Source organism: Gordonia amicalis NBRC 100051 = JCM 11271, from assembly GCF_000332995.1.
Lineage (GTDB): Bacteria > Actinomycetota > Actinomycetes > Mycobacteriales > Mycobacteriaceae > Gordonia > Gordonia amicalis.
Window position 1 is genome coordinate 1 of the sequence record NZ_BANS01000041.1, and the last position, 57,145, is coordinate 57,145.

51 protein-coding genes are annotated in these 57,145 nt (G+C 67.6%); 28 read left to right on the forward strand and 23 right to left on the reverse strand.

What is annotated here, in order from left to right:
• Together GOAMI_RS18150 and GOAMI_RS18155 are read right to left on the reverse strand one after the other, a co-directional pair.
• Positions 1-988, reverse strand: a 988-nt coding sequence (locus GOAMI_RS18150) for a bile acid:sodium symporter family protein (protein ID WP_006438040.1), incomplete at its 3' end; no start/stop codon positions are given.
• Between the two features lie 29 nt (positions 989-1,017).
• The gene (locus GOAMI_RS18155; RefSeq protein WP_006438041.1) at positions 1,018-1,533 is read right to left on the reverse strand and encodes an SdpI family protein; all 516 of its coding nucleotides are present in this window, start codon (positions 1,531-1,533) and stop codon (positions 1,018-1,020) included.
• 131 nt (positions 1,534-1,664) lie between these two features.
• Between GOAMI_RS18155 and leuS the strand changes: the two genes are divergently transcribed.
• Positions 1,665-4,550 carry a leucine--tRNA ligase gene (gene leuS, locus GOAMI_RS18160; protein WP_006438042.1) on the forward strand — a complete coding sequence of 962 codons (2,886 nt, stop codon included), beginning with the start codon at positions 1,665-1,667 and terminating at the stop codon, positions 4,548-4,550.
• A 202-nt stretch (positions 4,551-4,752) separates the two neighbouring features.
• On the opposite strand, the gene GOAMI_RS18165 is transcribed toward leuS, so the two are convergent.
• The gene (locus GOAMI_RS18165) at positions 4,753-6,552 is read right to left on the reverse strand and encodes an alkyl/aryl-sulfatase (RefSeq protein ID WP_006438043.1); all 1,800 of its coding nucleotides are present in this window, start codon (positions 6,550-6,552) and stop codon (positions 4,753-4,755) included.
• 147 nt (positions 6,553-6,699) lie between these two features.
• On the reverse strand, positions 6,700-7,032 hold the full coding sequence (locus tag GOAMI_RS18170; RefSeq protein WP_006438044.1) for a TfoX/Sxy family protein: 333 nt from the start codon (positions 7,030-7,032) through the stop codon (positions 6,700-6,702).
• Between the two features lie 71 nt (positions 7,033-7,103).
• On the opposite strand from GOAMI_RS18170, the gene GOAMI_RS18175 reads away from it, so the two are divergent.
• On the forward strand, positions 7,104-8,294 hold the full coding sequence (locus GOAMI_RS18175) for an acyl-CoA dehydrogenase family protein (RefSeq protein ID WP_006438045.1): 1,191 nt from the start codon (positions 7,104-7,106) through the stop codon (positions 8,292-8,294).
• Between the two features lie 106 nt (positions 8,295-8,400).
• Entirely contained in the window at positions 8,401-9,654 is a 1,254-nt protein-coding gene (locus tag GOAMI_RS18180) for an amidohydrolase (protein WP_006438046.1), read from the forward strand.
• A gap of 29 nt (positions 9,655-9,683) precedes the next feature.
• Here GOAMI_RS18180 and GOAMI_RS18185 read toward each other — a convergent pair whose 3' ends face one another.
• A complete protein-coding gene (locus tag GOAMI_RS18185; protein WP_051995438.1) occupies positions 9,684-10,565 on the reverse strand; it encodes an RDD family protein in 882 nt (293 codons plus the stop codon).
• Positions 10,566-10,674: 109 nt separating this feature from the next.
• On the opposite strand from GOAMI_RS18185, the gene GOAMI_RS18190 reads away from it, so the two are divergent.
• Positions 10,675-11,667 (forward strand): stage II sporulation protein M, encoded by a 993-nt coding sequence (locus GOAMI_RS18190; protein ID WP_006438048.1) that lies wholly within the window; start codon positions 10,675-10,677, stop codon positions 11,665-11,667.
• A gap of 263 nt (positions 11,668-11,930) precedes the next feature.
• Positions 11,931-12,206 carry a DoxX-related protein gene (locus GOAMI_RS18195; protein WP_006438049.1) on the forward strand — a complete coding sequence of 92 codons (276 nt, stop codon included), beginning with the start codon at positions 11,931-11,933 and terminating at the stop codon, positions 12,204-12,206.
• Positions 12,207-12,218: 12 nt separating this feature from the next.
• Here GOAMI_RS18195 and GOAMI_RS18200 read toward each other — a convergent pair whose 3' ends face one another.
• The 4 genes from GOAMI_RS18200 to GOAMI_RS18215 are packed head-to-tail and all read right to left on the reverse strand — an operon-like array spanning position 12,219 to position 16,496.
• On the reverse strand, positions 12,219-13,511 hold the full coding sequence (locus GOAMI_RS18200) for a DUF58 domain-containing protein (RefSeq protein WP_006438050.1): 1,293 nt from the start codon (positions 13,509-13,511) through the stop codon (positions 12,219-12,221).
• Positions 13,511-14,554, reverse strand: coding sequence for an AAA family ATPase (locus GOAMI_RS18205; protein ID WP_006438051.1), 1,044 nt, complete (start codon positions 14,552-14,554; stop codon positions 13,511-13,513). Before GOAMI_RS18205 ends, GOAMI_RS18200 begins: the two co-directional genes overlap by 1 nt.
• Entirely contained in the window at positions 14,551-15,819 is a 1,269-nt protein-coding gene (locus GOAMI_RS18210; RefSeq protein ID WP_006438052.1) for a DUF4350 domain-containing protein, read from the reverse strand. Before GOAMI_RS18210 ends, GOAMI_RS18205 begins: the two co-directional genes overlap by 4 nt.
• Positions 15,816-16,496, reverse strand: coding sequence for a DUF4129 domain-containing protein (locus GOAMI_RS18215; RefSeq protein ID WP_006438053.1), 681 nt, complete (start codon positions 16,494-16,496; stop codon positions 15,816-15,818). The genes GOAMI_RS18210 and GOAMI_RS18215 overlap by 4 nt, the downstream gene beginning before the upstream one ends.
• Positions 16,497-16,717: 221 nt before the next feature.
• Here GOAMI_RS18215 and GOAMI_RS18220 point away from each other — a divergent pair, with 221 nt between their 5' ends.
• Positions 16,718-17,107, forward strand: a complete 390-nt coding sequence (locus tag GOAMI_RS18220) for a nuclear transport factor 2 family protein (protein WP_006438054.1) — start codon at positions 16,718-16,720, stop codon at positions 17,105-17,107.
• 4 nt (positions 17,108-17,111) lie between these two features.
• Here GOAMI_RS18220 and GOAMI_RS18225 read toward each other — a convergent pair whose 3' ends face one another.
• Positions 17,112-17,792: an SDR family oxidoreductase gene (locus tag GOAMI_RS18225; RefSeq protein WP_006438055.1), complete on the reverse strand. Its 681-nt coding sequence runs from the start codon at positions 17,790-17,792 to the stop codon at positions 17,112-17,114.
• 314 nt (positions 17,793-18,106) lie between these two features.
• Here GOAMI_RS18225 and ggh point away from each other — a divergent pair, with 314 nt between their 5' ends.
• From ggh to GOAMI_RS18300, 15 genes are all read left to right on the forward strand, one after another.
• The gene (ggh, locus tag GOAMI_RS18230) at positions 18,107-19,447 is read left to right on the forward strand and encodes a glucosylglycerate hydrolase (RefSeq protein WP_006438057.1); all 1,341 of its coding nucleotides are present in this window, start codon (positions 18,107-18,109) and stop codon (positions 19,445-19,447) included.
• A gap of 246 nt (positions 19,448-19,693) precedes the next feature.
• Positions 19,694-19,945 carry a hypothetical protein gene (locus GOAMI_RS18235; protein ID WP_006438058.1) on the forward strand — a complete coding sequence of 84 codons (252 nt, stop codon included), beginning with the start codon at positions 19,694-19,696 and terminating at the stop codon, positions 19,943-19,945.
• 260 nt (positions 19,946-20,205) lie between these two features.
• Positions 20,206-20,589, forward strand: coding sequence for a cupin domain-containing protein (locus GOAMI_RS18240; RefSeq protein WP_006438059.1), 384 nt, complete (start codon positions 20,206-20,208; stop codon positions 20,587-20,589).
• Between the two features lie 9 nt (positions 20,590-20,598).
• A complete protein-coding gene (locus tag GOAMI_RS18245; RefSeq protein WP_006438060.1) occupies positions 20,599-21,150 on the forward strand; it encodes a dimethylamine monooxygenase subunit DmmA family protein in 552 nt (183 codons plus the stop codon).
• Positions 21,147-22,160: a PDR/VanB family oxidoreductase gene (locus GOAMI_RS18250; protein ID WP_006438061.1), complete on the forward strand. Its 1,014-nt coding sequence runs from the start codon at positions 21,147-21,149 to the stop codon at positions 22,158-22,160. The genes GOAMI_RS18245 and GOAMI_RS18250 overlap by 4 nt, the downstream gene beginning before the upstream one ends.
• Positions 22,157-23,689, forward strand: coding sequence for a heme-dependent oxidative N-demethylase family protein (locus GOAMI_RS18255; RefSeq protein WP_006438062.1), 1,533 nt, complete (start codon positions 22,157-22,159; stop codon positions 23,687-23,689). Before GOAMI_RS18250 ends, GOAMI_RS18255 begins: the two co-directional genes overlap by 4 nt.
• A complete protein-coding gene (locus tag GOAMI_RS18260) occupies positions 23,686-24,675 on the forward strand; it encodes a PDR/VanB family oxidoreductase (protein ID WP_006438063.1) in 990 nt (329 codons plus the stop codon). The genes GOAMI_RS18255 and GOAMI_RS18260 overlap by 4 nt, the downstream gene beginning before the upstream one ends.
• A complete protein-coding gene (locus GOAMI_RS18265; RefSeq protein WP_006438064.1) occupies positions 24,672-25,697 on the forward strand; it encodes a heme-dependent oxidative N-demethylase family protein in 1,026 nt (341 codons plus the stop codon). The genes GOAMI_RS18260 and GOAMI_RS18265 overlap by 4 nt, the downstream gene beginning before the upstream one ends.
• Positions 25,698-25,761: 64 nt before the next feature.
• Positions 25,762-27,123 carry an ammonium transporter gene (locus GOAMI_RS18270; RefSeq protein WP_006438065.1) on the forward strand — a complete coding sequence of 454 codons (1,362 nt, stop codon included), beginning with the start codon at positions 25,762-25,764 and terminating at the stop codon, positions 27,121-27,123.
• A gap of 218 nt (positions 27,124-27,341) precedes the next feature.
• A complete protein-coding gene (gene glnT, locus GOAMI_RS18275) occupies positions 27,342-28,703 on the forward strand; it encodes a type III glutamate--ammonia ligase (RefSeq protein WP_006438066.1) in 1,362 nt (453 codons plus the stop codon).
• Between the two features lie 67 nt (positions 28,704-28,770).
• Positions 28,771-29,667, forward strand: a complete 897-nt coding sequence (locus GOAMI_RS18280) for a class II glutamine amidotransferase domain-containing protein (RefSeq protein WP_006438067.1) — start codon at positions 28,771-28,773, stop codon at positions 29,665-29,667.
• A complete protein-coding gene (locus tag GOAMI_RS18285) occupies positions 29,655-30,401 on the forward strand; it encodes a GltB/FmdC/FwdC-like GXGXG domain-containing protein (protein WP_006438068.1) in 747 nt (248 codons plus the stop codon). Before GOAMI_RS18280 ends, GOAMI_RS18285 begins: the two co-directional genes overlap by 13 nt.
• Positions 30,402-30,441: 40 nt before the next feature.
• Positions 30,442-31,773 carry an FMN-binding glutamate synthase family protein gene (locus GOAMI_RS18290; protein WP_006438069.1) on the forward strand — a complete coding sequence of 444 codons (1,332 nt, stop codon included), beginning with the start codon at positions 30,442-30,444 and terminating at the stop codon, positions 31,771-31,773.
• Complete coding sequence (locus GOAMI_RS18295) at positions 31,770-32,966, forward strand: NAD(P)/FAD-dependent oxidoreductase (RefSeq protein WP_006438070.1); 1,197 nt, start codon at positions 31,770-31,772, stop codon at positions 32,964-32,966. Before GOAMI_RS18290 ends, GOAMI_RS18295 begins: the two co-directional genes overlap by 4 nt.
• Before the next feature lie 52 nt (positions 32,967-33,018).
• The gene (locus GOAMI_RS18300) at positions 33,019-33,711 is read left to right on the forward strand and encodes a helix-turn-helix domain-containing protein (protein WP_006438071.1); all 693 of its coding nucleotides are present in this window, start codon (positions 33,019-33,021) and stop codon (positions 33,709-33,711) included.
• Here the strand turns inward: GOAMI_RS18300 and GOAMI_RS18305 are convergent.
• The 6 genes from GOAMI_RS18305 to GOAMI_RS18330 form a co-directional block, all read right to left on the reverse strand.
• The gene (locus tag GOAMI_RS18305) at positions 33,700-34,401 is read right to left on the reverse strand and encodes an EthD domain-containing protein (RefSeq protein WP_006438072.1); all 702 of its coding nucleotides are present in this window, start codon (positions 34,399-34,401) and stop codon (positions 33,700-33,702) included. The genes GOAMI_RS18300 and GOAMI_RS18305 overlap by 12 nt on opposite strands.
• Before the next feature lie 27 nt (positions 34,402-34,428).
• The gene (locus GOAMI_RS18310; protein WP_006438073.1) at positions 34,429-35,697 is read right to left on the reverse strand and encodes an MFS transporter; all 1,269 of its coding nucleotides are present in this window, start codon (positions 35,695-35,697) and stop codon (positions 34,429-34,431) included.
• 48 nt (positions 35,698-35,745) lie between these two features.
• Positions 35,746-36,207: a MarR family winged helix-turn-helix transcriptional regulator gene (locus GOAMI_RS18315; protein ID WP_006438074.1), complete on the reverse strand. Its 462-nt coding sequence runs from the start codon at positions 36,205-36,207 to the stop codon at positions 35,746-35,748.
• A 451-nt stretch (positions 36,208-36,658) separates the two neighbouring features.
• On the reverse strand, positions 36,659-38,740 hold the full coding sequence (locus GOAMI_RS18320; protein WP_040004964.1) for a PhoX family protein: 2,082 nt from the start codon (positions 38,738-38,740) through the stop codon (positions 36,659-36,661).
• 100 nt (positions 38,741-38,840) lie between these two features.
• A complete protein-coding gene (locus tag GOAMI_RS18325) occupies positions 38,841-40,811 on the reverse strand; it encodes a TPM domain-containing protein (protein ID WP_376740334.1) in 1,971 nt (656 codons plus the stop codon).
• Positions 40,812-40,979: 168 nt separating this feature from the next.
• Positions 40,980-41,771, reverse strand: coding sequence for an LLM class F420-dependent oxidoreductase (locus tag GOAMI_RS18330; protein WP_006438077.1), 792 nt, complete (start codon positions 41,769-41,771; stop codon positions 40,980-40,982).
• A 330-nt stretch (positions 41,772-42,101) separates the two neighbouring features.
• Between GOAMI_RS18330 and GOAMI_RS18335 the strand changes: the two genes are divergently transcribed.
• Together GOAMI_RS18335 and GOAMI_RS18340 are read left to right on the forward strand one after the other, a co-directional pair.
• Positions 42,102-43,265, forward strand: a complete 1,164-nt coding sequence (locus tag GOAMI_RS18335) for a MalY/PatB family protein (RefSeq protein ID WP_040004965.1) — start codon at positions 42,102-42,104, stop codon at positions 43,263-43,265.
• 42 nt (positions 43,266-43,307) lie between these two features.
• A complete protein-coding gene (locus GOAMI_RS18340; protein WP_040004968.1) occupies positions 43,308-43,901 on the forward strand; it encodes a class I SAM-dependent methyltransferase in 594 nt (197 codons plus the stop codon).
• 97 nt (positions 43,902-43,998) lie between these two features.
• On the opposite strand, the gene GOAMI_RS18345 is transcribed toward GOAMI_RS18340, so the two are convergent.
• The 3 genes from GOAMI_RS18345 to GOAMI_RS18355 are packed head-to-tail and all read right to left on the reverse strand — an operon-like array spanning position 43,999 to position 47,415.
• Positions 43,999-45,363: a hypothetical protein gene (locus tag GOAMI_RS18345; RefSeq protein ID WP_006438080.1), complete on the reverse strand. Its 1,365-nt coding sequence runs from the start codon at positions 45,361-45,363 to the stop codon at positions 43,999-44,001.
• On the reverse strand, positions 45,338-45,583 hold the full coding sequence (locus GOAMI_RS18350) for a hypothetical protein (protein WP_006438081.1): 246 nt from the start codon (positions 45,581-45,583) through the stop codon (positions 45,338-45,340). Before GOAMI_RS18350 ends, GOAMI_RS18345 begins: the two co-directional genes overlap by 26 nt.
• On the reverse strand, positions 45,580-47,415 hold the full coding sequence (locus GOAMI_RS18355) for a hypothetical protein (RefSeq protein ID WP_006438082.1): 1,836 nt from the start codon (positions 47,413-47,415) through the stop codon (positions 45,580-45,582). The genes GOAMI_RS18350 and GOAMI_RS18355 overlap by 4 nt, the downstream gene beginning before the upstream one ends.
• 143 nt (positions 47,416-47,558) lie before the next feature.
• Here GOAMI_RS18355 and GOAMI_RS18360 point away from each other — a divergent pair, with 143 nt between their 5' ends.
• A complete protein-coding gene (locus GOAMI_RS18360; protein ID WP_006438083.1) occupies positions 47,559-48,005 on the forward strand; it encodes a MarR family winged helix-turn-helix transcriptional regulator in 447 nt (148 codons plus the stop codon).
• 42 nt (positions 48,006-48,047) lie between these two features.
• Positions 48,048-48,470, forward strand: a complete 423-nt coding sequence (locus GOAMI_RS18365; protein WP_006438084.1) for an organic hydroperoxide resistance protein — start codon at positions 48,048-48,050, stop codon at positions 48,468-48,470.
• Positions 48,471-48,507: 37 nt separating this feature from the next.
• Here GOAMI_RS18365 and ilvD read toward each other — a convergent pair whose 3' ends face one another.
• From ilvD to GOAMI_RS23595, 4 genes are all read right to left on the reverse strand, one after another.
• Positions 48,508-50,223, reverse strand: coding sequence for a dihydroxy-acid dehydratase (gene ilvD / locus GOAMI_RS18370; protein WP_040004971.1), 1,716 nt, complete (start codon positions 50,221-50,223; stop codon positions 48,508-48,510).
• Between the two features lie 94 nt (positions 50,224-50,317).
• Entirely contained in the window at positions 50,318-51,826 is a 1,509-nt protein-coding gene (locus GOAMI_RS18375) for an acyl-CoA synthetase (RefSeq protein ID WP_006438086.1), read from the reverse strand.
• Between the two features lie 142 nt (positions 51,827-51,968).
• Positions 51,969-52,775, reverse strand: a complete 807-nt coding sequence (locus GOAMI_RS23590) for an MFS transporter (protein ID WP_006438087.1) — start codon at positions 52,773-52,775, stop codon at positions 51,969-51,971.
• A gap of 25 nt (positions 52,776-52,800) precedes the next feature.
• The gene (locus tag GOAMI_RS23595) at positions 52,801-53,457 is read right to left on the reverse strand and encodes an MFS transporter (protein WP_006438088.1); all 657 of its coding nucleotides are present in this window, start codon (positions 53,455-53,457) and stop codon (positions 52,801-52,803) included.
• A gap of 118 nt (positions 53,458-53,575) precedes the next feature.
• Here GOAMI_RS23595 and dinB point away from each other — a divergent pair, with 118 nt between their 5' ends.
• From dinB to GOAMI_RS18395, 3 genes are all read left to right on the forward strand, one after another.
• Positions 53,576-54,784 carry a DNA polymerase IV gene (gene dinB, locus GOAMI_RS18385; RefSeq protein WP_006438089.1) on the forward strand — a complete coding sequence of 403 codons (1,209 nt, stop codon included), beginning with the start codon at positions 53,576-53,578 and terminating at the stop codon, positions 54,782-54,784.
• A gap of 148 nt (positions 54,785-54,932) precedes the next feature.
• Positions 54,933-56,234 carry a TrpB-like pyridoxal phosphate-dependent enzyme gene (locus GOAMI_RS18390; protein WP_006438090.1) on the forward strand — a complete coding sequence of 434 codons (1,302 nt, stop codon included), beginning with the start codon at positions 54,933-54,935 and terminating at the stop codon, positions 56,232-56,234.
• A gap of 2 nt (positions 56,235-56,236) precedes the next feature.
• Entirely contained in the window at positions 56,237-56,986 is a 750-nt protein-coding gene (locus tag GOAMI_RS18395; RefSeq protein WP_006438091.1) for a DUF429 domain-containing protein, read from the forward strand.
• Positions 56,987-57,145 lie beyond the last annotated feature (159 nt).

The following is a 57,145-nucleotide window of genomic DNA, read 5'->3' on the forward strand; positions in this document are numbered from 1 at the left end:
CCTCGACCGCCTCCGCCTCACGTCCATACCGGGTCGCCAGCCACGAGCAGATGATGAGCTGGATCTGATGGAAGATCATCAGCGGTAGGACGATGAGGCCGACGGTCGAGCCGGCGAAGAGCACGGTCGCCATCGGGAGTCCGGTGGCGAGGCTTTTCTTGGTGCCGCAGAACTGGATGGCGATGGTGTCGGCACGGTCGAAGCCGAGCTTCGTGGGCAGCCATCCGGTGATCGCGAGCACGACCACGACGAACACCAGCGAGATCAGCGACACGGCGATCACCTGCACTGCGTCGACCGACGACCAGATGCCGTTCTCGACGCCCTCGCTGAAGGCGACGTAGACAACGAGGACGATCGCGCTGCGATCGGCCAGCTTGGTGATGTGGGCGTGGCGTGCGAAGAACGGCCCGACCCACGGTCGTGCCAGCTGACCGACGACGAACGGCACCAGGACCTGCGCCACGATCTTCAGGATCGCCGAGGCGTCGATGGTGGCGTCTCCGGTGTTCTGCATCAGTGCGACGACGAGTACCGGGGTGAGGAACACACCCAGGATGTTCGACGCGGAGGCGCTGACGATGGCGCCGGCGACGTTGCCCTTGGCGATGGAGGTGAACGCGATCGACGACTGCACCGTCGAGGGCACCAGACACAGGAACAGCAGCCCGGCATAGAGGTCGTCACCGATCAGCGGCTCGACGACCGGTTTGAGGGCCAGACCGATGATCGGGAACGCGACGAAGGTGAACGCGAGAATCGTCAGGTGCAGTCGCCAGTGCTTGAGACCGTCGAGAGCCTCGCGCGGGTGCAGTCGCGTGCCGTAGAGGAAGAACAGAGCACCGATCGCGACGACGACGATCCACTCGAATGCGTCCCCGGCGGCCCCGCGGACAGGCAGGAAGGCGGCGACGACGACCGCCGCCACGATCGCGAGGATGAATCCGTCGATCGGTGAGCGGTCGAGGAGGTTCTTGAGCGCGCGCATATGTCAGAGCTGCCGACCGCGGGTGACGATCAGGCCTGCGCGGTGTCGTTCGCGCAGACGCCGCGCAGCGAGCACGCACCGCAGCTGCTGGTGCCGCAGTCGGCAGCCGCGTCGGACTCCGCCCCGGCCGGCTTCTCGGCGGAATGCGCGTCGTCGTGACCCGAACAGCAGGAGCAGCCCGCGTCCTCGGCCGGCACGGTCGCCGCCGCGCGCACGCCAATGGCGCTGACCAGGCCGATGATGACAAGCGCGGCCACCAGGGCGACGACACCGAAGAGGACGGACCAGCCGCCGTCGACGGCCAGGGTGGCGACCGCACCGAGGACGAGGATCACACTCGCGCCGAGCGTTCCGGGTGCCGCGACGCGGTTCGCGACGCGGAAGGCCTCATCGGAGCGCATGGTCTCGTCGGTGCGAACACCGAGACGGCGGTTGCGGGGAAGAGTGCCGCGGAGACCGCGGACCCCGACCGTGGTCCAGAGCCCGGCCAGTGCGAAGAGCAGGACGGCAACGACGACGGACAGGGCATTCACGACCCACAGCATACGACTGGGTCCGCTGTGCAACCGAATCGAGCGTGCCCGGGTGAACTGCACCTCATGGACCTGCCTGCTATGGCGCGGTGACGAGCTGACCGGATTTCAGGCTGGTCGGGCACAGGATTTACCCTGGTCGGGTGACTTCAGTCGACACCACCAGCACCAACGGCTCCGCCGGGGCGACCGCTCATCGCTACACCGCGGAGATCGCGGGTGAGCTCGAGCAGCGCTGGCAGCAGACCTGGTCCGACGAGCATGCCTACGAGGCACCGAATCCCGTCGGACCGCTCGCCGGTGACCTGAGCGCGTTCGGCGGCGGCAGCGCCGACGCTCCCGACAAGCTGTTCGTCCAGGACATGTTCCCTTACCCCTCGGGTGCGGGTCTGCACGTCGGCCATCCGCTGGGGTTCATCGCCAGCGACGTCTTCGCCCGCTACCAGCGGATGACCGGCAAGAACGTTCTGCACACGATGGGTTTCGACTCCTTCGGTCTGCCGGCCGAGCAGTACGCCGTCCAGACCGGCACCCATCCGCGCACCACGACCGAGCAGAACATCGAGCGCTATCTCGGTCAGATCCGACGACTCGGCCTCGGCCACGACGAGCGTCGTCGCGTCGCGACCACCGACGTCGACTTCTACCGCTGGACGCAGTGGATCTTCCTGCAGATCTACAACGCCTGGTTCGACGCGGATCAGGGCAGGGCCCGACGCATCTCCGAGCTGGTCGAGGAGTTCGCCGCCGGCACACGTGAGCTCACCGGCGAGCACGCCGGCAAGTCCTGGGCGGATCTGACGCCGGCCGAGCGCACCGCGGTGATCGACGACCACCGCCTTGTGTACCTGAGTGATTCGCTGGTCAACTGGTGCCCCGGTCTGGGCACGGTGCTGGCCAACGAGGAGGTCACCGCCGACGGTCGCAGTGATCGTGGCAACTTCCCGGTCTTCCGTAAGCACCTGCGGCAGTGGATGATGCGGATCACCGCTTACTCCGACCGGCTGCTCGACGACCTGGACCTGCTGGACTGGCCGGAGAAGGTCAAGACCATGCAGCGCAACTGGATCGGCCGTTCGCGGGGTGCGCAGGTCCGGTTCGGTGCGCCCGGTGTCGGCGACATCGAGGTCTTCACGACCCGCCCGGACACGCTCTTCGGTGCCACCTACATGGTGCTGGCCCCCGAGCATCCGCTCGTCGACGCACTGACCGCCGACGCCTGGCCGGAGGGCACCGACGATCGGTGGACACGCGGCGGCAGCGATCCCGTGACGGCCGTCGCGGAGTACCGCGCGTCGATCGCGGCGAAGTCCGACCTCGAACGCCAGGAGAACAAGGAGAAGACCGGCGTCTTCACCGGGTCCTTCGCGATCAATCCGGTGAACGGACACCAGGTTCCGGTCTTCATCGCCGACTACGTCCTCATGGGTTACGGCACCGGCGCGATCATGGCCGTCCCGGCGCACGACGCCCGCGACCACGAGTTCGCGACCGTGTTCGGCCTGCCGATCATCGAGGTCATCGGCTCGGACACCGACGTCCAGGTCGAGGCCTACATGGGCGACGGCCCGTTGGTGAACTCGGACTTCCTGGACGGCAAGAACGTCGAGGACGCCAAGGCCGCAATCGTCGAACGCCTCGAGGCCGACGGCGTGGGCACCGGCAAGATCCAGTACAAGCTGCGTGACTGGCTCTTCGCCCGCCAGCGTTACTGGGGTGAGCCGTTCCCGATCGTCTACGACGCCGACGGCCAGCCGCACGCGTTGCCCGAATCGATGTTGCCGGTGGAACTCCCGGAGGTCGAGGACTACGCACCGGTCTCCTTCGACCCCGATGACGCCGACAGCGAGCCGTCGCCCCCGCTGGCCAAGGCCGGCGAGTGGATGACCGTCGAGCTCGATCTCGGCGACGGTCTCAAGACCTACACCCGCGACGCCAACGTCATGCCGCAGTGGGCGGGCAGTTCGTGGTACCAGCTGCGCTACATCGATCCCACCAATCAGGAAACCCTGTGCGACAAGGACAACGAGGCCTACTGGATGGGTCCGCGTCCCGAGTTGCATGGTCCGAACGATCCGGGTGGTCTCGACCTCTACATCGGTGGCGTCGAACATGCCGTGCTGCACCTGCTGTATTCGCGGTTCTGGCACAAGGTCCTGTTCGACCTCGGCTACGTCACCAGCCGCGAGCCGTATCGAAAGCTGTTCAACCAGGGCATGATCCAGGCGTACGCGTACACCGACTCGCGCGGCATCTATGTGCCGGCCGAGGAGGTCACCGAGGAGAACGGCAAGTTCTTCTACAACGGTGAAGAGGTGCGCCAGGAGTACGGCAAGATGGGCAAGTCGCTGAAGAACTCGGTGACCCCCGACGACATCTGCCGCGACTACGGTGCCGACACCCTGCGCGTCTACGAGATGTTCATGGGTCCGCTCGACCAGTCACGCCCCTGGGCGACCAAGGACGTCGTCGGTTCGCAGCGGTTCCTGCAGCGCATCTGGCGCCTGGTCGTCGACGAGGAGTCCGGTGAGCTGCGCGTCGCCGACGCCGAGTCCGACGACGACACGAAGCGGTTGTTGCACAAGACGATCGCCGGTGTCCGCGAGGATTACGCGGCCCTGCGCAACAACACCGCCGTCGCCAAGCTGACCGTGCTGACCAACCACCTCACCAAGAACTTCGAGAAGGCCGGTGCGCCAAGGGATGCCGTCGAAGCGCTGGTGATCATGCTCGCGCCGCTGGCACCGCACATCGCCGAGGAACTGTGGCATCGTCTGGGCCACGACACCCTCGTCGTCCGCGCGCCGTTCCCGGTCGCCGACGAGGCGTGGCTGGTCGAGGACACGATCGAGATCCCGGTGCAGGTCAAGGGCAAGGTCCGCAGCCGGATCACCGTCGCCGCCGACGCCGACGAGGACACCCTGCGCACCACTGCCCTCGCCGACGAGAAGATCGCCGCCCTCCTCGACGGTGCCGAACCGCGCAAGGTGATCGTGGTGCCCGGCCGGATGGTCAACATCGTCCCCTGACGCCTCGCGCTTCGTAGCGATAGCGACGTGCTGTCTTCGCTCCCTGAGGTGTGAGGAGCGATAGCGATGTGCCGTTTCCGCTCCCTGAGGTGTGAGGAGCGATGGCGATGTGCCGTTTCCGCTCCCTGAGGTGTGAGGAGCGATAGCGACGAGCCTCGAAGGGCTCGCGACCCGAAACTGCGTTGCCGCCAAACGACTTCGCTCACGGTGTGACGATGGCGAACCCGGGATCCGGGTCATCGACCAGTCCGGTGATGGTCGAGATCGCGGACGTATCGCCCTCCAACGTGGCACCACTGGCGGCCGTGCCGGTGAGAAGGCCCAGCAGATCGCGCTTGGTGAGGGTCACGACGAGATCGGCGGGGTCCTGTCGCCGCGTCGGGTGGTGGATCAGGACACCGTTCGAGAGCTCCATCCGATAGGTCTCGTCGGTGTCGGTGAAGTGCCATCGGATGGACGTCGACAGGTCCCACGCTCGCGGGCCGTCGATGCGGATGGCGAGACTGTCGAAGAGTTGGGTGATGGTGAGCGCGCTCGCGATTTCGGACCCGCTGACCGGTGCGGGATGCGGCCGGCCGACGAGCTCGTCGGCACCGGCCAGGAAGTTGTTGCGCCAGTTGGCGCACTCGGATCCATATCCCAGTTTCGTGAACACCTGCGCGAGGAGCTTTTTCGCGCCCGCATGGTCCGGCTGGGCGAACACCGCGTGGCCGGCCAGTTCCGCGGCGAATCGAAGATCTCCCTCGTCGGCGAACTCCTGCGCTTTCGCGACCGCTGCCTCGACCCCGCCCAGCGCACGCACGTACCGAGCGGCCGCCGCCTCCGGTGGGTGCTGCCACAGATGGGCCGGATTGCCGTCGTACCAACCGAGATACCGCTGATAGATCGCTTTCACGTTGTGGCTGACCGAGCCGTAGAACCCGCGGGCGTGCCAGGCCGCGTCGAGGACCGGCGGCATCGGGAAGTCCTCGGCGATTTCGCTGCCCACGTATCCCTGATTCATTCGCCGCAGCGTCTGATCGTGGAGGTAGGCGTACAGATCGCGCTGCTGGGTCAGATAGACGAGCAGCTCGTCGGTGCCCCAGGTGGGCCAATGATGGGACGCGAAGGCGACATCGGAGTCGTAGGCGAACATCTCGATGGCCTCGGTGAGGTATCGCGACCAGATGCGGGCGTCGCGCACCTGTGCGCCCCGCAATGTCAGCAGGTTGTGCAGATTGTGAGTTGCGTTCTCGGCCAGACACAGTGCTCGGTGATCGGGGAACCAGAAGTTCATCTCCGCCGGCGCCTCGGTACCCGGCGTCACCTGGAAGATCATCCGGACACCGTCGAAGGTCTCTTCCTGTCCGGTGTGGGTGATGTCGAGCGTCGGGGCGATCAAACCCACTGTCCCAGTAGATGTGCTGGGACCGAGTCCAGCGCCGAGGGTCCCGGTCGCGCCGACTGGCAGCACGATCCCGGTGTGATACATGCTCCGCCGCAGCATCGCGGTGCCCGCGTAGACGTTCTCGGAGACGGCATGTTCGAGAAAGTGTTCGGGCGCGACGATCGGCACGGTGGTGTCGACATCGACGACGCCGAGAACGCCGCCGAAGTGATCGACATGGGAATGGGTGTAGATGACTGCGCTCACCGGCCGTTCACCGCGATGCCGACGGTAGAGGGCAAGGCCGGCCGCTGCGCATTCCGACGAGACCAAGGGATCGATCACGACCACGCCCGTGTCGCCCTCGACCAACGTCATGTTCGAGAGGTCGTAGCCGCGGATCTGATAGATTCCGTCGGTGACCTCGAACAATCCGTGAACCGACGTGAGCTGGGCCTGCCGCCACAGATTGGCGTTGACGGAGTCGGGACAGTCACCGGCAGTTGCCTCCGCGAAACCCGCGGCGTCGTAGACGACACTGCCGTCACCACCGTGGATGACCGCGGGTTCCAGGACCCCGATCAAACCCCGGTTGGCGTTGTCGAAGTCTGTTCGGTCGGAGAAATCGGCAGGCATCGGATCTCCTCGTCCGGCAGGCTCGGCGGACTGCGCGGATCAGATCGATGTTCGGTTCCCGACACCATTGACACCAGTTGCGGTCACAGTATCGCCCACCGGCCGGGCTGTGACAGCAGGATCAGGGATTCGTGGGGCCGCCGCCCCTCACTTCGGCGGCAGCTTCCTGGCGTAGTCGGAGCCGATGGTGACCCAGCGGGTCAGCTGACGATCGGTGGCGATCCCTTCCTCGAAGACGCGGAGCCAGCCGAGAGTCTCGCGCGCCGACATGTACATCGGCGCGGTGTGGGGGTACTCGAGAAGGCTGTTGGTCTCCTCGGGCGGCACGTGCACCATGATCCCGCCCTTGCCGCTCACGGCCACGGCCATGTTGTCGTTGATCAGGAACGCCAGGCCGCCGAACATGGGAACCTCGTCGACGCCGGCCTCCGCCGCGAGCAGCGCGCGGATGCGAAAAGCGAGTTCCTCGTCGTAAGCCACGTCCTCAGGCTATCGGCGGGTGTGACGGAGAAGGACTTGGCAACTAACTTACCGAGCAGTAAGGTCATGCCATGGCGATCAACCTGGAGCTCCCGAAGAAGTTCGATTCGACGGTCGAGCGCACCCACCTGGCTGCCGAGCACATCTTCCGGCCGATCTCACGGAAATACGACAAGGCCGAGCACGAGTACCCCGTCGAACTCGACGACCTCGCGAAACTGGCCAAGCAGGGACGCGGGTCGGAGCGGTCGGCCGACTCGTCGAGCGGCGACGACGGGCCGTCGGTCAACGGCGCCAACATGCGCGGCTTGATCTCGGCGCTCGAGATGAGCTGGGGCGACGTGGGTCTGCTGCTCTCCATCCCCGGCCAGGGTCTGGGCAATGCCGCCATCGCGGCGGTCGCCAACCCCGAACAGCTCGAGAAGTTCTCCGACGTGTGGGCCGCGATGGCCATCACCGAGCCCGGCTTCGGGTCGGACTCGGCGGCCGTCTCGACGACTGCGACCCGCGACGGCGACGACTACCTCATCAACGGGGAGAAGATCTTCGTGACCGCCGGCTCGCGAGCCGATCACGTGGTCGTCTGGGCCACCATCGACAAGAGCGTCGGTCGTGCGGCCATCAAGAGCTTCGTCGTGCCGATGACGACCGAGGGGGTGACGGTCGCCCGGCTCGAGCACAAGCTCGGCATCAAGGCCTCCGACACCGCCGTGATTCGCTTCGAGAACGCCCGCGTGCCCGCCGAGAACCTGCTCGGATCACCGGAGATCGACACCAAGAAGGCGTTCGGCGGGGTCATGCAGACCTTCGACAACACGCGCCCGGTCGTCGCGGCGATGGCGATCGGCCTCGGCCGCGCTGCACTGGAGGAACTGCGCCGGATGCTCGACGAGGCCGGCCACGAGATCGACTACGACCGCCCGGCCTCATCCCAGCACGCGACCGTCGCCGAGTTCATCCGACTCGAATCCGAGTGGGAGGCATCGTGGTTGCACACCCTGCGCGCCGCGTGGATGGCCGACAACAGGCAACCCAACTCCACCGAGGCCTCGATGTCGAAGGCGAAGGCGGGTCGTACGGTCACCGAGATCACCAACAAGGCCGTGGAAATCGGTGCAACAGCTGGCTTTTCGGAGACCTCCCTGCTCGAGAAGTGGGCTCGTGACTCCAAGATCCTCGACATCTTCGAGGGCACTCAACAGATCCAGCAGCTGATCATCGCGCGCCGCATCCTCGGGAAGTCCAGCGCCGACCTCAGGTGAGGTCGACGTCCTTCCCCGACGCAGGGTCGGAAAGCAGCACATTCGGGTACCTGCGGTGTGACGATGGAGGCTCGGCTTCAAACGACTCCCGTCGGAAGGTCGTGGCATGACCACACCCGCAGACATCCGCAGCGACTCTTCGCTGGTGGAGCTGTACAAGGACCTTCACAGGCATCCCGAACTCGGCTTCCAGGAACACCGGACCGTCGGTCTGGTCGTCGACCGGCTCCGGACGTCGGGCTTCGAGGTGACCACCGGTGTCGGCAGGACCGGAGTGGTCGGTGTCCTGCGAAACGGGGACGGTCCGACGATCGCGATGCGCGCCGACATGGATGCCCTACCCGTCCGTGAGGACACCGGGCTCGACTACGCCAGCACCGTCACGGCAACCGACGAGAACGGTAAGACGGTCCCGGTTGCCCACGCCTGTGGCCACGATCTGCACACCACGTGTCTCCTGGGTGCGGCGGACATCCTCGCATCCGATACGTCGCAATGGTCGGGCACGGTCGTCCTGCTGTTCCAGCCCGCCGAGGAACTCGGTGCCGGTGCTCAGGCGATGGTGGACGACGGCGTGTGGGATCGGTTTCCGAAACCCGATGTCGTGCTGGGTCAGCATGTCTCGCCACTGCCCGCGGGCAAGATAGCCGGGCATCCGGGAGCGTCGTACGCCGGGTCGGATTCACTGCGGGTGCGACTGGTGGGTCGTGGTGCACACGGCTCGATGCCCGAGGCCTCCGTGGATCCGATCGTGCTGGCCGCTGCCACGGTCCTGAGGCTGCAGACCGTCATCTCCCGGGAGATCCCGAGCACCGCCACCGCTGTGCTCACCGTCGGATCGATCCACGCCGGTGACGCCGCGAACGTGATTCCCGGCGAGGCCGAGATCCAGCTGAACATCCGCAGCTACAACGAGACCGTGCGCGGCAAGATCCTCGACAGCGTCGAGCGCATCGTGCGCGGCGAGGCGGCGGCGTCGGGCGCGCCGGACGAGCCGACGATCACCGAGATCGAACGGTTTCCCGTGGTCACCAACGACCCGGACGCGCTGCGCACGACACTGGACGCCTTCGCTGACTGGTTGGGCGCGTCCAACATTCTCGACCCGGGGGCAGGTGCGGGAAGTGAGGACGTGGGCATTCTGGCCACGAGTTGTGGCGCACCCCTCTCGTACTGGCTGCTCGGCGGAGCCGATCTGTCCCTGTTCACCACCGGCGACATGACGGATCCGGCACTGCTGAAAGTACCGTCCAACCACTCTCCGCACTACGCGCCGGTGATCGATCCGACGCTGGCGACGGGAGTCCGAGCGCTGGTCATCGCGGCCCGCACCTGGTTGGGGCCGTCCGCCTCACGATGACGGCACTGCGGGGACGGTGTACGCCGGCCTCAGCGCAAGAGCCGTTCCCGTAGCCGCGCTTCACGTTCCAGTCGCTCCGTATCGCGGCGGCGGCGTTCGGCCATGATCGCGCACAGCACATCCTCGAACGGCGCACCCTGCGGTGGAGCAGGTGCCACGAACGGCGCCGCGTCGAAGACCAGTCGGCGCGCGGCAAACGCGCGGGGCTCGGGCTTCATGCCATGACGACCGTTGAGGAACTGGCGGATGATCACGGCGAGTCCGTCGGGGAGGGCCACGATGTCCGCGGACACCGCCCACGAGGCGAGTCCGGCGGGCATCTCGACGGGATTCTGCTTCTCGACGCGGTGCCGGTCCCGGATCACGTAGGTGCCGGCGAGGAGGTCACCGAGCCGCTTGTTCTTCCGCGAGATCGCAGCACTGATGAGCGCGGGCAGACCCAGGCAGGCGTACATCTCGATGAACCCCACCAGCGCCCGGGTGAGCGAATGCCGAAACCCGATGGGTCCGGCGTCATCTCGGACGGTACGCAGGCCGACGACGAGATGACCGACGGTCTTGCCCCCGGTGAGGGTCTCCACGACGGTGGGCAGCGCGATGACACTGACGATGGGCAGCATCGTGTTGACGGCGCCCCGCCAGGCCTCGTTGAGGTCGATGGCCACCTGGTAGGTCAGCCACCAGAGGATCAGCCAGAGGGCGATCCCCAGCGCGACGTCGATCATCCCCGACAGAATCCGGTAGCCGAGACCGCCTGGCGGCAGCGCCAGTGCCACCGCCTCACCGGAGACCAGATCGTCGCGTCCCACGCCGACCGTGGCCGACGCACCTGCACCCCAGACGGTCGGCGGCGGGCCGGTCGGGACACCCGCCGGTCCCGGGGGTCCTGGCGGCGGCGGTACGGATGGCACGCCTCACCATACGACGCGAACCGCGGCTCGCACCCTCACCCGTGCACAGAGACGACACCCGTCGAATGACACGTCCTGCGTTGACCCGGATGCCGGTTACCCTGGCCGGATGGACCTCGACGCCTATGTCTCCGCGCACCGCGCGACGTGGGAACGGCTCGATGAGTTGTCGCGCCGGCGGCGTCTTACCGGAGCCGAGGCCGACGAGATCATCGACACCTACCAGCGGGTGGCGACGCATCTTTCGGTGATCCGCTCGTCGGCGCCCGACGCATCGCTCGTCGCGTACCTGTCGGCGTTGCTGGCGCGGGCCCGGGGTAGAGCGTCGGGGACGCGGGTGAGTACCTGGTCGACGTTCATCGATTTCTTCGCCGTGTCGTTCCCCGCTGCGCTGTACCGGATGCGGTGGTGGTGGCTGACGGTGATGGGCGTGTGTCTGCTCGCGGCCGCGGTCATGACCTGGTGGGTTCTGGAGCATCCGCGCATCGAGAGTTCGTTCGCCTCGGCGCAGGAGATCGAACGGCTCGTCACCAACGACTTCGAGAACTACTACAGCGAATACGAGGCGACGTCGTTCGCGGCGCGGGTGTGGACCAACAACTTCTGGCTGGCCGCGATGTGCATCGTTGTCGGCGTTTTCGGCCTGCCGGTGATCTGGATGCTCTACACCAACATCCTGAACCTGGTGGTGATCGCGTCGATCATGATCCGCCACGGTCGCGGAGACCTGTTCTTCGGTCTGCTCCTGCCACACGGCATGCTCGAACTGACCTGCCTGTTCGTCGCCGCAGGAGTCGGGCTCCGGATCTTCTGGTCCTGGGTGTCACCCGGGAACCGAACGCGCGCAGCCGCTCTCGGTGAGGAGGGTCGGGCCGCCATCGGCGTGGCGCTCGGTCTCGTCGCCGTCCTCTTGGTGTGCGGGGTGATCGAGGCCTTCGTGACGCCTTCGCCGCTGCCGACGTGGGCGCGGATCGGGATCGGCGTGACCGCCTGGTTGCTGTTCATGATCTACGTCTTCGTCGCCGGGCGCCGCGCGCACCGAGCCGGTGAAACCGGCGACCTCGCCGAGCTGGATCGCGGACTGACTGCACCGACCGTGTAGGAATGGTTCGTGACCTCGATACGGTCCTCGGCTTGCGCCTCGGACCTACTCGGCCGGCGGAGGTCTGCTGGTTGAGTAGGTGAGGAGCTTGCGACGAGTGCCTCGCCTGCTGGTTGAGTAGGTGAGGAGCTTGCGAGGAGTGCCCCGCCTGCGGGTTGAGTAGGTGAGGAGCTTGCGAGGAGTGCCCCGCCTGCGGGTTGAGTAGGTGAGGAGCTTGCGACGAGCCGTATCGAAACCACCCGTAACCCGAAAGGAACACCCGAATGGCCAAGAACGACAAGTCTCTGCTCGCGGTCTCGTTGATCGGAGGAGGTCTGGCGGCGGTCGGTCTGACGCACTTCGTCAAGCCGGAGGTGTTCGCTCCCATCACCGCACCCGTGTTCCCCGAGGACACCACGACGTGGACCTACCGCAACGGTGCCTGCGAGACCGCGATCGGCGTCGCGCTGGTGTCACGCCGCACCCGACGCCCCGGCCTGGCCGGGCTGGCCGGCTACCTGGGCTTCCTCGGCTACCGGGCGGTGCAGGCGAAGAGCTAGCTCGACGCAGCGCTACAGCAACCCGCGTGATTTGAGCAGCAGATAGTGATCTGCCAGCCGAGCGGGCAGCGCGTGGGGCGGGGCATCCACCACGTCGACGCCGAGCCGACCGACGGCGGTGGCCGTCCGATTGCGCAACGTGAGGGTCCGGGCTGCCGCGGCCGCGTCGTAGACGGCTTCCGGGTGTTCCCGGACGGCGATCATCTCCTCCAGCGCCGGATCGGCGACGGATCCGATGACGACCTTGTAGTGCTGCGCGAGAACCGACAGCGGGGGCAGCAGTGACTCCTCGACGGCGGCCGGTTCCATCGGGGTCAGCAACACCAGCAGGGCGCGCTGGCGGCTGATCTTCGCGACCTCGGCGCCCAGCATCGGCCAATCCGCCTCCAGCAGTGCCGGTTCGAGGTCGGCCATCGCCGTGACCAGCCTGCTGAGCAGCGTCGTCCGGCCCTCCCCGACGACTCGACGGTGCACGCGTCGGTCACCGGCGATCAGGTCGACCCGGTCGCCCGCATGCGATGCCAACGCCGCCAGCAGCAGGGCGGCGTCCATCGCGGCGTCGAGTCGGGGGACATCGCCGACGCGCCCCGCCGAGGTGCGCGACGTGTCGAGCACGATGACGATGTGTCGGTCCTTCTCCGGTTGCCATGTCCGCACCACGGTCGACCGGCGTCGTGCGGTCGCCCGCCAGTCGATGCTGCGGACGTCGTCTCCTTCGACGTAGTCCCGGAGAGAGTCGAATTCGGTGCCCTGCCCGCGTATCCGGACCGCCGACCGGCCGTCGAGCTGGCGGAGGTGGGCGAGTCGGGAGGGCAGGAACCGCCGTGACCCGAACGGCGGGAGCGCGCGGACCCGACCGGGAAGCGGGACGCTGCGTTGCCGTCCGGCCAGTCCCAGAGGACCGAGACGGCGCACCGTCACCCGCACGGCGAGTCGGTCGCCACGTCGCGTGGGGGTGAGAGTGGTGGTCACCGTAGTGGTCTCACCGCGCGGCACGGTGAGGCGGTGGATGGCGCCGGTGGCGCCCGCCGACGGTTGCCAGCTGTCACGCAGGACGCCGCGAAAGGTCCCGGTCCCGGTGTTGGTGACCGTGATCGAGCAGGAGGTGCTCTCCCCTAACCGGACCGGTCCGATCACCGACCGTGTCATCGCGATGGTCTTCGTCGATCCGGCGAGCGCGAGGTCGAGGCACATCAGCAGCACACAGAACAGAACCCACAGCACGGGGACGGCGTAGTTCGGCCACACCAGGATCGGCACTGCGCCCAGCAGCACCAGTACCAGAAACCGGCCGGTGAGGAACATCAGCGCGGCACGGGAACCGAGTTGACGGCGGCATCGAGGACCGAGCCGACCGACACGCCTTCGAGTTCGGCCTCCGGCCGCAGCGACAGCCGGTGTGCCAGCGTCGACTGTGCCAGGGCCTGAACGTCATCGGGGGTCACGAAGTCACGGCCGTTCAGCCACGCCCACGCGCGGCTGGTCCCGAGTAGCGCGGTCGCGCCGCGCGGGCTGACGCCGAGTGCCAGGGACGGCGAGAACCTTGTCGCGCGGGCGATGTCGACGATGTAGGCGGCCACCTGTGGTGCGACACCGACGCGGCGGACCTGTTCGATGCCGGCTTCGACGTCGGCGGCCGAGGCGACCGGTCGAAGTCCGGCGGCGGCGAGATTCCGCGGATCGAACCCGGCCGCGTGCCGGGTCAGGACAGTGATCTCGTGCTCACGTGGCGGCACGGGCAGTGTCACCTTCAGCAGGAAACGGTCGAGCTGGGCCTCCGGCAGCGGGTAGGTGCCCTCGTACTCGACGGGGTTCTGCGTTGCTGCCACCAGGAACGGGCTGGGCAGCGGACGGCCGACGCCGTCGACGGTCACCTGCCGTTCCTCCATCGCCTCCAGCAGCGATGCCTGCGTCTTCGGTGGGGTGCGGTTGATCTCATCGGCCAACAGGAGGTTCGTGAACACCGGTCCCTCGCGGAACGTGAACTCCGAGCCGGCGGAGTCGAACACAAGCGAACCCGTCACGTCTCCGGGCATCAGGTCGGAGGTGAACTGCACGCGCTTGGTCTCGACGTCGAGCGCCGCCGCGACCGATCTGACGAGGAGGGTCTTGGCGACGCCCGGAACGCCTTCGAGCAGGATGTGTCCGCGACACAGCAGTGCGATGAGGATGCCCGCGACCGCCGGGTCTTGCCCGACAACGGCTTTGGCGACCTCGGCACGCACCGCACCGAGTGCCTCGCGTGCCTTGTTCGACGACGGGGCGGGTCCACCGTGCGGATTCTGCGGCGATGAGGCCGCTTTCTCGGACGGACCGGGGCCGAAGGTGCGGGATGGATCGACGGTCATGGTGTGTGCCGGACTTCCTTCTCGAGGGCGGTCAGTTCACTGGTGAAGACGACGAGGCCGGTGTCGGTCGTGGGCAGCGGCCCCGCGAGCAGGGTCCGTACCTGTGGAAGGTCGCGGCCGGTGACGGACACGACGGTGGTGATGATGGCGTGGACGGCGGAGTCGGCGGTCTCCCCCGGTGCCACCATCGTTTCCCATTCGGGTGCCGCCAACTCGTCGGTGGCCCGACCGGCGTCGTACGGGAGGCCGAGGTAGGAGGCGAGCGAGGTCAGGGTGTGGATGCGCAGCGCGGCGGCGGCGCGGGCGTCGGCGCGAGCCTTGTGGTACATCCGGCCCCGCGCCTGGGTGGTCTCGATCGCCTTGACGACCGCCGGCAGCGGCTCGGTGACCAGCGCGCCGAAACGGCGACCTCGCCAGAGCATCAGGACCAGGACTGCGAACGCGGCCAGCACGACCAGCGGCCCGAGCGCCTCCGGGATGTCGGATTCCTCTTGCGCCGACGCGACTTCGTCGGTGAAAAGAGGTACATACCAGAGGATGTCGTGCGCGCTTGCGAAGAGACGGGTGGCCACGCCCGCGTTGTCCCGGAGCGCGAGGTTCTCGTTGATCAGCATGTCGCCACTGACGACCACGATCTCCGGGCGGGTCGATGTGGCCGGCACGATCAGCACATTCGACGCGGTGCCGGTGGTGAAGCACGACGTCGCGCCCGGTGCGGATGTGCTGTAGCCGAGCGCGCCGCCGGTGATGGTGTCGTCGTCGGCGATCTCGGTGGTCGTGCACCCGGCGAGCACCGCGGTCGGGGCACCGCCGTACTCCAGCCGGACGGGTAGCCGGAGAAGTGACAGAGCGTTGTCCTGCGGCGCGATCAGGATCACCCGGTGTGCGTCGGAGACCCAATCCAGGAACTGTTGTGCGGTACCGGGGTTCAGCGCGCCGACCGATGACACGACGACCGTCGTGCTGCTCTCGGGGCGCGGCGAATCGGTGAGCTCGTCCAGTCCACGGGCCTGATGGAGGTCGCCGCCGTGGTCGTCGATGATCTGGGCGAGGGCGCGCGCACCCTGGGGCCGTGGATTGTCGGGGTCGTAGCTGACACCAGGCCCCGGTTCCGCACCGAACACGGTCAGCGCGGAGACACCGAGCAGGGCGATCGCTGCGGTCACCGCGACGACGAGCACCACCACGAGTACCCAGATCCATCGTGGCGTGCCGCGCTTCGGCGGGGCGGGCGCGATCGACGGTGTACGTGCCGTCGTGGTCATCGAGGCACCGCCAGACGACGCGGACCAGATGTGTCCACCCCGGCGGGTCGGGCGGACGACACGGTGCGCTCGAGGTCGAGCACCGCACGGGCCGACCCGGCCGCCGCATGGCGACCGCCGTACGCGATCGCATCGAACAGGTCTGCGGCGCTCCGGAGTTCGACGCCGTGCTCCTCGAACCGGGACGCCAGTTCGGTCGCCACCTCATGTGCGGTGAGGGACGGCTCGTCGGCGAGCAGACCTCGTTCGATGCCGCGTTGGGCGAGCGCGCGGACGGCGGTGATCACACTGGTGTCGTAATCGCCGGCGGCATAGCGGGTCTCGGCCTCCGCGCGGAGTTCTTTCGCCGAACGCGGGCTTCCGGACAACACCACCTTCGCTGCGGCGTTCTCGGTGGTCTTCGGGATCCGCGGCGTGCGGCGCACGCGGCGGATCACGAGAACGGCGAGTCCGAGCGCCAGGAGGATGGCGATCACGATGACGATCGCCCGGATCGTGTCCGACCCACCGACCAGGTCGAGGACGTTGTCGGCGATCCATCCCCAGACCCGGTCGCTGAACCGGTCCCACCACGACGGTTCCGGCGGTTGGTAGGCGTTCTGGGAGAGTTCGTCCTCGGCCCACCGGCGGGCTTGCTCGTTGCCGGGTTCCAGGGGTGCGGCGAGGATCGGGGTCACCGCGCACCCGGCCGCGGGTCGTGCGGTGAGTCGGACATCGTCACGGATACCGGCCTTTCCGCGCTGCTGGGACCTCGACGGACTCGACGGACTCGATGCCCGAGGGGCTCTTGCGGCGAACGTATCAAACAACGGTGTGCAAGCACCGAAAACATCCACCGGTCGACGGACGCGCGTGCTACGGTGCGGAACTAGAACACGTTCTAATTTCTGGAGGATTCATGACCGTGGAGCAAGCCGGCCTCGCCGACCAGATCGACGCGGCGGTGGACGCCTACATCGAGTTGCTGAACTCCGGCACCGCCGAGCAGATCGCCGACCTCTACGCGCCCGACGCGACGGTCGAGGACCCGATCGGCGCCGACATCCGCAACACCCGCGAAGAGCTCGTCGAGTTCTACTCGGTGATCACCGGCATGGACGAGCGCACCGCGACCCTCAAGTGGAAGAAGGTCGCCGGCGACACCGCCGTCTTCGAGTTCACCCTGGTGACCAAGACCTCCGGACTGGCCTTCGAGATCACTCCGGTCGACATAATGGTCTTCAACGCCGACGGCAAGGTGTCGTCGATGCGCGCGGTCTGGCGTCCGGAGGACCTCACGCAGCTCTGACCCGCTAACCCCGCCCCGTCGGCCGCAGCACGATGTCCTGCGGATGGGCGTCGACGGGCGTCTGGATGGCGTGTACGACGGCGGCCGCGACGGACTCCGGGCGCAGGAACTGTGAGGCGTCGTAGTCCCGTCCCTCGAGGGCGACGAGTTCGCGCTGCATGTCGGTGTCGATGCGCCCGGGGTAGACGGACGTGACCCGTAGTGTCGGTTCCTCGGCGCGCAGCGAGTCGGCGAGTGCCCGCAACCCGAACTTGCTCGCCGCATACGGCGCCCAGCGGGGTTTGGCGTTTCGTCCTGCCCCGGAATTGACGAAGACGACGTGCCCTTCTGCCTGCCGCAGCGCCGGCAGCAGGAGCCGCGTCAGTTCGGCGACGGCGACGAGGTTGATCTCGAGGACGTGATGCCACTCCTCGACGGGGGTGTCGGCCACATGCTCGAGACTGCTGCCGACGCCGGCGTTGTGGACCAGCACGTCGAGTTCGTTGATCGCTTCCACGGCGCCGGCGACCTCGTCGTAGTCGGTCAGTTCGACGGCGAAAGTGCTCGCGCCGTCGAGTTCGATGGCGAGGTTGTCGAGTTCGGGCGAGGGGCGTCCACCCAACAACAGGTCGTGGGTGGGCGCGAGCTGTCGGGCGATCTGGGCGCCGAGGCCGCGACTGGCCCCGGTGATCAAAGCGGTGGGCACTCTGCCCACCCTACTGGGCGACCCGGATGCCGAAATCGTCATGCTGACCACCCTCCGCTGGCCGAGTAGTGACGACCCGGATGCCGAAATCGTCACGCCTCCCACCCTCCGCTGGCCGAGTGGTGACGACCCGGATGCCGAAATCGTCACGCCTCGCACCCTCCGCCGACCGAGTAGCGACGACCCGGATGCCGAAATCGTCACGCCCCCCACCCTCCGCTGGCCGAGTAGCGACGACCGAACGGAGTGAGGACGACGCGTATCGAGGTCACCTCGATGAGCACACGACGGCGCCGCGGGGCAGAATCGTCGGCGTGGCCAGGTACGGATTCACCCCAACGCAGCTGTCGGCACGTGCCGCGTATCTGCTGCGCGGCAACGACCTGGGCACCATGACCAGTGCGGCACCCAAGCTGTACCCGCACATGTGGAGTTGGGACGCCGCCTTCGTCACCGTCGGTCTCGCACCGCTGTCGGTCGAGCGAGCGGTGATCGAGATGGACACCCTGCTCTCGGCGCAGTGGCGCAACGGAATGATCCCGCACATCGTGTTCGCCAACGGTCGGGACGGGTACTTCCCCGGCCCGGCCCGCTGGGAGTGCGCGCGACTGGCCGAGTGCGCCCCCGACTTCCCCGACACCTCGGGGATCACCCAGCCTCCGGTCCACGCGATCGCGGTGCAGCGCATCCTCGACCATTCCCGACGCCACGGCCGGACGACGCGGGCGGTGGCCAACGAGTTCATCGACCGCCGGTGGAGTTCCCTGGTGCGATGGCACCGGTGGCTGGCTCATGCGCGGGATCCCATGGGGCGCGGCCGGATCACCATCTTCCACGGCTGGGAATCCGGTATGGACAACTCGCCGCGCTGGGACTCGGCATACGCGAATGTCGTTCCGGGACTGGACCTGCCGCCGTACTCTCGGGCAGATCTCGACCACGTGTCGGATCTGTCGATGCGGCCGACCGACCTCGAGTACGACCGCTACCTCTGGCTGGTCGAACAGATGAAGCGCGCGAACTACGACGACGACGTGTTGCCGAAGGTCATGAGTTTCGCGGTCGAGGACGTCTTCGTCAGTGCGATCTTCGCCGTGGCCTGCGATGTGCTCGCGACGATCGGTGAGGACTACTCCAAGCCGCTCGCCGACGTCCGCGACCTGCGCGCATGGGCCGACCGTTTCCGTTCCGGCGTCGTGGCCGCAGCCAACGACCGTAACGGCGCGGCAAGGGATTTCGACTTGCGCGCGAACTCGTGGATTCCGACCGAGACGATCGCCGCGTTCGCCCCGTTGATCTGCGGAGGTCTCCCGCGCGACCGGGAACGGGCTCTGCTCCGGCTGTTCGAAGGTCCGCGATTCTGTGGGCACCCCGACCTCCGGTACGCGGTCCCGCCGTCGACGTCGCCGATCTCGGGCGACTTCCGCCCGCGCGAATACTGGCGCGGTCCGGTGTGGCCGGTCATGACCTGGCTGTTCAGCTGGGCGTTCGGGCGCCGCGGCTGGACCGAGCGTTCCGCGCGCCTTCGGGAGGAGGGCCTGCGCCAGGCCACCGACGGCTCGTTCGCGGAGTACTACGAACCCTTCACCGGCGAACCCCTGGGCAGCATGCAGCAGAGCTGGACCGCGGCATCGGTGCTGGACTGGCTCGACTGAGCCCCACGAGTCGACTACCTGCGAGGTAGTGGCCTTCCCGCGTTCAGGCGCGCAGTCTGGAGTCACGGCGATCCTCACAGGAGGTGTCCGATGACCACTCGACCGATTGCCACTCCACCGGTTGCCACTCCACCGGTTGCCACTCGACCGATTGCCACTCCACCGGTTGCCACGACGATCCGCGTCAGACACCGAGCGGCCCCACCGCGACCCGTGGCGTCGAGCCCGACGTGGCTGACCGCAGTGATGAAGTGCGACAAGGCGCTGTCGTTCTGGTTCGTCCCGGCCGGCTTCCTCTTCGCACCACTCCTGCTGATCCTCGACCCGTGGCCGGTCGCCAGGACCATCGCATTGGTGACGATCTCCCTGTGCGGACTCTGGCTGGGCCTGCTCGGGGTGTTCATGGCTGTCGGACTCGCACGCGTGTTGCGTTCCGGCGACGTGCTTCCCGACGAGTACTGGTTCAGACTGCTCGACTACCACCCGCCACGGGCTTGAAGAACCGCTCACTCATTCCGTTCCCGCTCACCCGATAAAAGTGAGCGGGAACGGAATTGTTGAGCGAATGTCTCGGTCGCGGACTCGCCGCGTTGCACACCATTACAAAGCCGTCACACTGCTGAAACACGCCACTTCTTTCATAACAGGGGACGGCGTCCACTCCGAAGAGTCACCGCAAACCGCGGTTGGCAGCGGTGGACGCCGAGCACCTACCCCGACGAGCGCGTACGCGCCCGAGTGAGACATGGAGGAGCCTCGTGACGATCGAGAGTGCCAAGGCGTTGGAGTTCCGCGTGACCAGCGATGGCTGGAAAGACCTGCCGAAGATGCCCGAGGCCGAGTACCCGGGTACTGCGGGATTCATCGGCGACGTCTATGAGAACCCGGACGGCAGCCCGATGTGCAGCGGATACTTCGAGCTCCGCCACACCGACGAACCGCTCTACTACGAGTACGAATACGACGAGATGAAGGTCGTGCTCGAGGGCGAATTCCTGTTGGAGAACAAGGAAACCGGACAGAAGACCGTCGCCAAGGCCAAGGATGCGATCTTCTTCCCCAAGGGTTCGAAGATCTACTTCAGCACCCCGGACTATGCGCTCGCCTTCTACACCGGGCAGCGCGACGCCACTCTCCTCTGAGCGGCCGCCATGTCGCAGATCGCGTACTCCAGCGTGCCGGTGTGGGCGCGACCTGGTGACCTGGTCGAGACGTCGACTCCCACACCGACCGGTGGTTCCTACCTGCTGGTCGGTGTGGGGGACGTCGCCGATGCACTGAGTCGCTGGGAAGCCGACCTCGCGCCGCTGGCCACCACCCGAATCCACGGCGACGCCGACACGGCCGCCGACCTGCTGGCCGACGCGCTTGCCGAGGCCACCGTCGGGGTCCGGGTCTGGATCGTAGCCGACGCCGGCTCGGCACTGCGGCTGCGCGCCGTCGCCGTGAACGCCGGTCTCGAAGACGACGAGATCGAGTTCCTCACAACGGGTTCCGTCGAACGGACCGAGGCGGACGTGTTCTGTTCGCACTGCCGGACGGTCACACGCGCCCGAGTGGCGATCGACGACGTCATCCCCTGCGCCGGTTGTCGACGCGACCTGCTCGTGTACCACCACGTGTCCCGTCGAACGGGTCAGTACCTGGGGTTCATGGTCGACGCCGAGACCCAGTTCCTGACCACCGAGGAGATCGAGCTGTGAGCATCACAGTCGCAGAACCTGATTCGGCCGATGTCGGTACGGCGTCGACGAATCGCCGCGCCGATCGGGCCGTCACGATGCAACTCGTCGTGACCTCGATCGACACGACCGTCGCGGGTATCCGCGGCATCACCCTCGCCCACCCGGACGGACGTGCGCTGCCCGGCTTCATTCCGGGTAGCCATCTGGTGGTGCATGCCGGCGAGAACACCAACGCCTACAGCTTGACCGGCGACGGCACGCATCCGGGTCACTACTCGATCTCGGTCCTCGAGGTCGCGGATGGCAACGGTGGATCCCGCTGGCTGCACGAGGTGCTCGCGGTCGGCGACCTGATGACCGTCGGACTCCCCCGGAGCGCGTTCGCGCCCATCGCCCGCGCCCGCAAGCATCTGCTGGTGGCCGGCGGAATCGGGATCACCCCCATGCTGTCCCATCTGCGCGCAGCCGTGCGCTGGGGGCGAGACGTCCAGTTGCTCTACGTCTTCCGGAAGGACGCGGCCGCCCACCTGGCCGACGTGACCGCGCTTGCACGGGCCCGCGCCGAACTGTTCACCGATCGAGTCTCGTTCATCGAACGCCTCGACGAAGCTCTCCGCGCCCAGCCGGTCGGCACCCACCTCTATGTGTGCGGGCCGTCGGCGATGATCGACGCCGTCGTCGACGCGGCGGTGCAGGCCGGGTGGCCCGACTCCCGAATCCACTTCGAGCGGTTCGGGATCGATGCGCTCGACGCCGGGGATCCCTTCCGCGTCGAGCTCGTCGAATCCGGTCGGAGCATCGACGTCCCGTCGGGGACGAGCATGCTCGAGGCCCTCGAACAGGCGGGCGTCGAGGTCCCCAATCTGTGCCGTCAGGGCGTGTGCGGTGAATGCCGCATCCCCCTCGCCGGCGGCTCACCCATCCACCGCGACCTCTATCTCAGCGCCGAGGAGAAGGACGCCGGTGACGCGATCATGCCGTGCGTCTCACGCGCCGCCGACGGCTGCAGCCTGGAGGTTCCCCTGTGACGAGCACAATCCAGAACACCACTCCCACAACGCCGGACGACGCCGACCTGGTCGCCGGATTCCCGTTCCCCTTCCTCGAGGACCGGTATCGCTACAGCACCAACGTCGAACCGGCCGAGCAGTCCGTCACCACACCGGCGGGCCAGTGGGGCACCGCGATCGTCGACATCGACTGCGAGTATCGCGCCGAGATCGACCAGCGTGCGACGATCCTCGCCGCCGATCCGACGAGGCACGCGGTGCTCCCCCACATGGTCCCCGCCGCCTGGGACGCGATGTTCACCCTCATGCGCGAACTCGATGCCGCCTACCCGGAGCAGATGCAGCTGCGCTCGGCAGGTCCCGACGAATGGTTGTGGCGCAACGACATCCTCGGCATCGAGCAGCACTTCCGGTACGGCGACGCCACCACGCTCCCCGACGAACCGCTGCGGTACATCACCTCCCAGGTCCAGGAGGACATCGCGCTCCTGGACCAGCGCAACGGCCAACTGTTCGTCGACGCCGGGGTGGTGACCTTCGCCGCGGACTGGAGTTTCGGTTTCGACGTCGGCATGAGCTTCCTCGAGATCCACGGGCCAGTCCCACGGGTCCGCAGGGAAGGCGTCATCACCCGGGCCCACGAGTTCCTCAAACGGCTGCAACCTCACCAGCCCTACCGGCGGACCAACTGGACACTCACCATCGACCGCCGCCTCGACGTCTCGACCGAGATCTACCCCGAGTGGGGACCCGACCGCGAGGCCATCCTGCTCGTCGACGACGCCGAGTTCGGTCGCCGGGTCCACCTGCGCGTCGAGGTGCAGCACCTCATCCGGCTCCCCGACTCCGGTGCCGTCATGTTCCTCATCCGCACCTACCTGCTCCCCCTCGAGCTGCTGGCCACCGTCGACCCCTGGCGTCGTCGTGCCGCCGAGGTCCTGGCCGAATTGCCCGAGGACATGGCCGATTACAAGGGCATCATCAAGTACCGGGACCGAGCCGCCCGGTGGCTGCGCAACGCCGCTCGGCAGTCGGCGCCGACCGGGCCGGGCATGCCGGTCTGGCCGGCCACCCCGCCGGCCGTCGACACCACCGGGGCGGCCTTCCTCGTCGTCGCGGTCGGCGACGACGCCGAGACCGCTCACGTGCCGCGGGACTGGGTCGCGGCGGCCGAGGTCGTCGGAGCCACCCGGCTCCTGGTGCTCGACACCCTCACCGACGAGCAGGATCGCCGGTCCCTGAAAGCCGCCCTCGATGCCGCGCTCACCGGCACGCGCATCCTCGTCACCGGCGGTCAGTACGACGTGATGACCGCGCTGGCGATGGCACGTGACGCCGGGGCGGTTCCCGCGGAGTTGTCGTCATACGTCGTCCACACCCGTGACCTCCCGCTCTATTGTGCGCACTGCCGCAACACCTTCCGGGTGGACGGCCGTGCCGGCGGGGTCGTCTCCTGTCCGGGCTGTGCCCGCGATCTGGAGGTTCACGAGCATCATTCGCCGACGATGGGGAGTTTCCTCGCATCGGCAGCGGGAGGTGATGTATGACGGCAGCTGCGATCGCGGCACACCTGCACCCGGGTTACACGACCTCGGCGCGCCCTATGCGCGTCGTCACCGTTCGGCGGCTGACCGACGACATCACCCACTTCCGGTTCGCGCCGCTCGACGACGCGCCGCAGGTTCTGACGCCCCATCTTCCGGGCAGCCATCTGATCGTCACCGCGGGTGAGCACCGCAATGCCTACTCGCTGGTCGACGACGGCATGTTCCCGAACACCTACGGCATCTCGGTGCTCCGACGCGGCGCCGGCGGCGGCTCGGACTGGTTGCACGACAATCTCTCCGAGGATTCCGTCGTCGAGGTGGAGGGACCACGGTCGATGTTCGCGCCGATCCTCGACCAGCGCGGCGCACTGCTCGTCGCCGGCGGGATTGGCGTGACCCCGATCCTGTCCCACGCCCGGGCCCTGGCGCGCGGAGGATCTCGTGCCGACATCGTGTACTCGTACCGTCCGGGCTGCGGAGCCCATCTCGACGATCTCCGCGCGCTCGCGCAGCAACCGAACATCACCCTGCACGAGGTGTCCGGTGTGGACGAGACCGCGGACCTGCTCGCCGAGAGGTTCCGCTCCCAGCCGCTCGGAACCCACGCCTACGCCTGTGGGCCGGCAGCTCTGCTCGAGACCTACACCGAACTCGCGGCCCGGGCCGGATGGCCCTCCGCCCGCGTGCATCTCGAGCGGTTCTCCGCGCCGGAGCAGGACCCGGGCGATCCGTTCACCGTGACGTTGTCCTCCACCGGCAGTCAGATCGACGTCCCGGCGGGAGTGTCCCTCCTGCAACGACTCCTCGACCATGGTGTCGAGGTGCCCAACCTGTGCCGCCAGGGTGTATGCGGCGAATGTCGGATACCGGTGCGCGACGGCATCATCGAGCATCGCGACCTCGTTCTGTCCGAGGAGGAGAAAGCCCTCGGTGACGCGATGCTGTGCTGCGTCTCCCGGGGTCAGAACATCGAGGTGGACCTGTGACCACAGAAGCGATACCGACCGCATCGATCCGGGATTTCCTCACTGGGCCGGTGGACCACCTGTCCAACCTGCCGTGGCCGTTCCCCGACGACCTCGAGGAGTTCACCTACAGCGTCAACGTCGAGCCCGCACGCATCCCGCGGTGCACGCGCGGCGGCGAATGGGGAAGGTACCTGGTCGATCTCGGTGGTGCCGAGTATCCCGAGATCATGGCCGAACGTCGCCGAATCCTGGACAACGACCCCTCACGGGTGCGGGTCCGTGCCGGGATGGAGATCGCGTGCTGGGATCTGCTGCTCTACTATCTGCGCGACCTCGGCATCTCGTACCCCGGCCTCATGCACCTCGACGAGTCCGGCGACGGGCGCTTCCACTGGCGTAACGAGATTCTGGGCACCGACCAGGAATTCGTGCTCGGCGACCCCGACACCCTGCCGTGCGGACCGATGGAGTTCCTGGCCCGCGAGGTGCCCGACGATCTGCTCCTCGTCACCGAACGCGATGGACATCTGTACTTCGACGCCGGTGTCGTGACCTTCGCCGCGGCCTGGTCGGTCTCCTTCGACGTGGGCATGGACATGTACGAAATCCACGCCCCGGTACCACGCATGCTTCGCGAGGGCATCGTCGCCCGCGCCGAACAATTCCTGCGCAGGCTACCGGCAGATCAGGTGTACCGCAGGGTGAACTGGACTCTGTCGGCGTCGGATTCGCACAAACTCGACGTGAGCCTCGAAGAGTTGCCGGCATGGGCGGCCGACGTCCCGGCCATGGTTGCCGACGGCGATTTCGCCAGGGCACGCCTGCGAATCGAGCTCGAACACTTCGTCCGGTTGCCGATGTCGGGTGCCGTGACGTTCAATATCCGGACATTCATGGCCTCGCTGGAGGACGTGAAACGAATACCCGAGTGGGCCGCTCAGTTGGCGACCGTCATCGAGTCGCTCGGTGAGGACATCGCCGCCTACAAGGGATTTCTCGATTATCGCGACAACGTCGTCGCGTATCTACGCGGTCAATGACGCCCGTGAGCTGCTGGTGCATCAAACCACCGACCTCTTCAGTCTCCGAACCGAAAGATCGCCCATGGAACCGATACTCGCGGCCAACGCCGACCTGGCCTGGATGCTGGCGGCATTCGTCTTCGTCCTACTCATGTTCCCCGGCCTCGCCTTCTTCTACGGCGGCATGGTCGGCTCGAAGAACGTGCTGAACATCATGTCGATGGTCATGTCGACCCTCGCCATCACCGCCGTGCTCTACGTCGTCATCGGCTACGGACTCGTGTCCGGTCCGTCGGTGGGCGGGTGGGGTCTCATCGGCAACCCCACCGATTTCATCGGTCTCACCAACTGGTTGACCGACGACGCCTCCGGCGCGACCCAGACGCTGTACTTCGCGGCGTGGTTCATCCTGTTCGCGGCCATCACCATTGCCATCGTCGCCAGCGGTGCAGCAGGCCGGATGAAGTTCTCTGCCTGGCTGGTCTTCGCGCCGATCTGGCTCCTGGTGGTGTACTTCCCGGTCGCACACTGGGTGTTCTCGGCCGACGTCGACGACAACTACAAGGGCGGCTTCCTGCTGAACAAGCTGGAGATCGTCGACTACGCGGGCGGAACCGCGGTCCACATGAACTCCGGTGTCGCGGCTCTGGCCCTGGCCGTCGTCCTCGGGGCACGCAAGCGCCGCATGGAGCGTCCGCACAACCTCCCGATGACCATGCTGGGCGGCGGCATCCTGTTCTTCGGCTGGTTCGGTTTCAACGGCAGCTGCGCGCTCGGTGCGAACTTCCTTGCGCAGGCGGTCATCCTGAACACGCTGCTCGCCGGATCCGCCGGCATGATCGGGTTCGCGATCATCGAGCGGTGGCGCGAGGGTCACGTCACGTCGCTCGGCCTGATCACCGGCACCGTCGCGGGCCTGGTCGGCATCACCCCCGCCGCCAGCAGCATGGCGCCGCTGGGTGCACTGTGCGTGGGCATCTTCGCCGCAGCGGTCGTCGCGTTCCTGCTCAGCTTCAAGAGCAGGCTCAAGATCGACGAGACGCTCGACGCCTTCGCCGTCCACGGCATCGGCGGCATCGTCGGCACCATCTGCATCATCCTGTTCGCGACCGAGGCCGCTCCGGCCGGTGTCCAGGGCGTCCTGTTCGGCGGTCCGGTCGACATCGTCTGGCGTGAGCTCGCCGGCATCGCCATCACCTGCACCTACTCGTTCGTGATGACCTGGCTCATCGCGAAGGGACTCGACAAGCTGATCGGGCTGCGCGTCGACGACGAGACCGAGATGATGGGCCTCGACACCACGCTGCACGCCGAGACCGCGTACGAGATCCCCAGTGCCAGTGTGGGTCGGTCCGGCGGTGGGCTGGCCGGTCTGTCGCCGTCGGCAGCTGCCGAATCGGTGGAGAAGTCGATGCCGGCATCGGCACCATCCGCGCAGGTCTGACCGCGCGGAGAAGACGAACAACGGCCCGGGGGTCCACCGTCAGACGGTGGACCTCCGGGTTCTTTCGTCAGGCGGCGAGGGTGGCTCGAAACGACACCGACCGCTCACGGAGCGGAAACAGACTCGAAACAATCGGGCAGTCTACTAACGGTAGACAGTGATTCACACGAGTGGACATCCCGACAGGCAACACCTAGAGTCGACCCCCGGAGCGCATCATGACCACCACCAACGAAACCCCCGACACCGGCACCCTCGCCGAGCTGTGTGCGGCCAATGACACCAAGTTCATCCTCGCCATGTTCGTCGATCTCCGCGGAAAGCCGTGCGCCAAGCTGGTGCCGGTCGAGGCGGTCGACGAACTCGCCACGGAGGGAGTCGGTTTCGCCGGTTACGCGGTCGGTGCCATCGGTCAGGAGCCCAAGGACCCCGACCTCGTCGCCGTTCCCGACGTCAGCTCCTTCCTCCCCATCCCGTTCATCAAGGAAGGCCTGGCCGTCGTCCAGTGCGATCCGCACGTCGAGGGCAAGCCGTGGCCGTTCGCTCCCCGCAACATCCTCAAGACCCTCATCGCGCAGACCGCCGACGCAGGCTTCGAGCCGTGGGTGGGCGCCGAGGTCGAGTACTTCCTGCTGAAGCGCGCGGAGGACGGTTCGCTGGTCACCGCCGACGCCGCCGACGATTCCGACCAGCCGTGCTACGACGTCCGCGGTCTCACCCGGATGTACGAGCACCTCACCACGGTGTCCACTGCCATGAACCAGCTCGGCTGGGGCAACTATGCCAACGACCACGAGGACGGCAACGGGCAGTTCGAGCAGAATTTCAAGTACGCCGACGCGCTGACCACCGCCGATCGGGTCGTAACCCTCCGCTACCTCCTCTCGGCGATGGCCGCCGAGAAGGGCATGATCGCCACCTTCATGCCGAAGCCGTTCGCCGATCGCACCGGTTCGGGACTGCACTTCCACCTCTCCCTCACCAAGGGTGGTGAGCCGGTCTTCCCGCAGGTCAGTGAAGACGATCGCGGGCTGGGGCTCTCCGCGACCGCCTACGGGTTCATCGGGGGCATCCTCGAGCACGCACCGGCTCTGCAGGCCGTCATCGCGCCGACCGTCAACTCCTACAAGCGAACCGGCGCCACCGCGACCCGATCGGGTGCGTCCTGGGCGCCGCGCAAGGCCACGTACGGCGGCAATGACCGGACCCACTACATCCGGGTTCCCGACGACCAGCGCGTCGAACTGCGCGGTGGCGACGGGTCGGCCAACCCGTACCTGGCCGCGGCCGCGTTGCTCGGTGCCGGTCTCGACGGCATCAAGCGAAGCCTCGACCCCGGGGCCGTCGGCGGGGCTCCCAGCCATATCGCGGATCTGCCACTCACCCTGTTGCACGCCGTCGAGGCGTTCGAGTCCGACGCGGTCGTGATGGGTGCCCTCGACGCCGCACTCCCCCAGGACTGGCCCGCCGACCAGGGCAAGGTGTCGACCTACTTCTCCAACCTGAAACGCGAGGAGTTCTTCGACTGGCACGCGGCGGTGTCCCCCTGGGAAGTCGACCAGTACCTCACCGCTTTCTGACACGGCCGGCCCAGGCCGCGTCGATCGCACCACATCCCAACTCCCCTTCGACGTAAAGGATTCGACCATGTGCGGAATCGTCGGATTGCATCTGCGTAATCCCGATCTTCATCCCCGACTCGGCGCGATGCTCGCCGTGATGCTCGGCGAGATGCAGGATCGCGGTGCGGATTCGGCCGGCATCGCGGTGTACGGCAACCCCGAATGGGCACCTTCCGGCCACGGGTGTGTCTCGCTGCTCGAACTCGATGTCCTGCCCGACGAGGTCTCGGCGACGCTGGGCGCAGCACTCGGTGTGCCGGTCGCGGCCCAGCTTGTCGATGCCACGCTGGTCGCGTCGGCCCCGGTGGGCGCCGAAGAACTCCTCGGCGCGGCCCGCGCCGCCTACCCGGATGCGCTGGTCGCCGGCTTCGGTTCGGATCTGACCGTCCTCAAGGGTGTCGGCGCCCCGCGAGACCTGGCCGAATCCTGGGGTCTGGCAACTGCTTCCGGCTGGCAGGGCGTCGGCCACACCCGGATGGCCACCGAATCGGCCGTGACCCCGTCGGGTGCACATCCCTACGCGGTGGGCCCGGAGCAGTGTCTCGTGCACAACGGGTCGTTCGCCAACCACGCCACCATCCGACGCGAATTGCGCGCGCAGGGTGTGGAATTCGACAGTGAGAACGACACCGAGGTCGGCGCCCGCTTCGTCGCCCACCAGCTCGCCGCCGGCAAGGACGTCGAGACCGCCCTCAAGGAGGTCTGCGCAAACTTCGACGGCTTCTACACCCTCGTGGTCTCCAACCGTGACTCCTTCGCCGTCGTCCGCGACGCCATCGCCTGCAAGCCCGCGGTGATCGCCGAGACCGACGACTGGGTCGCGATCGCCAGCGAGTACCGCGCCCTCGCCAAGCTGCCCGGGGTCGAGAACGCCCGCATCTGGGAGCCCGAGCCGGAAGTGGTCTACGCATGGACACGATGACGCTCGACTCCACCACCCAGTCCCCTACCGACCCGGCGAAAGCGGAGACGATGAGCCCCAACCACCACTTCGACCTCGCGAACACCGCACTGCGAGAAATCAACTCGGTACTCCACGGCGACATCTCCGGGGAGATCGTCATCGACAACCCCGCCGGCGCGCACAGTGTCGCAGCGGGCGTCAACGCGCCGGTCAAGATCACCGTCAACGGTCATGTCGGCTACTACGCCGCCGGGATGAACCAGCAGGCCGAGGTCACCATCAACGGCAATGCCGGCACCGGTGTCGCCGAGAACATGATGAGCGGCAGCGTCATCGTCAAGGGCAACGCCTCGCAGTCGGCCGGTGCCACCGCTCACGGTGGACTCCTCGTGGTCGAGGGTGATGCGGCGGCCCGCTGCGGCATCTCGATGAAAGGTGTCGACATCGTGATCGGCGGCGACGTCGGACATAACAGCGCCTTCATGGCGCAGGCCGGCCGCCTGGTCATCCGCGGCAACGCGGGCGACGGCCTCGGCGACTCCATCTACGAGACCCGCATCTACGTCCGCGGTGAGGTCGCCTCCCTCGGCGCCGACTGCATCGCCAAGCCGATGCGCGAGGAGCACCTCGAGGAACTCGCCGGTCTGCTCAAGGCCGCCGGTTACGGCGACGACGACCTGACCGCCTACACCCGTTACGGATCGGCCCGCGAGCTCTACCACTTCAAGGTGGACAACGCTTCCGCCTACTGAGCCGTCCCCTTCGCGCCACACCACCGAAAGAGACATCACCATGACCGACAACCTCAGCGTCGAGCAGCGCGGACTCCGCGAATCCGCCACCTACGACCGCACCACCATCGCCGCCATCCAGCGCGCCGCCGAGACCGGCATCTACGACATCCGCGGCTGGGGTGCCAAGCGTAAGCTCCCCCACTTCGACGACCTGCTGTTCCTGGGTGCCTCGATGTCGCGCTACCCGCTCGAGGGTTACCGGGAGCGCTGCGACACCGACGTCGTCCTGGGTGGCCGCAACGCGAAGTATCCGCTGCACCTGTCTACCCCGGTCACCATCGCCGGCATGAGTTTCGGTGCACTGTCGGCCGGCGCCAAGGAGGCACTCGGCCGCGGAGCGTCGGAGGTCGGGACGTCGACCACCACCGGTGACGGTGGCATGACCCCCGAGGAGCGCGGACAGTCCAAGCACCTCGTCTACCAGTACCTGCCGTCGCGTTACGGCATGAATCCCGACGACCTGCGCAAGGCCGACGCCATCGAGGTCGTCCTCGGCCAGGGTGCCAAGCCCGGTGGCGGTGGAATGCTGCTGGGGCAGAAGATCTCCGAGCGTGTCGCCGGGATGCGTACCCTCCCCCAGGGCATCGACCAGCGCAGTGCCTGCCGGCACCCCGACTGGACCGGCCCCGACGACCTTGCCATCAAGATCAACGAGCTGCGCGAGATCACCGACTGGGAGAAGCCGATCTACGTCAAGGTCGGCGCGAGCCGCACCTACTACGACGTGAAGCTGGCCGTGCACTCCGGCGCGGACGTCGTCGTGGTCGACGGCATGCAGGGCGGCACTGCCGCCACCCAGGAGGTGTTCATCGAACACGTGGGCATCCCGACCCTGGCCGCCATCCCGCAGGCGGTCCAGGCGCTGCAGAAACTCGGGGTCCACCGTGAGGTGCAGCTCATCGTCTCGGGCGGCATTCGCAACGGCGCCGACGCCGCCAAGGCCATGGCCCTCGGCGCTGACGCGGTGGCCATCGGCACCGCCGCCCTGATCGCGTTGGGAGACAACGATCCCCGCTATGCCGAGGAGTACGAGGCGCTGGGTTCGGCCGCCGGCTACTACGACGACTTCCAGGACGGGCGTGACCCGGCCGGCATCAGCACGCAGGACCCGGAACTGTCGGCGCGCTTCGACCCGGTCCTCGGAGGCAAGCGCCTCGCCAACTTCCTGCGCGTCATGACGATGGAGGCCCAGACCATCGCCCGTGCCTGCGGCAAGGCGCACCTGCAGCACCTCGAGCCCGAGGACCTCGTCGCCATCACGATCGAGGCCGCGGCGATGGCGCGGGTCCCGATGGCCGGTACCAACTGGATTCCGGGGACTGGGCTGTGACAGAACGGGATTCGACAGCGTCGGTCATCATCGTCGGCGGCGGTCTCGAAGGTGCTGCCGCCGCGTGGGCCCTCGGGCAGCGGGGGATCACCGACGTCGTCGTGTGCGAACGCGACACCGTCGGCGGCGGGATGACCGGCACGTCGTCGGGCATCGTCCGGTGTCACTACGGCGTCAGCTCGCTGGCCGCGATGGCGGCGGTGGGGCTCGAGGTGTTCGAGAAGGCCGAGGAGATCTTCGGTACCGACATCGGCTTCCGGCAGACCGGATACGTCGTCGGCGTCGGTGAACAGAACGTCGAGAACTTGCGCAAAAGCCTAGCAGCACAGCGCGAAGTGGGCGTTCAGGCCGAGGAGATCGACGTCGCCGAGGTTGCGAGGATGTGGCCGACGGCCGATCTGGAGCCGTTCGCGGCCTTCGGCTGGGAGGAGCGCGGCGGGTACGGGGACGCCTACCAGACCGCCCAGGCCTTCGCCGCCGCCGCACGTGCCACCGGCATCAGGATCCGCCAGGGCACCACGGTCACCGAGTTGCTGGAGGACGGCGACCGGGTCACCGGCGTGCGGCTCGCCGACGGCTCGACGATCTCGGCCGACACCGTCGTCGTGGCCACGGGAGTGTGGTCCAAGCCGTTCCTCGGCCGGCACGGCATCGACATCCCGATCTCGGTGCACCGCGAGCAGATCGTGATGATCCACCCGGGTGAGGATCTCGGAGAGGTCCCGGTGTTCTCCGACCTCGTCTCACTCCAGTACGTGCGACCGGACGTTCGAGGCGAGATCCTGTTCGGCAACAGCGATCTCCAGGAACTCCAGATCGCCGACCCGGACAACTACAGCAACCGTGTCGACAGCGACTTCGTCGACCTCACCGTCGACAAGGTCGGCACCCGGTTCCCCGGCTTCACCGAACCCGCGATCACCAGCAGCTACGCCGGTTGCTACGACGTGACGCCGGACTGGAATCCGATCATCTCGGCGGGCCCGCTCGACGGTCTGGTGCTGGCGGTCGGCTTCAGCGGTCACGGGTTCAAGATCTCGCCGGCGGTGGGACGGCTGATCGCCGATCTGGTCGTCGACGGACGCAGTTCGGACCCACGGATCCCGGAGTCCGATTTCCGCTTCACCCGGTTCGCCGAGGGCGATCCGCTGAAGACGAGGTTCCCCTACGTGGGAGCGGGGGAGATGCGCTGAGCGTTCCCGAGCGGTGTGCAGCGGGGATCAACCGACGAGAGGGCGCGAGAACATGTGTCAACTGACAGTGAACGACCTCGCTCACTATGCTGGCGAGGTGACCGACGACCCATTGATCCGGAACCAGTCTGGCATCGCACGGGAACGCCCCGTCGACCAGTCGGTCGAGGAACTCGAGCTCGAGACCGCGATCGCGCACAATGTGCGTCGGCTGCGGCGCCAGCAGGGACTGTCGGTGGGCGACATGGCGTCCCGCGTCGGCATCTCCAAGGCGATGCTGTCGAAGATCGAGAACGCGCAGACCTCCTGCAGTCTCAGCACCCTCGCCCGCCTGGCCAACGGCTTCGACGTCTCGGTCACGTCGTTGTTCCGCGGCGCGGAGATGGAGCGTTCGGCCGTCTTCGTGAAGGCGGGGGAGGGTAACGAGATCGTCCGTGAGGGTTCACGCGAGGGACATGAGTACGAGTTGCTCGGATCGCTTCGCGGGGAACACAAACGGCTCGAATGTCTGCTCGTGACCCTCACCGAGGAATCGGTGACGCAGCCGCTGTTCCAGCACGCCGGTACCGAATTCCTGTACGTCCTCGAAGGCGTGATGGACTACGCGCACAGCCGCTCGGTGTACCGGATGCATCCTGGCGACGCGTTGCAACTCGACGGAGAGGGAGCGCACGGGCCGGTCGAACTGGTCGAACTGCCGATACGCTTCCTCTCGGTCATCGCGTTTCCGGATTCAGCCGTCTGAGACCATCCCGGAGAGATCGAAGTCGTACCGGGAGGTCGGGACCACATCGAGGTGTCGGTCCGCACCGAACCGCGAGACGCTGTTGAGCATCAGCGTCATTCGACGTTCCAGTTCGGCCTGGTCGCCGTCGCTGCCGTAGAAGGCGTGGATGTCGGTGACAGCTGCCATCGGGAACAGTTCCTCCACAATCGCGTCGACTCGCGGTGTGTCCCCGGTGAGTGCCCGCTGGACGATGTTCTGTACATATCCGAACGTGGCCTGAGTGTCGATCGCGACCCGGGTGTGGTCCTCGAGCCAGCGCCGTAACCATTCCTCGCGGTCCAGCTCGGCCGGGCGGCGTAGGAATGCGATGTTGGACAGCGCCTCGATGCGCGTTCCGTCGGCGGGAAGGTCCGGGTCGAGGGGAGCGCGCGCGGTGACCTCCCAGGCCGCGAACGGCACCTCGACACTCCGGGTGACCGCGGGGAGTACGGCGTCGACGTCCCCGGCCCAGTACGTCACCACCGCGTCGATCGCCGGATCGAGTTCGTCGATGCGCATCGCACCGGAGACGGGGTCGTCGTCGATGTTGAGCTGGACGCGAACGGCACCGGCTGCCGCGCATCGTTCGACGAGTGTCTCGGCACCGACGCGCGTCAGTCCACCACCTCGCACCGCCACGATCACCTTCGAGTACGTCACCTCGCGCACGGTACCGGGACGAGCCGGTGTCCGGGGTCAGAACTCCTCGGCACCGATCAGCGCGGCGTCGTCGTCGATCTCGTCGTCCGCAACGCCCTGGATGAGTGCGACGGCGCCGAGTGCGACGACGCAGTAGGCGGTGGCGAACCACCAGGGAGCGGCATCGGAACCGAACCACTTCGCGAGGTACGCCACGAGCACCGCGGCGATCGCGGCCCCCATCCAGCGCAGGAAGCTGAAGCCCGCGCTGGACACCGAGCGCGGGGTGTCGGTCCCGCCGGAGGACATGGCGAGGTCGGTGAAGAGGGTGTTCAGCACACCCGACGGGAGGCCGGAGAGAACGACTGCGAGCCCGATGAGCCACACCTGATCGCTCACCGTGCCGACGCCGGCCAGGACCATGATCGAACCGTAGGCGAAGATCGCCACCAGCACACCGGCCTTCTCGCCCACGGACTTGGCCAACGCGGGTGCCACGAACACGCCCGCGAGCGCGGTGAGCAGACCCCACCCGAAGAAGATGAGTCCCGCGTGGATCGGCCGGAGCCCCATGGCAATCGGCGCCCACGCGATGACGGTGAACAGCGCACCGGTGTAGAAGGCCGAACCGATGCCCGAGGTCGACAGGGTGCGATTGCGGAGGGCCTTCAGCGGATCGACGATCCGCACCCGGTCGCGAGTGGTGCGCGGTGAGTCGGCGGGGAGCATGACCGCGCACAGGACGGCACCGAAGAGCATGAGCAGCGCGGTCCCGCCGAACGGCGCGCGCCAGGTCCATTCGCCGAGGGTCGCTCCGAGCAACGGTCCGACCGCGAGGCCGAGACCGAGTGCGGCCTCGTACATCATGATCGCGCCCTGGCGGCTGCCGACAGCGGACGAGACGATGAACGCCAGTGCGGTCGCGAGGAACAGCGCGTTGCCCAGACCCCAGATCACCCGGAAGGCGATCAGCTGGTCGATGTCGTCGGCGAAGGCGGACAGCCCGGCGGCGACGACGATCAGCGCGAGTCCGACGGTGAGTGTGCGTTTGGGACCGAAACGGTATGCGGCCCAACCGGTCAGGAGCATCGCGACGCACTGGACACCCACATACACACCGAAGAGCAGGGTGACCTTCTCGGCCGGCGCCTCGAGCGCTTCGGCGATGCTGTGCAGGATCGGGTCCACGAGGCCGATCCCCATGAAGGCGATCGTGGCGGCGAAAGCAGTGATCCACACGGTACGGGGTTGCTCGCGGAACGTGACGAGCAGCGACTTCTCAGAAGACGCCGTGTCGGTGGTCGGCGTGTTCTCGGTGTCTGTCATGAGGTCCTTTTCGATCGCGGAGTGATGATGTGGCCGGGCGCCGTGGACTCAGGCGCTCGGCGGCTGCGTCGGGGTCTCGTCGAGTCGGTCGCGCAGGGCTCGGAGAGCAGGGCCGGCGGCGGCGAGGGCGGCCCGGTCCTCGTCGTTCAGCGCGGCGAGTGCACTGGTGAGGACGACGTCGCGTTCCTCGCGGATCTGCGATACGACGGCGCGGCCGTGATCGGTCAGTCCGACCAGGACGGCGCGTCTGTCGGCCGGGTCGGGTCTGCGTTCGACGAGTTCGTGCTTGGTGAGTCCGTCGATCACCGACGTCGCGGTCGGCATGCGGATGGACTCACGATCGGCGAGTTCACCCATGCGCATCCACCCGTTGTCGGCGAGGACGTTCAGGGCTGACGTCTGCGCGGCGGTGAGCTCGACCCTCGGCGCGCGCCGGCGAAGCGCCAGGTAGAGCCTGGTGATCGTGGGACGCAGCGTCAGGGCCAGTTGCGCGGGATCGGAAGCGGACACGTTTAGGAACTCTAATACTTAGAATCTCGAAGTAATACCCGAGGAGATGTGACGCTGCCGACACATCGGGTGGGCGGGCACTGCCCCGCGCGAACGTGAGGCGGTCACAAGGGGCACGCACTGCCCCGCCGGCTGAGCCGGTACCGAGCGTAGCGAGGCACCGCGTCGAAGCCCCACCGCGAAAAGATCCCGCCGGCTGAGCCGGTACCGTTCCCGCTGGCACCGACCCCGCCGGCTGAGCCGGTACCGTTCCCGCTGGCACCGACCCCGCCGGCTGAGCCGGTACCGAGCGTAGCGAGGCACCGCGTCGAAGCCCCACCGCGAACCCGGAGGCGGTCACAACGGGCACGCACACCTACGCGCCGCGCACGCCGAGACGAGATCGCCACCTCCACCGACAAGCGCCGGTCGGACCAGCGCCTGGTGAGGCGGAAGTGGCGATTCCGAGCAGTCAGACCCCGATCGGGTTCCCGCCGTCGCGCCAGACCGCGACCACGGACGGCCGCGGCTGCGAGTTCCCGCCATCGGGCCAGTGCGATGCCGGGTTGTCCGCGGAGTGGTCGTCGAGTTCGCCCGGATGCTGAACCGCGATCAGGATGCGGTTGCTGTCGATGACCGGTCCACACGTCTCGGCACCCTTGGGGACGGTCAGGAACTGTTTGGTCTCGCCGCGGCGGTCACCGTCGAGGGCGACGGCGAAGAGGCCGTCGTTGGAGTCGAGGGCATTGCCGTCGGTGGAGATCCACAGGTTGCCGTGCGGGTCGAAGGCGACGTTGTCGGGACAGGAGATCGGGCTGACCCTGGTCTTGTCGAAGCCGCCGTAGTACGTGTCGGCGGCGGCGGGGTCGCCGCAGACGAGCAGGAGTTCCCAGGTGAACTCCGTGCCGGTGTGGTCGTCGGTCATCTCGAGGACCTGACCGTTCTTGTTCTCGTTGCGCGGGTTCACGAGATCGGCGGCGGCCTTGCCGTCGGTGCCGCGGTCGCTGTTGTTGGTCAGTGCGCAGTACACCTTGCCGGTCTTCGGGTTCGGCTCGATGTCCTCGGGACGATCCATCTTGGTGGCACCGACGGCATCTGCCGCCGCGCGGGTGAACACCGCGACCTCGGCAGGCGACATGCCGGCGACGTACGACCGAGCCGTACCGTCGGCGTCGACGGTGAGCAGGGGCTTCCACGACCCCTTGCCCGCGAACTTGCCCGCCGCGGGCAGAGCCCCGGAACCGTCGACGGGCTCGGCGGTGAACGTTGCGACGTACAGGGTCCCCTCGTCGAGGATGCGCATGTTGTGTTCGCGTGCGGTCTTCGACAGTCCGCTCTTCATCTTCCGGCTCGACACGAACTTGTAGATGTACTCGAACTTCTCGTCGTCACCGCTGTAGGCGACCACCGTACCCTTGTCGGGCCCGGCGTCGACGACATAGATGTTGGCCGACTCGTGTTTGAAGCGACCCATCGAACTGTGTTTGACGGGAACAGCTTTCGGGTCGTGTGGATCGACTTCGACGATGTAGCCGAAGCGGTTGGCCTCGTTGGGCTCGACGGCCAGGTCGAAGCGCTTGTCGAAGCGACCCCAGTGGTGTTCGTCGGCATCGTCTTCGAACGTGTAGCGCTCGAGACGTTCAGCCGTCTTCGGATCGGTCACCGTGCTCGCGTTGCTGAAGTAACCGTTGAAGTTCTCCTCGCCGGAGAGCATGGTGCCCCACGGTGTGAGCCCGCCCGAGCAGTTGGCCATCGTCCCGAGGACCGTGGTGCCGGCCGGATCGGCGGTCGTCTTCACGAACTCGGTGCCTGCGGCGGGACCGGTCAGCCGGAACGGGCTTGACGCGGTGAGTCGCTGGTTGCGCGGCCCGACAACGGGTTTGAGCGCGCCGGAGCCGGGCTGGGCGGTCACCTCGACCACAGCGATACCGACCGACGCCATCGCGATGCGGGCCTGCTGTTCGGTGGGCTGGCCGTCCTTGTATCCGGTGAACATGAACGGTTCGGTGGGGTACTCGAGATTGGCGACCAGGTAGAAGTGGTCGGGTACGCCGTCGACCGGGATGAGCCCGGCGAAGTCGTTGTTGAAGCCGAACTGCCCGGCCTGGGCCTCGGGTGTCTGGTTGGCGAAGTCGAACTGCGGGGCGCCGGGCAGGACGGGATCGCCCCAGCGGATCACGACCTCCTGGCGATATCCGTCGGGGATCACCACCGCGTCCTCGGTGTTGGCCGGGACAGCCGTGAACTTCATACCCGGCAGCGCATCTCCGGTGGCCGATCCGGTCGTCGAGGTGCCGGTTCCCGATCCGTTCTCGCCACAGGCCGCGAGCACCGATGCCGCCCCGGCTGCGACCGCCGCGCCCGCCGAGGTCTTGAGGACGCTCCGACGGGAGACCGCGGTGCGCACGACGTCGCGGAAGTACGCGTTGTCGCTGCGGTTACCGGGATCGTGACGGCAGGCGTCGCCGCACTTGTAGCGGCACGTCACGTACGCGCGCGAGGAACGGCCGGCGTCGTGGCCGGTGGAGGTGAACAGCGGCAACTGGATTCGCACCCGCAGGACGCTAGGAGAGCGAAGCGAACCCTTGGGTACTCGAATGTGAACGGACACCCAACGCACGGTGCCTTCTGCTGGTCGAGGCGTGTCGAGACTGCTAGAACCGCCCGCCGGTACCGATGCGTCCCGACGACCCGGAGCCGCCGAACGAGCCCGGGCTCCGTCCGCCGCTGCCGAAGCCACCACCGAAGCCGCCGGTGTATCCACCCCGGTATCCGCCGCGACCGCCGCTGATTGTGCGGCGCAGGAAGCTGTCGACGAGGATGCCACCGAGAACGGCACCCGCGGTCGAGGTGCCGTTGGAGCGCGGCTGCTGCGACTGCTGCCAGTTCACGACGTCACCTTGAGCGGCCATGAGCGCCTGGTCGGCGAGAGCGCCGGCTCGCCGCGCCGACGTGGTCGCCGCAGTCGGATCGGTTGCGGCGGCCTGCTGGGCGGTCTGGAGGAGGCGTTGCGCCTCGGCCAGCCGGGTTCGGGCGGTCGACTGCACGGCGCCGCGCCGCGTGCCGATGAAGTCCGACGCCGCGGTCACCTTTGCCGACGCCGACTCGAGCGCCCCGCTCAACACCTGTGCGCGGCGGGTGCGTTCGGCCGCGGAGTCCCGCGCGGCGTCGAGGGCGTCGTCGAGTTCCGCATCGGCGTCGACCAGGGCGGTGAAGGTGCCCAGCGGATCGGCGTCGAAGCCGGTACGTCCGGCGTCGAGAGCGGTCTTCGCGGCTTCCGTGGCAGTCGCCAGCGCGGGTCCGCCATCAGCGGTCAGTGACGCCGCCTCGGCGAGTTCGGCCTCCACCTCCTCGATCAGTGCCGGCATGCGGGACTGGGCGGCGGCGATGTTCGCGTCCGCGTGATCGATCGCGTCGAGGAGCACGGTGGCCTGCTCGATGGAGCCCTCGGCCGAGCGGATCGCGGCGACCGCGGGCCCCTGCTGTCCGACCGGCGCCGCACTCGCGGCGCGACCCTGGTCGGCCGTCGCCTCGGCGAAATCGATCTGCTGCCGGGCGAGTTCGACGTTCGACAGGATCGAGGCGAGTGTCTGTTCGCCGTGTTTCTCGGTCAGCTCGGCGAGCTGCCGCGTCGCCGGGTCGAGGCGGGCGCGTAGGCCGATGAGCTGCTGGGTGATCGCGTCGAACCGCGCGTCGGCGTTGATCAGGAGGTTGCGCATCGCATCGAAGGCCTCGACCTGGTCGTCGAGCGTGCCGTCGGCGTCGGTGCAGGACGTGATGATCTCGACGAGCATCGAGCGGCGCTCGTCGTCGGTTTCCGGAACGTCGTCGTCGAGCCGCTGCCGCAGGGTGAAGGACTGCGCAAGAGCAGTTTTCGCGCGCTCGAGCGCCGTGGTGAACGGTCTCGTCTCGGTCTCGCCGAATTCTCCAACGGCCAGGCGCAATTCTTCTTCGCTGGTGCGGACGGCGTTGTCGAGATCGGTGAGGACCTCACGCGACCACGGATCGAGCACGTCGAGCGGCTGCTCCGCGAGCTGATCGACGGTCAGTTCCTGTTCGCGCAATGTCTCCAGGCCGCCCTCGATCCGCCGCTGCTTGCGACGTCGCGAGTAGAGATACGCGCCGCCACCGCTGACCACCACGGCTCCGCCGACGACTGCGGCGGCGATGAACCCGGTGTAGCTGGGATCGAGTTCCGATGAGAGCCCGTTGATCGCCGCGAGTCCGGCGTCGGCCCAGTTGCCCTCGCGCAGCTGCGGCACGACGTCGTCGTTCGCGATGCCCTCGAGGGTCGACTGGTCCAGACCACCGATGTTGTCGGGGGCGAACAGTCGATACGCGCGGTCCTCGGTGGCGACGGCGAGAAGGGCGTCGTGGTCACCGAGTTCACTGGCCACCGCGGTCTGGTCGGCCCACTGCTCGCTGGTCAGACCCCCGAAGTCCCGGACGTAGACGATCCACATCTGGATTCCGTGGTCGTTGTACAGCTTGTCGACGGCGGCCTCCAACTCGGACCGCTGGGCGGGCGAGATCGCGTTGGCCGAGTCGACGACATAGGTGGGCAGGCGCGTGGGCGGCTCGGCGGCGGCGGTGCCGGCTCCGACGCCCGTCAGCAGCAGAGTCATGCCGAGCGCGAGACCGGCGGCCCCGAGAACTGCCGCGATGCGCCGTGTCACGGCGTGCCCCCACCCACCACGAATCGCAGGTAACCGATGCATGATCACGAATCCAATCAGCCGCCGCATTCGGGTGAGTGTATGTCCGTCCCTGACCTCGATCGGTACCGGCACGTCTCAGCGTCGAGCGTCGCGCCACCGGCACAGGGCCTCGACGGCGGTGAGGTCGTAGTCGGGGCCCGTCACGCCGACGGTCAGCAGGGTGACGCCCTCGGCGGCCAGCGCGTCCGCATCGCGGAGCAACGCGTCGACGTCGCCGCCGAACTGCAGGCCCGACGACCGTTCGATGGTCTCCGGGTCGCGTCCCACTGCTGCACAGTGTTCGGCGAGGACCTTCGACTTGTGGCGGTACTGTTCGAGGTCGTTGAACCCGTGCCAGACATTGCCGTGCTCGGCGATGTAGCGGAGCGTCTTCTTCTCGCCGCTGCCGCCGATCAGGATCGGGATGTCGCGGATGGGTGCGGGATTGAGCTTGGCCAGACGCGACTTGATGCGCGGCAGGGCCTCGCCGAAGGCGTTCAGTCGCGACCCGACGGTGCCGAACTCGTAGCCGTACTCGTCGTAGTCCTTCTGGAACCACCCGCCACCGACACCGAGGATGAGTCGGCCGCCGCTGATGTGGTCGACGGTGCGGGCCATGTCGGCCAGCAGTTCCGGATTGCGGTAGGAGTTGCAGGTCACCAGCGCGCCGATCTCCACCCGCGAGGTCTGTTCCGCCCACGCACCGAGCATCGTCCAGCACTCGAAGTGCTCACCCTCGGGAGCGCCGTAGAGGGGATAGAAGTGGTCCCAGTTGAATGCGACGTCGACGCCCGCATCCTCGGCGCGGCGGACCGCGTCGCGGATCAGGCGGTACTCGGGAGCGTGCTGGGGCTGGATCTGGACACCGATGCGAAGAGGAAACGCCATGGCGACCAGTCTGCCTGCTTCCGGCGATGGCGTCGATGTCATTGCTCCCTGAGGAGCCCGGAGCTTGTGGGCCGTCCCCTTGCTCCCTGAGGAGCCCGGAGCTTGTGGGCCGTCCCCTTGCTCCCTGAGGAGCCCGGAGCTTGTGGGCCGTCCCTTTGCTCCCTGAGGAGCCCGGAGCTTGTGGGCCGTCCTCTTGCTCCCTGAGGAGCCCGGAGCGTGCGGGCCGTCCTCTTGCTCCCTGAGGAGCCCGGAGCTTGCGGGCCGTCCCTTTGCTCCCTGAGGAGCCCGGAGCTTGCGGAGGGCGTCTCGAAGGGTGGTACCAAGGACCGCGTGACACCGAGACCCGCCGCACCGTCGCTCGAGGAACTCCGACGCCGCACCAGCTCCAAGTGGTCCACTCATCCCGACGACGTGTTGCCGCTGTTCATCGCGGAGATGGATTACCAGCTCGCACCTGTGGTCGCGGAGGCGATGATCGACCGTATCCGGGCGTCGGATGTCGGGTATGCCGGTGACTCGGGCGGTGCCGGAACGGCTTTCGCCGGTTTCGCGGATCGGCGATGGAACTGGGAGGTCGGTGCGGACGATGTCGCGCTCACCACCGATGTCAGTGTCGTGATCGTCGAGACACTGCGCTCGGCGATCCGCCCGGGGGACGGCGTCATCCTGATGCCGCCGGTGTACCCGCCGTTCTTCGAGCTCATCCCGGAGGCCGGCGGAACCGTCGTCGAGGTGCCGTTGCTCGACGACCCGGTCCGGCGGATGGATCTCGACGGCATCGAGGCGGCACTGAAGTCGGGTGCGCGAGCGGTTCTGCTGTGTCACCCGCACAATCCCGTCGGACTCGTCCACGACGCATCCGATCTGGAACGGCTGGCCGAGCTCGCCGCGTCGTACGGTGCGCTCGTGGTCAGCGACGAGATCCACGCACCGCTGGTCCATCCCGGGGTCGGGTTCGTCCCGTTCCTGACGGTGAGCGACACCGCGCGCGAGGTCGGCATCGCGGCGCATTCGGCGAGCAAGGCGTTCAACCTCGCCGGGGCCAAGTGTGCGCTGATGGTCGCCACCTCCGATACGACCCGAACGATCGTCGCAGGCCAGCCCGACGAGGTGCACTATCGAACGTCCATCCTCGGTCGCGCCGCGACAGAAGCGGCCTTCGCTCACGGCGACGACTGGCTCGACGCCACCCTGGAAGTCATCGGCGAGAGCCTGGATCTCCTGGATCGGCTTCTGGCCGAGCACCTTCCGGCTGTCGGCTATACACGGCCGAGTGCGTCGTACCTGGCGTGGCTCGACTTCCGCGACGCCGGCCTCGGCGACAACCCGGGCCTGCCGATCCTCGAACACGGCCGGGTCGCGCTGCACTACGGCCCCGCGTTCGGCTCGCCGGGCAGGGGCTTCGCGCGGCTGAACGTCGCGTGCTCGCCGGAGGTGCTCACCGAGGCGATCGAGCGGATCGCCCGCGTCGTCGACAACCCGCCCGTTTCATAGCTCGAAACCGCGCCTGCCGCGGTGAAGTGCTATGAATCGGGAATGGGAAACGAGCGGGCCGCCGAGTGGGACGAGCGCTACGGCAATGCGGAGCGGTTGTGGACCGCGGACGTCAATCCGGCGCTGATCACCGAGACCGAGGGGTTGGCGCCCGGCACCGCTCTCGACGTCGGGTCGGGTGAGGGCGCCGACGCCCGCTGGCTGGCGAAACGGGGCTGGCAGGTGACCGCCGTCGACATCTCGCAGGTGGCACTGGACCGTGCACGGGAGATCAGCGTCGACCTGCCGATCACGTGGACACGTGCCGACCTCGTCGTCGATCCCGTTCCCGGCGGTGACTACGGGCTGGTCGCGCTGCACTATTTCCCGATCCCCGTCGCGGAGATCGACGTCGCGCGCAAGCTCGTCGCCGCGGTCGGGCCGGGCGGATCCCTGCTGGTGGTCGCGCATGCGCCCGAGGGCGTGCGGGCGCACGGCTTCGATCCCGACGATTTCGTGCAGCCGGGCGGTTTCGCGACACTTCTCGACGACGAGTGGGAGATCATCAGCGACGAGACGCGCGAACGGGGTAAGGCGGCCGGCGGCGGTCATCACACGCATGACGTCGTGTTCCGTGCCCGACGGAGCGCGCGGTAGCGCGAGATCGTGTTGCGTTTTGTCCCGTGTACCGCGACAAACCGCAACGCGATCCTGAGCGGTCCGACGGCCGTAGGGGCTCCGACAGCCGCAGGGACTACCCGCCGAACAGCAGATACAGCCCGAGGAAGGTGTAGCAGACCATCGTCACCATCATGGTGAGCTGTCCGGTCAGCTGATGTCGTCGCGGCAGGAGCCGCAGCGAGGCGTCGTGCGCGGCGGCCACTCCCAGCATGTGCCCGCCGACCACGAACACGACCTTGAGCGTCACCGTGACGGTCGGGTGATCCGACATGATGTACACCGGGTGGGCATCGCTGAGCCACAACAGGTTCCAGCCCCGGCCCAGCGGATCGCCCAGGGCCAGGATGGCTTCCTGTCCCTGCTCGACGAGCGACTGCAGATAGTGGGCGAGGATGTAGCCGATGACGATCGGGACGAGTGAGTGCGCCATCAGGCCCGGCAGCCGACGGCGCAGATCGGGTTGTTGCACACCGCCGACGGCGCGTGCCGCCGACCAGAACGTCACCGCGACAACGCCGACGAACACCAGTAGTCCGGCGGTCGAGACCAGGGTGGCGATCGCCTGGTTGCCGGTGGCTCCGTCGCCACCGGCCTGCTCGGCGACGAAGTCCTGCCACTGGGGGAAGGCCGAGAAGCTGTCGAATGCGGTGGACCCGAGCAGGATTGCGAGCACGGTGACGGTGCCGGGCCGGATCGGCAGGGTGGTCAGCGAGTTCATCGGACTGCGCACGATCACGCGACCGTCGGTGTTCTTCGCGAACGGGGAGAGGCGGGAGGCGACCGTGCTGTAGACCGCGAACGGATCGGCATCCTCGGTCCAGCGAAGCCCGCAGATGATGCCGCCCACGAGGGTGATCGCGAGATAGCAGAGCAGCCAGATCCGCACCGACGAAACCGAATTCGGTTCCGGGGAGGCCAGTTCGAGCCACACGAAGGCGAACAGGCCGAACGCAGCCGGCCACCAGCCGAGGCGTCGGGGATAGTCCGTCAGGCCGACGACCCGGGGCCCGAAGATCCCGCGCGCGATCCGCAGCACGGTGCGGATCGGTGACAGCAGTCGCCACACCGGGCCGATCAGCACCGACAGCACGATCATGCCCACCCACAGCAGTACGTAGAACGAGCCCGGCAGGGGGTTGTCGTGGGACGGCCCGAACGCGGCCACCACCAGGCACACGGTGAGTATCAGTGCGGCACCGGCGAGCACCCCACGAACCCATCGGTTGTCGACGGTCGAGGTCACCCACCCGGGGAGCTCGCGCCCGGCGTCGGCTCGCCCGTATCGCGCTGTGCGCCAGGCGAAGGCGATCACCGCGAAGGAGATGGTCAGCGCCCACGCACCGCCGATCAGGACCGCGGTCAGCGGGACGGGCAGAAACTCCGAGCCGCCCAGCCCGTGGGCGAGCAGAGTCTCAGTCGGCCTCGCGGTCGGGGTCATCGGCCTCGTTCCGGGTCGGTGCGTCGGTGGGGTTCTCGGTGCGATCTCCGGTGGAATCCTCGGTGGGTTCCTCGTCGTCATATCCTCGACGACGATCGGCGATCGCGATCGCGATGATGACGCCCACCAGGATGAACGCGGGGATCACCGCGGGCAGCGCCAGTATCAGGGGATGCGTGGCGAGGTGGTGGACCTCCACCTCGGGTGCGGCGGCGATCATTGTTGTGGCTGTAATTCGGGTTGCCGCGCGCCCGTGGTCGCCTCACGGGAGTTGACCCGGCCGGCTCCCCACGACAATGCCGCGATGAGCAACAGTGAACAGACCAGCACCACCACGGCTGCGGCGCCGAACAGCCACGACGGATAGTCGAAGGTGCGCTCGCGCTGGAGGATCGAGATCTCCGCGACGAACGGTTTCGTCGACGTCTGCTGGGCCGGCTCACCCTCCGCACCGATCGCGGGGTCCGCCGGCAGATACACCGGCACACCGGCCATGGTGGTGCCGTCCTGCACACGCAGGATGGTCTTCCACGACCCCGACACCGGGATCGGTTCGGTGGACCGGAACTGGTTGGGGCCCACCCGCTCGAGCCGGTCGATGACGATGCCGCGATCGTTGTCGACCCCGCCCTGCCAGGACATCAGCGCCACCCACTCCGGGTCACCGCTGACCGCGTCGGCCGGATCGAGGAACACTTCGGCCGTGACGTTCTGCTCGGCGGCATCGTTCGGTCCGGCGGGGGTCAGGACGACCCGTGCGGTCATGTCCGCGGGTACGGAGACCCGCAGGCCGTTCGCGACCGCCCCGCCGATCACCACCACCGAGAGCACGACGGCGGTGATGCTGATCCAGCGCCGCGGCAGTCGCTCACCGACCGAGACGGTGCCCAGCAGACCGCCGCACAGACCGGCCACCACGCCGACCGGGACGGCCATCGCCAGCGCTTCGCCCCACATGCCGGTGACCCAGGGGAACGGGTATGCCGCGGCGATCCACCAGGATTCGATCCACAGTCCGACCGTCGCCACGCCGAGGCCCGCCACCGCGCCGAAGAGTACGCGGCGTTTGAACAGCGGCGTCAGCGCGAGTAACTCGATGACCACGGCCGCGCCCAGGTAGAGGGGGAAGACGTTGATCGGGGCACCGAGCGCGGGCCCGACGACGACCGCGACCACGCCGCGGAGCAGGATCGCGAACACCGCTGCGACGAGCGCGCTGCCCGGGCCGAGACTGATCCGGGCGGCGACCAGAGCGAATGCACCGGCACCGGCGATCATCATCGGCTGCAGCACGAGGCGGAACTGCTCGACACCGAAGTCGTACTCGATCTGGAAGACCGACATGCCGATCACGAGGCCACCGAACGCCAGGCACCGGACCAGCCACTGCCCGCGCCCGTCCGGCGGGAGGTCGGGACCCATTGCGGCCCTGCCCTCGCGGTCGAGGATGACGACCGCGATGAGCGACAGTCCCGCGCCCCCGATCAGCATCAGGTGCGTCGGACCCCAGAGCGTGACGTCCTGACCGAAGATGCGATGCCAGACGTCGTCCAGCGGGAACCCCAGCAAGGCGTAGAAGCCACAGCCCGCCAACAGGATTCCACCGACCGGCGCGTACCAGTGACGGGTGATCCGGACGGCGGCGCGGCCGGGCTTGTCGAAGGGCAGGAAGACCGACAACATGCCGGAGATGAACAGGAGGAACAGGCCCACCAGGATGAAGTAATGCGCCGGGTTGGCGAGCGGTCCCTCGTCGCGGCCGTCACCGATGTGCAGGCTGACATCCCAGAGGAAGCCGAACAGTGCGCAGATGATCGTGCTGGTGAACAGGAAGATCGGCAGCGCCGCCCACGGGGGTCGGTTGACGCGGCGCGCCGCCCAGTCGGCGAGGGTGGTCAGCCACGTGATCTTGCGCATGCGGTGTAGGTATCCGATCCAGAGCAGTCCGATCGACACGACTGCGGCCGCCGCGGACATCAGGAACACCTGGTCGAGCGCCGCACCGCCGCCCTCGGCGGCGAGATGGAGTGACGTGACATCGCTTGTTGTCATGGACGAAGTATGCACATCTTGTTCATGTCCCGGGAGGCGGTCGGTCAAACTGCGACCTTGGGACATGGACGGGCGATGTCGCCACGACGCGCAGGCGGAAAATAAGTTGTGCACAATTAAGTGGTGCACTACTGTTCTGGAACGTGCCCACCAATCCGGAGCCCCTCGACCGACAGCTCTGTTTCTCGCTGTATGCCGCAACCCGGGCTGTCACCGGCCTCTACCGAGAGGTGCTGTCCGAGTTCGGGCTCACGTTTCCCCAGTACCTCGTTCTGCTCGCCCTCTGGGAACAGGACGGGCTCACCGTGCGGGAACTGGGCGAGCGGCTCCAGCTCGACAGCGGCACGTTGTCGCCGCTACTACGTCGTCTCAAGCGGGCCGGGTACATCGACCGCGAACATTCGGCCGAGGATGCCCGCGTGGTTCATGTCCACCTGACCCGGGAAGGGGATGCGCTGCGTAGCCAGGGCGGCCGGATCCAAGGGTGCCTGGTGGACAACCTGGACCTCACCTACGACGAGGCGTCGACCCTGCATGCGCTGGCGCACAAGGTCACCGATCAGGCGCGCGGCCGGCTGCCGCGTAACTGATCAAAGAGGCAAGTCATCCCCAACCAGTTGAAGGAGACAATCATGAACACCCTCTACACCGCAGAAGCCCTGGCCACCGGCGCGGGGCGCAACGGCCACGTCCGCACCACCGACGGCTTCGTCGACACCGACCTCGCCATTCCGCGCGAGATGGGTGGTGCCGGCGGTGCCGCCAACCCCGAGCTGCTCTTCGCCGCGGGTTACGCCGCCTGCTTCCACTCCGCCCTGCAGGCGGTGGCGCGCGAGGCCAAGGCCACGCTGGGCGATTCGAGCGTCGGGGCCAAGGTCGGCATCGGCACCGACGAGCAGGGCGGCTTCCAGCTCGCTGTCACTCTCGAGGTCGTCATCCCCGACCTTCCCCAGGACCAGGCGCAGGCTCTCGCCGACCGTGCGCACCAGGTCTGCCCCTACTCCAACGCCACCCGCGGCAACATCGACGTCAACGTCGTCGTCGTCGACGACTGACCGACCCTTCCTGGGAGAGCAGCTCTGCAGGGGGCCGTCAGCGGCAGACGGCTCCCTGCGAAGCGGACGTGACCAGCTTCGAGTACTTCGCCAGGACGCCACGCGTGTACCGCGGCGGCAGGGGAGTGAACTCCTTTGCGCGAGCCTCGAGTTCGGCGTCGTCGACGAGTAGGTCGAGGAGGCCGCGGCCCACGTCGAGGCGGATGCGATCCCCGTCGCGGACCAGGGCGATCGGGCCACCGTCGACGGCCTCCGGCGCGACGTGGCCCACGCACAGCCCGGTGGTGCCTCCGGAGAACCGGCCGTCGGTCATCAGGAGCACGTCCTTGCCGAGGCCCGCGCCCTTGATGGCGCCGGTGATGGCCAGCATCTCGCGCATCCCCGGTCCGCCCTTCGGGCCTTCGTAGCGGATGACTACGACGTCGCCGGCGGTGATCGTGCCGTCCTCGAGTGCGTCCATGGCGGCGCGCTCGCGGTCGAAAACCCGTGCGGTGCCCTCGAATACGTCGGAGTCGAAGCCCGCCGACTTCACCACGGCGCCTTCCGGAGCCAGCGATCCCTTGAGGATGGTGATGCCGCCGGTCGGGTGGATGGGGGACTTCGTGGCGCGCAGGACCTGTCCGTCGGGGTCGGGCGGGGCGATGTGCGCGAGGTTCTCCGCGACCGTCTTGCCGGTCACCGTCAGGCAGTCGCCGTGCAGCAGCCCGGCGTCGAGGAGGGCCTTCATCACCACCGGCACACCACCGATGCGATCGACGTCGGTCATCACGTGCCGGCCGAACGGTTTGACGTCGGCGAGGTGAGGGACGCGGGCGCCCACGCGGATGAAGTCGTCGAGGGACAACTCGACCTCGGCCTCGTTGGCGATGGCGAGCAGGTGGAGCACCGCGTTGGTGGACCCGCCGAACGCCATAACGACGGCGATCGCGTTCTCGAAGGCCTCGCGGGTCATGATGTCGCGCGCGGTGATGCCGCGGCGCAGCATCTCGACGACGGCCACTCCGCTCTGCCGGGCGAACTGGTCCCGTCGCTTGTCCGGAGCCGGGGGAGCAGCGCTGCCGGGTAGGGACATCCCGAGTGCCTCGGCGGCGCTGGCCATCGTGTTGGCCGTGTACATGCCGCCGCAGGCACCCTCGCCCGGGCAGATGGCGCGTTCGATGGTGTCGACGTCCTCGCGGCTCATGAGCCCGCGGGCGCATGCGCCCACGGCCTCGAAGGCGTCGATGATGGTGACCTGACGTTCTTCACCGTCGGACAGCGTGGCGTATCCGGGCAGCGTCGACCCGGCGTAGAGGAACACCGACGCGAGATCGAGCCGGGCGGCGGCCATGAGCATGCCGGGTAGGGACTTGTCGCAGCCGGCGAGCAGCACCGAACCGTCGAGCCGTTCGGCACTCATCACGGTTTCCACGCTGTCGGCGATCACCTCGCGGGAGACCAACGAGAAGTGCATGCCCTCGTGACCCATCGAGATGCCGTCGGAGACCGAGATGGTGCCGAATTCGAGGGGATAACCGCCGCCCTCGTGGACGCCGTCCTTGACGGCCTTGGCCAGCCGGTCGAGCGAGAGGTTGCACGGGGTGATCTCGTTCCACGACGACCCCACTCCGATCTGGGGTTTCGCCCAGTCGTCGTCGCCCATGCCCACCGCGCGGAGCATGCCGCGGGCGGCGGTCTTCTCCAGGCCGTCCGTGACGTCGCGACTACGCGGCTTGATGTCGGCTTCGACGCCCGTCTCTGTTCGGTTGGTCATGAACCCACCGTAGTGGCCCGCGAAAGTGATCAGGTTGCGTTTGATCCCGGAGTGCGGGCACAAACGCAACCTGATCTGGTCGAACGGCGGATCTCTAGGCGCGCAGCTCCCGCTTGAGCAGCTTGCCGCTCTGGTTGCGCGGCAGTTCCTCGACGAACTTCACCAGCTTCGGGACCTTGAACGGCGCGAGCTGCTGCTTGACGTGGTCGATCAGCTCGGCCTCGGTGACCGTCGCCTCGGCGCGCAGTACGACGACTGCGGTGATCGCCTCGATCCACTTGTCGTCCGGGGTGCCGATCACCGCGACCTCGGCCACCGCGTCGTGGGTGTAGATCGCGTCCTCGACCTCGCGTGAGGCGACGAGGATGCCACCGGTGTTGATGACGTCCTTGATGCGGTCGACGACGGTGACGTAACCCTCCTCGTCGCGTGTGACGAGGTCACCGGAGTGGAACCAGCCGCCGCGGAAGGCCTCGTCGGTCGCGGTCGGGTTGTCCCAGTAGCCCTGGCACAGCTGCGGTGAGCGGTACAGGATCTCACCCGGCTCACCGACGGGCACGTCGTTGCCGTCGGCGTCGACGACGCGGGTCTCGACGAAGAACACCGGCCGGCCGCACGAGGCGGGTCGGGCGTCGTGCTCCTCGGGGCGGAGAACCGTTGCCAGCGGACCGATCTCGGACTGACCGAAGCAGTTGTAGAAGCCCAGATCGGGGTAGCGCTCGCGGAGGCGCTGCAGGACGGTGACCGGCATGATCGACGCGCCGTACTGCGCCTTCCGCAACGACGACAGGTCGCGGGTCTCGAGGTCGGGATGCGCGGCCAGCGGCCCCCACACCGTCGGTGCCAGGAACAGCGAACCGATCTGGTATTCCTCGACGAGGCGCAGGATCTCGGGGATGTCCGGTGCCGGCATCAGCCGGACCGTGGCGCCCACCGCCAGGTACGGAACCATGAAGACGTGCATTCCCGCCGAGTGGTAGAGCGGCATGCAGATCAGCGGGTTGTCGTCGGAGTCGATATCCAGGGCGATGATCGACGAGGTGTACTCGTGGATGAGCGCGCGGTGGGTCATCATGGCGCCCTTGGGTTTCGACGTCGTGCCCGAGGTGTAGAGGAACTGGACCAGGTCGGTGTCCTCCACCGCGACGTCCAGTGCGGGCACGTCTCCCGCGGTGGCGATGGCGATCAGCGAATCATCGGCGTCGCGCAGGGGGAGCACGAACTCGGCTGGCACGACGTCGATCACGGCGTCGAGATTGTCGGTGAGACCCGGGTCGACGAGCACGGCCCGCGCACCGGACTGCTCGAGGAGGTAGCTCAGCTCACCGCCACGCAACGCGTAGTTGATCGGCACGTGCACGAGTCCGGCACGCGCCGCGGCGAGGTAGCCGATGACGTAGGCGTGCGAGTTGGTGCCGTAGCCGGCCACGCGATCACCCTTGGCCAGGCCGAGGGAGAGGAGGTGCGCGGCGGCGCGGGTCACCGCGTCGTCGAGTTCGCGGTAGGTCAGGGTGTCGTCGCCGAAATGGAGGGCGGCGCGGTCGGGGAATCTCGCGGCAGTGCGGCGCAGCACTCCGTCGACGGTGTTCGAAGTGGGGGTCATCACATCATCAGGATGACTGTTGGGTGGGTTGCGCCTGCAGGGACCCCGGTGCTCGGCGTCGGCGATCCATGTGAGCAACGTGGCGCACGGCAAAATCGTAGGTACCGCGCCCGGCGAGGTGACGGGCGCGCCACCTGGTGAACTACCTGGACGCGTCCAGTGGATGCTCCAGGTCGTCGTCGACGGCAGTCCGGGAAACCGTGCTCGGCTCGACGGCCCGGGGAAGCCACAGCGCGACGATCATCGACGCCACCAGCAGGCCGAGTGTCAGCAGGTAGGTGTCGGCGACCGCGCTCGCGAGATGCGGGGCGGCGACGGCGCGTTGGTCCGGCGAGAGTCGCTGGACGCCTGTCATCCCGCCACCGTCCAGCACGGCCGACCGCGAGTTGAACAGGGACGTGAGGATCGTGGCGGCGAGCGCAGCTCCGATCGCACTCGCGAACTGGTTCCCGGTGGTCAGGATCGTGGTGCTCGGCCCGGTGTCCGGACCGTCGACACCGCGCAGTGCCGCTGTCATCAGGGGCATGAACGTCGAACCGATCCCCAGGCCCATGACGATGCCGATGCCGATGAGAACGGGGTACGGGGTGTCGTGGTCGAGGACGATGGTCATGAGCGTCGTCGCGACGATGGTGGCGCTGATCCCGAACCAGACGACACGGCGTGGGTCGGTTCGGTCGACGAGTCGGCTCGCGGTCTGCGCGACCACCCCGGTGGTGAGGCCCTGGGGGATCATGATCATCCCGGCGGTGGTGGCACTGTCCCCACGTACGGCCTGGATGTAGATGGGCCCGATCATCATCGACCCGAAGTAGGCACCCGCGACCAGCAGCATCGCACCCGAGCCGGTGGCCAGAGATCGCTTGCGCAGCAGTCTCAGATCGAGCAACGGTCGGCGCGAGCGCAGTGTTCGGAGAACGAACAGGATGAGCAGACCGAGCCCGATCACCGCTGGAACACCGGCGTCGAACGGTTCACCGGCGTCGCCGGCCTGAGCGAGGCCGAAGACCAGCAGGGCGACTCCCGGTGCGAGGCAGAGCAGCGCCGACCAGTCCAGGGTCTCCGTCGCGGCGCCGACAGAGCGCGGAAAGAGCTTGAGGGCCAGACCGATTGCGACCGCGCCGACCGGGATTGAGGAGGAACAGCGATCGCCAGCCCACGTGGTCGACGAGCAGTCCGCCCGTCGTCGGTCCCAACACCGGACCGACGAGCAGCGGGATGCCGAGCCAGCCCATGAGTTGCCCGCGGTGCCGTTCGTCGACCAGGCCCAGCGCGATCGTCATGCCGACCGGCTGGAGGAAACCGCCGCCGAAACCCTGAACCGCACGGAACAGGATGAGGCTCTGGATGTTCCAGGCGAGACCGGCGAGGGCCGAGCCCACGACGAAGGTGGTGAGGGCGGTGACGTAGACCCGTTTCGCGCCGAACCGCCGGATGGTCCCGGCGGAGGTCGGCATCACCGCGACGAGCGCGAGCGTGTACGCCGTGGTGGTCCACTGGACGGTCGAGAGCGGGGAGTCGAAGGACTCGGCCAGGCGCGGGATGGCCACGACGGTGACGGTCAGGTCGAGCATCACCATGAGGGTTCCGAGGGCGAGGACCGAGGCGACCTTCTTCGCGAGCGCATCCATGGGTCAGGCCGCTCCTTCTACCGGGTTCGATGGCATGCGACCCAGCGTTCAAGTTCAAGTTCACTTGAAGTCAAGCGTCGTCTACCGGCTGTCACCGCGGTATGCGAACATATGTTCTATGCGGATCGAGCGGAGGGAGCGGCAGGAGGCAACGATCCTGCACGCGGATCTCGACTCCTTCTACGCATCGGTCGAGCAACGGGACGACCCGACCCTGCGGGGACGCCCCGTGCTGGTGGGCGGAGGAGTTGTGCTGGCCGCGAGCTACGAGGCCAAGGCCAGGGGAGTGCGGTCGCCGATGCCCGGTCACGAGGCGCGCGCCCTCTGCCCCGATGCCGTGGTGGTCCGGCCCCGGTTCGACGCCTACATGGAAGCCAGCCGCGAGGTCTTCGACATCTTCCACGACACCACTCCGGTGGTCGAGGGCATCTCGGTCGACGAGGCATTCCTCGACGTCGGCGGCCTGGGCCGGATCAGCGGGACCCCGCACGACATCGCCTCGACGATCCGGGTTCGAGTGCGTGAGGAGGTCGGCCTGCCGATCACCGTCGGGGGTGCGCGCAGCAAGTTCCTGGCGAAGGTGGCGAGCGCCGTCGGCAAGCCCGACGGTCTGCTGATCGTCGCGCCCGGCACCGAGCTCGAGTTTCTCCATCCCCTGCCGGTGCGTCGGCTGTGGGGCGTCGGGCCGGTGACGGAGTCCAAGCTGCACGACGCCGGAGTCGAGACCGTCGGTCAGCTGGCCGCGATGGGCGAGCGATCGCTACGCGCGGTCGTCGGATCGGGCGCGGGCCGGCACCTGTTCGCCCTCTCGATGGCGCAGGACCCGCGTCGGGTCGAGACCGGTAAGCGCCGGTCCTCGATCGGTTCACAACGCGCACTCGGGCGTCGGCCCAAGTCCGAGGCCGACCTCGAGGCGACCATCGTGGCAATCGTCGAACGTCTCGGCAAGCGGTTGCGGACCGCCGAAAGGGTCTGTCGCACAGTCGTTCTGCGGCTGCGTTTCGACGACTTCGCCCGCGCGACCCGCTCACGTACCCTCCCCGAGGCCACCGACCGCACCGACATCATCATGGCGTCGGCGCGTGGCCTCCTCGCCGACGCCATGCCGATCATCCGGGAGCGCGGCTGCACTCTCGTCGGGTTGTCTCTGACCAACCTCGACGACCACGACAACATCCAGCTGACCCTGCCGTTCGACACCGATCATGCCGAACAGCTCGACACCACGATGGATCTTCTGCGCGACCGGTTCGGCCGGGATTCGGTCACCCGCGCCGTACTGATCGGCCGTCACCACGGCGACGACGCCCCCATGCTCCCCGATTAGGGATCTTGTAGAAAATGCGCGGCATATCCCCATTTCTTCTGCCGATCGCCGACGCCGTCCTCGCCAGGACCATCGACCCCCCAAATCGTGACCTGAGAATGCCACGGCCGGGGTACGTCACAGGCCGCGCGCACTAGAGTGGACGACCATGACCACGCAAGTAGACGCCACCAATCCCGATCTGGTGACGATCGGTGTGCCGACGCACTGGTACAACCTCGCCGCCGAGCTCGAGACACCGATTCCCCCGCACCTGCATCCCGGCACCAAGGAGCCGGTGGGTCCCGAGGACCTCGCCGCGCTGTTCCCCAGCGGACTCATCGCGCAAGAGGTCTCCTCCGAGGCCTACATCGAGATCCCCGAACCGGTCCGCGAGATCTATCAGATGTGGCGTCCGTCGCCGCTGATCCGCGCCCGTCGCTTCGAGGAGGCGCTCAACACCAAGGCGCGCATCTACGTCAAGTACGAGGGGGTCAGCCCCGTCGGCAGCCACAAGACTAATTCCGCTGTCGCGCAGGCCTATTACAACAGCCTCGACGGCGTCACCAAGCTGACGACCGAGACCGGCGCCGGGCAGTGGGGTAGCGCGCTCGCCTTCGCTGGTGCGCAGTTCGGTATCGACGTCGAGGTCTGGCAGGTGCGCGCCTCGTACAGCTCGAAGCCGTATCGCGGCTTCCTGATCCGCACCTACGGCGGCACGATCCACCCGAGCCCCTCGGACCTGACCGAGTCGGGACGGGCGATGCTCGCCAAGGACCCGGACACCACCGGAAGCCTCGGTATGGCGGTCAGTGAGGCGGTCGAGGTCGCCGCTTCCCACCCGGACACCCGCTACGCACTCGGCAGCGTGCTCAACCACGTCGTGCTGCACCAGAGCGTCATCGGCGTGGAGGCCGTCGATCAGCTCAACGCCGTCGAACCCGGCGGAGCCGACATCGTCTTCGGTTGTGCCGGTGGAGGTTCCAATCTCGCGGGACTCTCCTTCCCGTTCCTGCGGGAGAAGCTGCACGGACGGTCGAACCCGCGCGTGGTCGCGGCCGAGCCGGCCGCTTGCCCGTCCATCACCCAGGGTGAGTACCGCTACGACCACGGCGATGTCGCCGGTCTCACACCGCTGCTCAAGATGCATACGCTCGGAATGGATTTCGTTCCGGATCCGATCCATGCTGGTGGTCTGCGCTACCACGGCATGGCGCCGGCGCTGAGCCACACGGTCGAGCTCGGACTCGTTCAGGGCGTTGCGATCACCCAGCACGATGCGTTCAGCGCGGGCGTGCAGTTCGCGCGGACGCAGGGCATCGTCCCGGCCCCGGAGTCGACACATGCCATCGCCGCGTGTGCCGCCCACGTCGCCGACCGTGACAAGGAAGAGGTCGTGGTCATCGGCCTGTCGGGCCACGGCCAGCTCGATCTGCCCGCCTACGCGGAATTCCTCGACGGCAAATTCTGAGCATGACCCCGGCGATGCGGACGGTCGGTGTCGACCTGTCCGCATCGCCGGCCAAGACCGCGGTCGCGGTCCTCGACTGGTTCGACGATCGAGCCGAACTGACCGAATTGGTCGTCGGGGCCGACGACGCCGAGATCCGACGCCTCGTCGACGGTGCGACCCGCATCGGGATCGATTCACCCTTCGGCTGGCCGGATGACTTCGTGGAATTCGTTGTCGCACATCATCACCAAGAGTCGCAACCAGGCCGTCGGCTCGACGAGATCGCGAATCGACGTCCGCTGGCGCTGCGTCGTACCGACCTCTGGATCGCCGAGTCGGGGCTGGGCCGACCCCTCAGCGTGTCCGCCGACCAGATCGCCCATGTCGCCTTCCGCTGTGCGGGCCTCCTCGCCGATCTCGGTGTCCGGGACCGCGTCGACGGCTGGGCGGTCGAGGCCTACCCGGCCGGAGCACTCAAACGCTGGGGACTCATCTCACGGGGCTACAAACGCGCCGCCAACCGGACCGTGTTGACCGAGCTCGTCGATGCGCTACGGACGACGGCGCCGTGGCTGGAACCGGCCGCTCACGCAGACCTCATGGGTCGTGACGACGACGCCTTCGACGCCGTCATCACCGCGCTGATCGCCCGCGCCGCAGCGCTGGGGCGGACAACGCCGCCATCCGCGGAAGACCGTGCGGTTGCGTCGCGGGAGGGCTGGATTCATGTGCCCGACGGCGATCTGGGCGGACTCATCGCCGCTGGTTGAGTAGGCGAGGAGCTTGCGGCGAGCCGTGCCCCACCGGTTGAGTAGGCGAGGAGCCTGCGGCGAGCCGTGTCCTGCTGGTTGAGTAGGCGAGGAGCCTGCGGCGAGCCGTGTCCTGCTGGTTGAGTAGGCGAGGAGCCTGCGGCGAGCCGTGTCCTGCTA

Bases quoted from the DNA above. Each gene is read 5' to 3' on its own strand.
- GOAMI_RS18155 (WP_006438041.1), bottom strand. From the start codon at position 1,533: ATGCTGTGGGTCGTGAATGCCCTGTCCGTCGTCGTTGCCGTCCTGCTC.
- GOAMI_RS18165 (WP_006438043.1), bottom strand. From the start codon at position 6,552: ATGCCTGCCGATTTCTCCGACCGAACAGACTTCGACAACGCCAACCGG.
- GOAMI_RS18175 (WP_006438045.1), top strand. From the start codon at position 7,104: ATGGCGATCAACCTGGAGCTCCCGAAGAAGTTCGATTCGACGGTCGAG.
- GOAMI_RS18180 (WP_006438046.1), top strand. From the start codon at position 8,401: ATGACCACACCCGCAGACATCCGCAGCGACTCTTCGCTGGTGGAGCTG.
- GOAMI_RS18190 (WP_006438048.1), top strand. From the start codon at position 10,675: ATGGACCTCGACGCCTATGTCTCCGCGCACCGCGCGACGTGGGAACGG.
- GOAMI_RS18195 (WP_006438049.1), top strand. From the start codon at position 11,931: ATGGCCAAGAACGACAAGTCTCTGCTCGCGGTCTCGTTGATCGGAGGA.
- GOAMI_RS18200 (WP_006438050.1), bottom strand. From the start codon at position 13,511: ATGTTCCTCACCGGCCGGTTTCTGGTACTGGTGCTGCTGGGCGCAGTG.
- GOAMI_RS18205 (WP_006438051.1), bottom strand. From the start codon at position 14,554: ATGACCGTCGATCCATCCCGCACCTTCGGCCCCGGTCCGTCCGAGAAA.
- GOAMI_RS18210 (WP_006438052.1), bottom strand. From the start codon at position 15,819: ATGACCACGACGGCACGTACACCGTCGATCGCGCCCGCCCCGCCGAAG.
- GOAMI_RS18220 (WP_006438054.1), top strand. From the start codon at position 16,718: ATGACCGTGGAGCAAGCCGGCCTCGCCGACCAGATCGACGCGGCGGTG.
- GOAMI_RS18235 (WP_006438058.1), top strand. From the start codon at position 19,694: ATGAAGTGCGACAAGGCGCTGTCGTTCTGGTTCGTCCCGGCCGGCTTC.
- GOAMI_RS18245 (WP_006438060.1), top strand. From the start codon at position 20,599: ATGTCGCAGATCGCGTACTCCAGCGTGCCGGTGTGGGCGCGACCTGGT.
- GOAMI_RS18260 (WP_006438063.1), top strand. From the start codon at position 23,686: ATGACGGCAGCTGCGATCGCGGCACACCTGCACCCGGGTTACACGACC.
- GOAMI_RS18270 (WP_006438065.1), top strand. From the start codon at position 25,762: ATGGAACCGATACTCGCGGCCAACGCCGACCTGGCCTGGATGCTGGCG.
- glnT (WP_006438066.1), top strand. From the start codon at position 27,342: ATGACCACCACCAACGAAACCCCCGACACCGGCACCCTCGCCGAGCTG.
- GOAMI_RS18280 (WP_006438067.1), top strand. From the start codon at position 28,771: ATGTGCGGAATCGTCGGATTGCATCTGCGTAATCCCGATCTTCATCCC.
- GOAMI_RS18285 (WP_006438068.1), top strand. From the start codon at position 29,655: ATGGACACGATGACGCTCGACTCCACCACCCAGTCCCCTACCGACCCG.
- GOAMI_RS18290 (WP_006438069.1), top strand. From the start codon at position 30,442: ATGACCGACAACCTCAGCGTCGAGCAGCGCGGACTCCGCGAATCCGCC.
- GOAMI_RS18300 (WP_006438071.1), top strand. From the start codon at position 33,019: ATGTGTCAACTGACAGTGAACGACCTCGCTCACTATGCTGGCGAGGTG.
- GOAMI_RS18310 (WP_006438073.1), bottom strand. From the start codon at position 35,697: ATGACAGACACCGAGAACACGCCGACCACCGACACGGCGTCTTCTGAG.
- GOAMI_RS18325 (WP_376740334.1), bottom strand. From the start codon at position 40,811: ATGACTCTGCTGCTGACGGGCGTCGGAGCCGGCACCGCCGCCGCCGAG.
- GOAMI_RS18330 (WP_006438077.1), bottom strand. From the start codon at position 41,771: ATGGCGTTTCCTCTTCGCATCGGTGTCCAGATCCAGCCCCAGCACGCT.
- GOAMI_RS18340 (WP_040004968.1), top strand. From the start codon at position 43,308: ATGGGAAACGAGCGGGCCGCCGAGTGGGACGAGCGCTACGGCAATGCG.
- GOAMI_RS18345 (WP_006438080.1), bottom strand. From the start codon at position 45,363: ATGACCCCGACCGCGAGGCCGACTGAGACTCTGCTCGCCCACGGGCTG.
- GOAMI_RS18350 (WP_006438081.1), bottom strand. From the start codon at position 45,583: ATGATCGCCGCCGCACCCGAGGTGGAGGTCCACCACCTCGCCACGCAT.
- GOAMI_RS18355 (WP_006438082.1), bottom strand. From the start codon at position 47,415: ATGACAACAAGCGATGTCACGTCACTCCATCTCGCCGCCGAGGGCGGC.
- GOAMI_RS18365 (WP_006438084.1), top strand. From the start codon at position 48,048: ATGAACACCCTCTACACCGCAGAAGCCCTGGCCACCGGCGCGGGGCGC.
- ilvD (WP_040004971.1), bottom strand. From the start codon at position 50,223: ATGACCAACCGAACAGAGACGGGCGTCGAAGCCGACATCAAGCCGCGT.
- GOAMI_RS18375 (WP_006438086.1), bottom strand. From the start codon at position 51,826: ATGACCCCCACTTCGAACACCGTCGACGGAGTGCTGCGCCGCACTGCC.
- GOAMI_RS23595 (WP_006438088.1), bottom strand. From the start codon at position 53,457: ATGGATGCGCTCGCGAAGAAGGTCGCCTCGGTCCTCGCCCTCGGAACC.
- dinB (WP_006438089.1), top strand. From the start codon at position 53,576: ATGCGGATCGAGCGGAGGGAGCGGCAGGAGGCAACGATCCTGCACGCG.
- GOAMI_RS18390 (WP_006438090.1), top strand. From the start codon at position 54,933: ATGACCACGCAAGTAGACGCCACCAATCCCGATCTGGTGACGATCGGT.
- GOAMI_RS18395 (WP_006438091.1), top strand. From the start codon at position 56,237: ATGACCCCGGCGATGCGGACGGTCGGTGTCGACCTGTCCGCATCGCCG.